A 57,671-nucleotide genomic window follows, 5' to 3' on the forward strand; every position below is an offset into this window, starting at 1 on the left:
GGAAGTACCGGCATGACCGTGCTGAACTCAGGTACCGGGCCACTGCACACCCGTATCTGCGAACTCTTCGGTGTGAAGTATCCGATTGTGCAGACCGGCATGGGGTACGTCTCGGACGCCCGACTTACGGCGGCCACAACCAAAGCCGGCGGTTTGGGAATCATCGCCGGGGCGATGCTGACCTACGACGAACTCGTCAGCGCCATCGATTACGTCAAAGACCGCACCGACCAACCATTCGGCGTGAACTTGCGAGCCAACCAGGACGACATCGATCGCAGAATCAAACTTCTCATTCGATCGGGGGTCAAGATCGCCTCCTTTGCGCTCGCACCGAACCAGGCGCTGATCGGCCGACTCAAAGATGCAGGCCTTGTTGTCGTGCCGTCGATCGGAGCTCGCAGACATGCCGAGAAAGTTGCAGCGTGGGGAGTTGACGCAGTTGTCGTTCAAGGCGGCGAGGGCGGCGGACACACAGGCGCAGTCCCCACGAGTTTGCTTCTGCCACAGGTAGTCGACGCCGTCGACATCCCCGTTATCGCGGCAGGCGGATATTTCGACGGCCGAGGTCTCGTCTCAGCACTCGCCTACGGTGCAGACGGAATCGCGATGGGGACTCGCTTCATGCTCACCAGCGATTCACCGGTGTCTCAGGCAGTCAAAGATGTCTATCTCTCGAAGTCGGTCAACGACACCGTGGTCACACTCGAGATCGACGGGGTTCCTCAGCGTGTGCTGCGCGCAGGAACGATCGATCAACTCGAATCAAGCCACGGACCGACGCGCATGTTACGTGCTGCCCGCAATGCTGTTGCTTTCCAACGTCTCTCGGGAACACCCTGGTCGAAGTTGATACGTGAAGGCCTGGAAATGCGGAAGAGCCACGAACTCGGCTGGCGGCAAGTTGTGATGGCCGCCAACGCACCGATGCTGTACCGATCCGCACTCCTCGACGGCCGCACGGATATCGGAGTCATGGCGACCGGGCAGGTCGTCGGACTGATCGACGACATCCCCAGTAGCGCAGAACTCGTCGAACGCATCATGCAGGACGCGGAGGCCGTCCTTGCTCGACTCACACCCGCACCCGAATTGGACAGTCGAGTCTTGTCAACTGAAAACGTGAAAGGAACAACGAACTGAAATGAATCAGCTGAAAGATCGAGTAATCATAGTAACCGGCGCCGGTCGTGGTTTGGGCCGGGAGCACGCCCTGCTACTTGCGGCCGAAGGCGCAAGAGTGGTTGTCGACGACACCGGCGCCGGACCGGACGGGCACGGAAACGACATCAGTATTGCGGCATCGGTCGTCGACGAAATCGTCGCGGCCGGAGGAATCGCAGTTGCCAGTGTCGCGGACGTCACGACGATCGACGGCGCGAGCGAACTCCTGGACCTGGCCCTCGAGGCATTCGGCTCGGTCGACGGCCTGGTCAACAATGCCGGCATCCTGCGTGATCGAATGTTTCTGAACATGCCCGAGGCCGATTGGGACGACGTGATCTCGGGACAACTACGCGCTACATTCGCGCCCTGCACTGTATTCGGCAACTACTGGCGCGAGCGTTCGAAGTCGGGCGAAACCGTCGCGGCGTCGATCGTGAACGTATCGAGCACCTCCGGGCTGCTCGGTGCCGTCGGTCAGAGCAACTACGGCGCCGCGAAGGCCGGGATCGCAGCGTTGACAACGATCCTCGCACAGGAGGTCGCCCGATACGGTGTGCGAGTCAACGCAATTACGCCTGTGGCCAGGACACGGATGACCGAGAATGTTCCCGGTATCAAGGAACTTGTTGCAGCACCTGACGATCCGAGTACATTCGACACCTATCATCCAGGCAACGTCTCGCCAGTTGTGGCCTATCTGCTCACCGAGAAGTGCCCCGCCACTGGTCAGGTGTTTTACGCCAAAGGCGGCGAAGTCCGCCAGTTTCTCGGGTGGCAGTACGGAAAGACCATCGCCAGAGACTCCCGATGGACGGTGGAAGAGTTGACAGAGGCGATGAGTGAAATTGTCTGAGACGACTGCGCCGATCCCTGGTCCGGGACACGGCCTTGCTGAAGGCAAATCCGTTCTGGTGACAGCAGCAGCGGGAACTGGAATCGGATTCGCAGCGGCACAACGCTTTGCTGCCGAAGGTGCCCGACTGGCGATCAGTGACCGGCATGAGCGCAGATTGATCGCGGCCGCCGACCGCATCGAGTCCGAGTTCGGCACCCGCCCACTCACTGTTCCTTGCGATGTCACGGACAATCAGCAGATCGACGCAATGGTCGATCGGGTGGTTGCCGAGTATGGATCCATCGACGTCCTCATCAACAACGCAGGCCTCGGCGGGACGGCGAGCATTCAAAGTATGACCGACGAGCAGTGGTGTTCGGTACTCGATGTGACCCTGACGAGCACTTTCCGCACCACACGATCAGTGTTGAGAGTCATGATTCCACGAGGGTCGGGGGTGATCGTCAACAACGCGTCGGTCATCGGCTGGCGTGCGCAGGAAGGGCAGTCGCACTACGCCGCAGCGAAAGCCGGCGTCATGGCGCTCACACGATGCTCTGCCCTCGACGTGGCACCGCACGGAATCCGGGTCAACGCGGTTGCACCGAGCATCGCGATGCATCCTCACCTTGCCAAGGTGACCAGCGACGAACTGCTCGAACAGCTCAGCAAGAGTGAGGCTTTCGGTCGTGCGGCACAGCCGTGGGAGGTCGCAAACGTCATGGTCTTTCTTGCAAGCGACTACTCGTCGTACATGACGGGCGAAGTCGTTTCGGTAAGTAGCCAACATGCATAGCCACCCATGGGGTCTGAAGGAGAAGCTGTGGTCGACAAAGAGTCACTAGGTATCACGGGCACCCCGTTCCGTATGGACATCGAGCGCGGCAAGATTCGTGAGTTCGCCGTTGCCACGTATTCGAGCAATCGGAACTATGTCGAAGACGAGTTCCCGGTAGTGCCCCCGACGTTTCTCACCACGACCCTCCTCTGGCAGACAGAGGGCTCGGATCCGTGGCGGAAGGTAGAGCTCGACGGCAAACGCGGACTCCACGCCGAACAGAAGTACGAGTTCTTCGGTCCACCTCCCCGCGCAGGTACTCGTCTGAACTGCACTTCGCGGATCGTCGACATCTACACGAAGCAGGGACGGAAGGGCGGCGAGATGACTTTTGCCGTGATGACAACGGATTTCGAAGACGAACAGGGAAATCTCATTGCTCGGGCAACTATGACCGGAGTGGAAACTGCTCGACCGACTGTGGAGGAATCTTGATCAACACAGTGTCAGTCCCGACCCCGTGGGTTGTCGGTCCGGTATCCCGCACCGATTTCGTCAGGTACCAAGGTGCGTCGGGAGACATGAATCCGATTCATCACGACCAGGTTTTCGCCGAGGCGGCGGGGTACCCGAGTCCGTTTTCGGTCGGGATGTTCCAAGCTGGGCTCCTGGCCACCTTCGCCACCGATTGGCTGGGTGCAGAGAACATCCGAGCGATACGAGTTCGGTTCCTCGAACAGGTTTGGCCCGAAGACACTCTGACATGCTCAGCGCTTGTCGAACGAACCTATGCGGACGACGAAGGTGACAAGATCGACGTCGAACTCGCCTGCACGCGGCAGACCGGCGGATTGGCGGTCAAGGCGTGGGCAACCTTCGTGCGGACGCCCCTAGTACCTTCGGAGCGGCCGTGAAGGCGCACGTATGTACCCAGCTGGGGTTGCCGAATCAACTGCAGTTCACAGAAATTGACGATCCCACGCCGACACCGAACCAAGTTCTCGTCTCGGTCAAGGCGGCGGGTGTCAATTTTCCCGACGGGTTGATCGTCGCCGGAACGTATCAAACTAAACCCCCACTCCCCTTCATTCCCGGGTCGGAAGTCGCGGGTGTAGTGCACAGTGTCGGCTCGGACGTCCAAGGGGTCACCCCGGGGATGCGAGTCATGGCCTTCTGCGGCATGGGCGGATACGCGGAGCTCGTGGCGGTCACCAGTGACAAGGTCTTTGTCATCCCTGATTCCATGAGTTTCTCCGACGCTGCCGGATTCGTGGTTACCTACGGAACGTCGTACCACGCACTCGTCGACCGAGCTGCGATCCAACCAGGAGAGACATTGCTCGTCCTGGGTGCCTCCGGGGGCGTCGGGCTCACCGCAATCGAGATCGGCAAAGCATTGGGTGCACGCGTGGTGGCGGCGGCGTCCTCCGAAGCGAAACTCGAGGTCTGTAAGCAACATGGAGCAGACGAGTTGATCAACTACACAACGGGCAACCTTCGCGAACGAGTCGCACAGGTCGCACCGTCCGGTGTAGACGTTGTGTACGACCCGGTCGGTGGAGATCACGCCGCTACAGCGGTGCGCGCATTATCCACCGCAGGAAGATATTTGACGGTTGGCTACGCTTCGGGGCAGATTCCGAAGATCGGCATGAATCGCCTCCTCGTCGTTGGCGGGGCGCTACATGGAGTTCTCTGGGGCGCATGGGCGAAGCGTAATCCGGAGTGCAACGCGGACAACATGCGAGCGCTCTTCGACATGTACGACGGTGGCGCTCTGTCTCCTCATGTGAACAGCATCCACCAGCTGATCAATGCTCCTACCGCACTCGAGGAAGTCATGAGTCGACGAGCGCTGGGCAAAGTCATCCTCTCAACCAACCCCGAATGACAATTCACGACAAAAGGTGCCGTCAATGGACTTAGCTCCGAGCCCCGCTGCGCGCGAAATCATCGCGCGTCTAGAAGCATTCATGGACGAACATGTCTACCCAGCTGAGTCGGTTTACTCCGAACAACTCGAGGCCGCAGGACCTCGCAGTCACGTCTTGCCACCCGTAGTCGAGTCGCTGAAGTTGGAAGCGAGACGCCAGGGCATGTGGAATCTGTTCATGCCGGCGCTCTCAGGACTGTCTCACCTCGACTACGCCCACATCGCCGAGGTGACGGGACGCTCGCCCTACATTGCCCCCGAAGCCCTCAACTGCGCGGCGCCCGATACCGGAAACATGGAGATCCTGCACCTGGTGGGAACCCGCGAGCAGAAGGAGCGATGGCTTCAACCACTGCTCGACGGCACAATGCGTTCGGGCTTCTCCATGACTGAACCCGATGTTGCGTCCTCCGATGCCCGAAACATCATGACGTCGATTGTTCGGGACGGCGACGAATACATCGTGAACGGTCGAAAATGGTGGACGACCGGTGCAGCAGACCCACGGTGCGAAATTCTGGTAGTCATGGGGAAGACGAATGCCGAGGCAGAGCCCCACAAGCAGCAATCGATGATCTTGGTGCCCGTCGCCACCGCTGGAGTCGAAATCGTACGCAGTTTACCGATATTCGGATACCACGACCAACACGGCCACTGTGAAATTCGGTTCGATAACGTTCGAGTACCGGCAACAAATATGCTTGCGTCCGAAGGAGACGGGTTCGCCATCGCACAGGCGCGCCTGGGTCCGGGCAGAATTCACCACGCCATGCGCTGTATCGGCATGGCGGAGCGCGGATTGGACTTGATGGTTCGACGTGCCCAGTCTCGTAACGCTTTTGGCGGGCCGATCTCGGATCAGGGAGTTGTCCGGACCTGGATCGCCGAATCGCGAATGGAAATCGAGCAGGCCCGCCTTCTGGTGCTGAAGACAGCATGGCTCATCGACCAGGTCGGAGCCAAGGGCGCTCAGATCGAGATCGCGGCAGTCAAAGTCATCGGTCCTCGTGTGGCGCGCAACGTCCTGAATCGATCGATCCAGTGCCACGGGGGTGGCGGTGTCACCGACGACTTCCCGATCGCGAGAATGTGGGCGAGTGCCCGGATCCTCGGTATCGCCGACGGACCAGACGAAGTGCATATCAGGAGCGTCGCACGCCACGAGTTGCGCAAGCACCGCTGACGGCGATCGGTGTTCGAGGCCCGCGAAAGCCGTTGTATTGCTGAATCATCAGCCTTCGTCCACTCGAGCGCATGGTTGACCTCGGTCAACCCCTTCGGGCTGCGGCCCGTGAAGAGAAAACCTCAACCAATTGAATAGGAGAGGCAAATGCCTCGCGCGTCAAAATCAAGGGAAGTGTCCTTCGATCACGAAGTGGACTTCCTCGTTGTCGGCAGCGGTGCCGGTGGGTTGACCGCGGCGTTGGCAGCCGCCGCCAATGGTCTGAACACCCTCGTCATCGAAAAAGCAGACGTTTATGGCGGCACCACCGCGCTGTCGGGCGGCAACATCTGGGTGCCCAACAATCCAACTCTCATCCGTGAAGGGCTCTCGGACAGCCGTGACGACGTCCGGGCGTACATGCGAGCTGTCGTTGGTGATGGAGTTCCCGAGGACAACATCGACGCGTTCGTCGACGAAGGTCCACGCGTGTTCGAGTTCCTCGAGAAGACCAGCCCGCTCATGCGATTCCAATGGTGTACGGGCTATTCGGACTATCACCCGGAGAAGCCGGGCGGTCGCCCACGTGGACGTACCATCGAACCGCTTCCTTTCGACCTGAAAATGCTCGGCACCGACGAGTCCGGTCTGCGCCCCGGCGCACTTCCGACTCCCGCCGGTCTGTACATCACATCCAAAGAGTTCGTGAAACTGAACATGGTCATGCGTACCTGGGCAGGGCGACGTGCCGCGCTGGCAACCGGGTGGCGTGCAGCGAAGAGTGTTCTGACCAGAAGGCACATGGAGACACTCGGGCAGGCCCTGGTCGGCCGTCTGCGCCTGGCGATCAAACAAGCCGGCGTTCCGCTTTGGCTGAACACTGCGATGGAATCGCTGATCACCGACGACGATGATTGCGTGGTGGGTGTGGTGGCCGAGCGCAACGGCCGCACTGTCAGAATCCGAGCTTCCAAAGGCGTACTGCTCGCCTGCGGCGGTTTCGAACAGAGCGACGAGATGCGTCGGCAGTATCTCCCGGAAAACGCCAGCGCCAACTACAGCCTCGGTTCGGTCGACAACACTGGAGACGGCATCCGCGCGGGACAACAAATCGGTGCCGCAGTTGACCTGATGGATGACGCGTGGTGGATGCCCTCGTTCAAGAGACCTGACGGGATCATGCACGGATTGGTCTCCGAACGGTCGGTTCCCCGATCGATCATCGTGAACCAGAACGGAGTTCGGTTCACCAATGAATCCGCTCCCTACGTGACATTCGTCCACAACCAGATTGCCGGGGGTCACGACCCAGCGTGGTTCATCTTCGACGCGAAGGCCAAAAGTCGCTATCAGATCGGAGCGATCATGCCGGGGCAGAAGTTCCCGAAATCCTGGTTCGACAACGAACTCCTCTACACCGGCGACACGCTCGACGAGTTGGCCGGCCGCCTCGGACTTCCGAAGAAACAATTAGCTCTCACTGTGCATCGATACAACAGGTTTGCGCACAACGGTGTAGACGAAGACTTCGAGCGTGGAAAGAGTGCGTACGACAACTACTACGGGGACCCGACATTGCCAGTCCCCTCGATGGACATGATCGACGAAGGTCCGTACTACGCGATTCGACTACGAACCGGCGATCTGGGAACGAAAGGCGGGCTCGTCTACAACAAACATGCACAGGTCATGCACAGTTCCGGTGAACCGATTGCAGGTCTCTACGCGACGGGCAACACCTCGTCCGCGGTCATGGGCAACGACTACGCCGGGGCAGGCGCGACCATCGGGCCGGCGATGGTTTTCGGATACATCGCGGCGCGCCACGCAGCTGACCGCCGACAGGACCCGCGATAGATCGGAGTCGTTCCCGTTCCCGTCGGCACGACGTACAACAACGCGGAGGTGGCCTGGACGAACCATCCATGCCACCTCTGCTCGGTGACTCGCCAACGCGATGGATGCACTGTCACACAGTCTGCAATTCCGCAGGCAGTTCGACCGCGTCGCTACCCGAAGCCGCAAGCAGCTGCGCGTACCGCCCGCCTTGCTTCACCAGTTCGTCGTGGGTGCCCTTTTCCACAACCACGCCCTGGTCGAGGACCGCGATGAGATCCGCATCTCGAACCGTGGAGAGTCGGTGCGCCACAACAAGAGTGGTGCGTCCGACCATCAGCTCGTCGAGCGCGTCCTGCAACGCACGTTCAGTGCGATTGTCCAAGGCGCTCGTCGCCTCGTCGAGGACGAGGATCGGCGGATTCCGCAGGACTGTGCGCGCGATCGCTATGCGCTGTTTCTCACCGCCGGAGAATCGGTAGCCGCGCTCGCCGACCATGGTGTCGTACCCGTCGTCGAGACCGGAAATGAACTCGTGGATCTGCGCGATGCGCGCTGCCTGCTCGATCTCGGCGTCCGTGGCGTCGGGTTTCGCGAACCGAAGGTTCTCACGAATCGTCGTGTGGAAGAGATACGTCTCCTGCGACACCACACCTACCAGGTCGGAGACCGTCGCCAGATCGAGGTCCCGCAGATCGACGTCGTCGATTCTCACCGATCCCGCAGTCGGGTCGTACAGACGTGCGGCCAAGTATCCGAGAGTGGTCTTGCCCGAACCCGTGGAGCCGACAAGCGCCAAGGTTCCGCCGGCCGGGACCGTGAGGTCGATGTTGTCGAGGGTCTTGCTGTCGGTTCCTGGATACGAGAAGTCGACGTGGTCGAACCGAAGTTCGCCGGACATCTTGGTGCGGTCGAAGCTCTTCGACTCTTCCGGATCCGCGATGTCGATCGGCAGATCCAGGTACTCGAACACGCGACTGAACAGTGCCATCGAGCTCTGCACCTCGACGCCCGTGTTGAGCAGCATCATGGTGGGGCGGAACAATTGTGTTTGCAGCGTGGTGAATGCGACGAGGGTGCCGACGGTGATGGTGTTGCCGTGATCGAGAGTGAAACCGGCAAACCAGTAGACCAGTGCAGGCATGGCTGCGAAGGTGATCGACATGGTCGCCATGCGCCACTTGCCGGCCATCATGGCTCGGAGTTCGACGTCTGCGACTTCCGCTGAACGCTCGGTGAATCGATCCGTCAGAGCCGACTTCGCGCCGGTCGTCTTGCCGAGGAGAATGCCGCTGACGGAGAGAGATTCCTCCACCTGGACCGACAGATCACTGAGTAGCTTCTGCCGCTTACCAGAGATCTTGCGGCGCTCGTCACCGATCTTGCGTGCGATACGGATGAACACCGGCAAGATCGCCAGCGAGAAGATGGCAAGCCGCCAATCCAGAAGGAACAGAGCAACAATGGTGGCTGCCACGGTCGTTGCATTCTGCGCGATGGACGTTGCCGTGTTGGTGACCACCGACTGCATACCGCCGATGTCGTTGGCAATACGCGACTGAACTTCTCCGGTTCGGGTTCGAGCGAAGAATCCGAGCGACTGATTCTGCAGATGCGAGTAGACCCGCACGCGCAGTTGGTGCATCAGTTTCTGGCCGATGCTGTTGGACATCCATGTCTGGGCCACGCCGAGACAGCTCGTGATCACGGCAATGGCGATCATGCCGATGGCCAGAACGCTCACGAGTCCGAGGTTCTTGTCCGGGATCGCCTTGTCGAGCATTTCGCGTAGGAGCAGCGGGCTGCCCAGCGCCACGATCGCGCTGAGTGTGATGACCGCGGTGACGATGGCGATCTGAGTTCGATACGGCGCGAACAGTCCGAGTACGCGCTTTGCCGGTACGGATTCCGCCGGAGTGATCTCGACAGCGGATCGTTCGATGTTTCGCATGTGATCTGGTTTCACGTTCTACCTCCTGGAGGCTTTCTCACCCTAGTTTCATATTGATGAGGTTACCTCACTATGAGGCTGACACCAACAACGCTAGACTGACGCCATGCATTCCCGAGAGCGCGAACTCACCGACGTCGTGATGTCCGTGGCACGGCTCATCCGCCGACGTCAGGTGGCAGCGCTGGAACCATTCGGTCTCTCGCCGTCGCAAAGCCGAGCGCTGCGAGTACTGACCCGAGTGGGCGAGCCGGTTCGACTCGGGTTTCTTGCCGAGCGATTGCGCATCGTTCCGCGGTCGGCGACCGACGTCGTGGATTCCCTCGAAGAGGCCGGATGGGTGCGCCGCACTCCCGATCCGAACGATCGGCGAGCCGTGTTACTCGAGCTCACCGACGCCGGCGCTACCCTCGCTGCCGACGTCGCAAAAGCTCAACGACGCGAATCTTCGGATGTGTTCGACGACCTCGACGAATCGGAGCGAGCAACTCTCACCGAACTTCTCGAGCGAGTGGACGCGGGGCACGACTCGCGGCCCCGCGACTGCCCGAAACCTTCGGTCTGAGTCCTCACGCAGCGACGGTGTCGACTGCGTCCTCGACATTCTCCGCCGACGTCGGCTTGCTCTGACGCTCGATCTTCGAGATGCAACGAGCAAGGTCCGCGCCTACCGCAGTCGCCCGTAGCTCGAGATCGGAACGAGGCACACCCTCTTTGGTCGTGTACTCGTTGGTGCGCAACTCCCCCGCCACCATGACCGGATCACCCTTCATGATGGATGCGCCGACGCCGGTGACCAACCGCCGCCAGCAGCTGACCGTGAGATAGAGGGTCGCTCCGTCCGTCCACTCTCCGGTCACCGCGTCTTTGCGACGCGTGTTGCTCGCCATCCGAAAGCTCAGCACCTCTTCGCCATTGGTGGTCTGCCGCTTCACCGGATTGGTGATGACGGTTCCGACAACCGTTGCATGCGTTTCGTACATGTCCGATCCCCCTTCGAACTCCAGAACCCGCCAACTGCCGCGGGGCCGATCATTGCGTCGGCAGTTTCGATTGTGGAACGACAAACGCGTGGCTCGGGATCTTCGATTTCCACCTGTGCATCGGTGGAACAGCTGTGGAGAAACAGCACTGCCCGAGCCAAACGGCCCGGGCAGTGTCGGAGCTAAGTGCTAGTGGAGGATTCGTCGGATTTCTTCTCGCTGGGTGTCTCGTCCGCAGAGTCCTCGCTTGCAGTCTCCGCGTCAGCAGCCTCACGCGGTTTCCACCCCTCGCGGTCCCGCCTGGCCAATTCGGCGAACATGGCGTTGTGAGCAGCGAGGTCGGCGTCGTGGTCACGCTCGGCCGCACGGTCCGTTCGGCGCGCGGTCCTTCCGTCACTGCGCGACCACTGAACCAGCAGCGCGAGCATGACCACCATGAGTGGGATCTCGCCGGTCGCCCACGCGATGCTGCCGCCCAGCTGCTGATCGCCGATCAGATCGTTGTTCCAGCCGAGGCCGAGCGAACGGAAGTACGCGCCGCCCATGACGGCGGTAGTGCTCATCAATGCCACGCCGAAGAAGGCGTGGAACGGAAGTGAGCCGAAGACCATTGCCAGCTTGGTCACCGGCTGCAATTGGCGCGGTGACGGGTCGATTCCGATCGCCACCCAATAGAAGAGATAGCCACTGAGGATGAAGTGCAGATTCATCAGCAGGTGAGCACTGTGCGAGTCGACGGTAGCGCCGTAGATTCCGCCGAGGTAGAGCGCGTAGAAGCCGCCGACAAAGAGAACTGCCGCCACGATCGGGTGGGTGATGAATCGCGAGAACGGGCTGTGCAGCGCGGTCAGAATCCACTCGCGAATGCCGGGCACGCCGTCCTTGCCTGCCGGATCCAGGGCCCGCAGAGCCAAAGTGATCGGCGCACCCAGAACCAGCAGGACTGGTCCCAACATCGACAGCGCCATGTGCGCACCCATGTGAACGCTGAAGACTGCCGGTGCGTATTTGCCGACGCCCGACGACGTGGCGATCAGGAGCACCGCACAACCGCTCATCCAGGCGATGGTTCGGCCGACAGGCCAGGAATCCCCACGCTTGGCCAGCTTGCGAAGGCCGATGCCGTACAGAATCGCCGCAGCAACGGCGGCGGTGCCGAACATGAGGTCGAATCGCCAGTCCGTCACGAAGGCCATGAACGACGGCGGGTCCGGAAGGTTGTAACCGAGTTCGACCTCGGGGATCGAGGGAATCGACAGCGGCGGGGGCGGCGGGGTACGACCGAGGCCGATCGCGAGGCCGATGGTTGCCGCCATCACGATGCCTTCAGCGCCGGCAAATCGAATCAGGGCAGAGCGACTCTTCGGATTCTCCGCCAGCGCCGGTAGCGCCCGACTCCGCTGAGCCCAACCGAAGAACCCGAGGATGATCAGTGCAACTGTTTTCGCGACGATCAATCGTCCATATGTCGTGGTGAATACGTCGTCGAGAGGCAGACGGACAATCGCGTTGATGACGCCGCTGAATCCCATGACGACGAAGCAGATGGATGCGACCGTCGAAAAGCGTCGGGCTGCTACGTCGGTGTAATCGCCGCCGCGGCGCGCGTGTGCCAGTAGCGCGAACAACCCGCCGGCCCAGAGCGAAGCCGCCACGAGGTGCAGGATCAGACTATTGGTAGCGATGTCATGCGAGCCGCCCGAAGACGAGTGACCGGTGAGAGCAAGCGGCATCAGTCCGAGGAGACCGACCAGCAGCAGGAGCGGAGTCCACCACCAGCGCAGTGTCAGTCGGGCCAGGATCGCCAGAACAACCGCGATGATCGCCGTCCAACGCCAAGCGCCGGCGATCTCGACCTGATCGAGTCCCGACCACAGGTTCGCCGGTTTGATCGCTTCGGCAAACGGCTGACCCGACGTGTCAGAGAGCGTCAGAGGCACCATCATGAACGAACAGATCGCCCACACGATCGCGGCGTGCGATGCAGTTCGGACTGCCCGATAGCCGTCGACGTCGAGGACGCCCGACTTCTGCGGCGGCACGAAGAACGCGGCCAGCAGCAGTGACCCGATCGCAATAACCGCGGCGATCTCCCCCAGTGCCCGCATCGCGGGCAGGCCGTACGTGGTGATCGGGCCTGGATCCGGGATACCTAGAAGAGTCAGTGCCTGCGACGCGGAGAATCCCACCACGATGGCTGCGGTGAGCCCTGCGATGAGTCCACTGACCACGAATATCGCGGTCGAAGAAGCGGGTGCACCGCTGTGCTGTGTGGACTCCGGTGGGGAATCTGTCGGCGCGAGGTCGGGTGTAGCCATACCTCAAGGGTAGGACCTTCGCGAACCGACTACGACAACGCGTCGGAGTTGGGCGGCGCGCGTCACATCCCGAACCCTCGAGTATGATGTTCCACGCGCCTCCGTAGCTCAGGGGATAGAGCAAGAGCCTTCTAATCTCTTGGTCGCAGGTTCGAATCCTGCCGGGGGCACCACAAGATTTGATTCACGGATAGTCACACTGCGTGGACGAGCGGCCACTGGGCAGAACAGTCCGATTCGGATCGAAACCTAGCCCACAAATTGCGTGCCGTCCGCAGTAATCTGCCTCGCATGAAGAAGGCACTTCCGAAGACCCTGAAGTCACTCGCCCGGACCGTTGGAATCCTGGCACTCGCGATCGTCGTTGTATCCGTCGTCGAGAGGTTCACCGGCGCACACCAACCGACTACCGGTCCCGCCTCGTTGACCGGGCCCGACCAATCGTTGTAGCCCTTCCCTGCGACAAGGTCGTCTCACGAAGTTCTACGACGACGAGTCGGTAGGCAAGAGTCCACCAATGGCGGCTGAGTCGCATGCAACACGCTGCGCGGAGCGGCCGCGACTGTCACAGAATCTCTGCGCTCCGGATCCCAAGGCGTCACAGCAGCCGGGGCAGTCAAACCTTGCGGGCAGCCGCGGGTGTAGCGCAATTGACACAAGCTGCGTCAGAATGGTTGCGCGAGAACTCGATTCGAAGGTCCGATTTCGCGAAGTGTCCAGAGAGCTGCGAAAAGTACCGGCTGAGGGACCTCGCGGCCACTCGGTGCGGTTGCTCGGATGTGGCGACTGCACGCCGATCGAACCGGTCGCATCCACCGTCAGCAACTACGCAACGACCGTCACCATTTGACTCCGGGCATCGAAAGCGCTTGAAAAGTAAGCCAGTTCATCGTGCCGAGGCGCGCGAGAACGACCTGAACTTGCGAGGTCTCGAGATCTTCGAAGAAGCCTCCGACGTGGCATTTTCCGAGATCCACACACATCCCAGACAGTGCCTCATCCGTGCGCACAAGAGCGTCGCCCAAAGTCGCTGCGGCGCGTGATCAGCTGGACTGACGTAACCGTACCGAAGGCCTTCTACGAAAAGCTGGGCGATTCTTCGTCTCGAAATGCCCTGTCGGCCCCCGAAGCATTATCGACAGTTAACTGAGGCCGGAATCCAATCTGCTAAGAAAAACGAATCTAATGTGACCCCTATCTCTGGATCATTTCAGAACAGGGGTTTCGATGACCCGCGACTGAATTCACCCCCTAATTCACCCTCCTCCTATACACAGAAAAATGATTTGCATTTATGTCGAGCGTGTGTACACAGATAATTCGCTCCACACCTTGTCGTTCCGACAGCAAATAAGGGGCAGTGAACTGCATAAAGGCTCATTCGGTACAGCAGCGCCGACTCGGCTCGGCCGCTCACCGATTGTCGACAAGTGCCAAGGCAGGCATGCAACTGATGGTCGAGATCGAATTGTGATGAACCAGCCAGTTAACTTGAAAGAAATCAACGGAAGATAGATATACCCAGGTAAGCGCAGTTTTTCTTGCATGGACGCACGTCCATGGCGTGTCCAGCTATGCGATTTGCTCGTGTTAGATTCCTGATTGCGCATCGCCCGGTTTGCGCCTTCTGCGTTGTTTGCGCGGAATTTGCATCTTCTCGCGAACGGCCCCGCGCACATTTCTTTACGTTGTGCCAAAGAAAGGAATTTCATGAAAACCGTCACGGCAGCGAAGCACGTAGCACGAAGACTCCCCCCTCGGAGCCATCGCACTGTTGCTTTTGCTATCCGGGATGGTGCTCATGCTCGAACTGCAATGAATCGCGCAGGAAAGATCCTCGGCCGCAGCCTTTAGTACCTCGAAGGTCGTCGCGTTAGGTAATACCGGCGGTCGATTTTTCTTGGAATTTCCTGGCCTACCCAGAGCCGGCCGTCGGTCTGCGCTGGCGCCAACCAGGTCCGATTACCAACTGTTCGGCTCCGCAGTAGGTCGCCTGAGAATCACCAACGCTCGCAACCAGGCTCCAGAGCGGCTCAAAGGTCCCGTTTCCCTATTCGACGGCCCCGGAAACGGGGCCTAAATCATGTGTTCTGAACGAAAGGTGTTCGTCATGCGTAACCGTGTCTTCCCACGCCGTGCCGGGGAGGGGGTGGTGTCTCGGTGGGCAGCTTTGGGGATGATCGTTGCGGTCCTGGCGCTGGTCGTATCGTCGTTCTCTTTCGTCCAGGTTGCCTCGGCCGATGACGTCGGGACCTCGACCACCATAGTTCCGACCACAATAGTTCCGACCACACCGAAGCCGCCCGCGACTACGACGGAGGCGCCACTGAAGACGACGGCACCGCCTACTTCCACGTCGGAGTCACCCACTTCTGCGAAACCGCCGATCACGACGGCGTCCTCGTCGACGACTCCTGTGGCGGCGCAGCGACTGGCCGCACGCGGAGTCAATCCCGGCATCGATGTGAAAATCACCGACGTCCAGGTCGAAGGAAAGAACGACCAGCAGATCACGGTCGGGGACTCCGTCACGGTGAAGGGCATTTGGGACGCGTCAAGCGCGAGTCCGCAGCCGGGCGACCAGTTCACCATTGAATTCCCTGGCGAGCTGAAGCTTCAGTCCAACCCGACGATCGCGCTCGCGGGCGACGATGGGACGGTTTGGGGCACATGCGATCTGGCTGCTTCCACCAATCTCATGACCTGCGTGCTCTCCGACGCTGTGGCGGATCGGCCGGACGAGGTGAAGGGCGATTTCTTCGTCTACACGAAGGCAGTCGAGTACACCACGTCAGAGACTGTGGATTTCACGATCAACAACAAGGTCACGCAGGTCGACCTGCCCGGCACGGGCGGCATCACCGACGGCCGCGTAATCGGCGAGTCGACGAAGTCCGGCAAACTCCAGGACAACAAGCAGTCAGTGCGGTGGACCATCGACATCCCCGGCGCAGATCTGGCCAAGTTGGACACAGGCAACACCGGTTCGGTGACCCTGAGCGACGAGCTCTCCGACAACATGAAGGTGTGTGCGGGCAGCCTGCTCAACGCGAAGCTGTGGTCCGGTCGCCCGGGCGATCTCAAAGAGACCCCTGGCGGCGTCACCGTCACCCAACCCGACGCGGGTGATCAGGTCACGATCAACATCAACAACGGCGGGCCCTTCGAGGGCAGCAAGCTCTACCGCATCGAGTACACCTCATGCACGACCAGCGGCGTTGTGGATCTCAAGGGGACTCAGTACACCAACTCCGTGACGATCGGTGACAACACGGTGGCTTCGGATGGCGTGGGACAGGACTACGCGCCGCAGACCGAGCCCTGGAAGGGCGGCTACCTCGACGGCGGTAAGCGCAATATGGAAGCCGTCTGGACGATTGTGGTTCCGGGCACCGACATTGCCGCCAACAACCACAAGATCGACATCACCGACACCTTCGGCGGCCCCCATGCGGTCTGTGCCTCGGGCGTGCAGGTAGTCATCGAGAAGTCTGACTACCTCCCAGGGCGGGAGAACGAACCCAACTACCGCACTCCTGCCGCAGGATTCACCATTGCTCCCATCGGCGCAGTAGCCGGCGCGAGTACCTTCACCGCGGCGATCACTGTGGATAACCCGGACACATTCAACGAAGAACAGTATTACTACTTCACGTACCGGACCTGCCTGACCACCACCGAGGTGCCGGACTCCGAGGACCATCTCACCAACTCGGCGGTCGTCAACAAGACGTCGATCACGGGAAAGACTGAGGGACCTGGGTTCACGAGCGGCAAGAACGGCGCGATCAACACCACGTCGCAGACGATCGGCGGTGTGGAGCAGCCGGCAGGCACCACCCTCAATTGGACCGTGGAAATCTCCGGACACGATCTCGAGGGCCTTACGGAACCGGCGGTCATCAACGACAGGTTCTCACCGAACATGACGGTGTGTGAAATCGGCGGCGATCTCAAGAGCAACCTCAATCTCAAGGTCGTCGCGCAAGACTTCTTCGACGGCAACAAGAAACGCGATATAACCGACGCCACCTCGGTGGCGCGCGCCGACGGCGGTTTCGATCTCACCCTCCCTCGGGACGCGGACGGTTACAGCCGTCAGACGAAGTACCTCGTCAGCTACACCCTGTGCACCAGCAGCGGCGGACTGGACCAGCGCGACACGGAATACTCCAACACCCTCACCTATGCCGGCAAGCAGACGCTGTCGAAGAGCGTCAAGCAGGAATGGGGCGGCGGCGGCACCGGCCAAGGTGTGTCGCGGGGCTCGTTCTCGCTTCTGAAGGAGATCGCTCCCTTCTCCGAGAAATTCCCGGAAGACACCGAGTTCACTGTGAAAGTCGAGGAGTTCGCCCCCGGGCAAGATCCAGCGACCGACGCCCCGGTGAGCTCCTACGAGATCAAGGTGAAGGCTGACGGGACACCCGTCAGTGGGATCAACCCCCGCGGAACCGGCTGGCAGATCCGCCTGTCCGAGATCAACCTCCCGACCGTTGACGGTGTGTACTTCGAGAGAGGGACGTTCCGCCCGTCGGAGGGTGTGACGCTCAACGGGGACCGCACCGAGGCGCTGGTGACCATCACGCCGAAGAGCAATGTCGGTGTCACACTGCTCAACAAAGCGAGCCTGGGATCGGCGAGGATCACCAAATCCGTCATCGGTGACGGAGCGCGCACGGGGCTCGAGGCTTTCGTCGTCAACGCAGAGATCGCCTTCGGTGACGACGCCGCCGGCAACGAGCTGCGTCAATTCACCCTGAAGGACGGTCAGCACTACGACCTGGGCAAATTGCCCATCGGAGCGAAAGTCACCTTCACCGAGGTCCAACCGACGAACACCGACCTCGTGACGTGGTCGCTGCCGGTGATCAGCCCGAAGACGCTCACCATCGGCACCGACGCGTCGGCGAACACGGTCTCCGTCACCAACGAGGCCACGATCACGCAAGGCACCTTCGAAGTGAGCAAAAAGCTCACGGGCCCGAAGGCGTCCGACAAGGCCGTACCGGCGAGCTTCGACGTGATTGCCACCTGGCTCGATACGGACGACAACCCGCAGAGCAAGACGCTGTCTCTTCCGTCCGACGGCACCCCGGTTCCGTTCGGCGAGAACCTGCCGGGCGGCACCGAAGTCACACTGACAGAGCTGGTTCCGGCAAACGGTGACGGTCTCGCCTATGGCGTGCCCGCATACTCCGGGAATGTCAGGATCAGTCCGGACAACGCAGCCGTGGTGACCATCGGCAAGGATCTGCGCAAGATCGAGGTGTCGAACTTCGTCGACGTCAACGACGGCACTCTGCGCATCGCAAAGCAGGTCGGCGGTGAGGCCGCCGAGGCCGTCGGCGACGACGTGGAGTTCACGGTCGAGGCGCGTTGGCGCGACGGTGTGGAGTACCGCACCCAGGTGCTGAGCGTCAAGCAGGGACAGACCACACCGCTCGGCGTCGACCTCCCTGTCGGCACCGAGGTGACCTTCACTGAGACCGGCCGTCCCGATGTCGACGGAGTCGAGTGGGGCACGATCTCCTGGGGCACCAGCCCGGAAGGCGAATCGTGGCTGCATTCGAACCTCGACGGCACCGCGACGGGCATAGTCTCCGACGACCCGACCGACGGTCGACTGATCACGCTGTCGAACGAGGCGCTGTGGAAATTCGGATCGGTCGAATTCACGAAGTTCATCCTCGACGCTGACGGCAACCCCGTCCGCGCACCCGAGGCCGACCTGCCTGACAGCGCGACGTTCGAGGTCCGTATCGACGGGATCGATCCGGCACTCCCCGCTGGAACTGATTTCCCGGCAGTGGGCCAGACCATCACCCTCGATGCCGCAAACGACTGGAGCTGGACGTCCGACGAGGTTGTGCCGCGGAACACCGTGATCACCTTCTCCGAGGTCGACCCCAAGCCACTGGCCGGTATCGACTGGGCGCGGCCGTACTACTACGTCTCCGCGGATGCCGGTGACGCCGATTACCGCGACACCGTCAAGGCGGTGGCGGGTGAGAAGGCTGTGGTGGAGATCCACAACCGCCCGATCCCGACCACCGAGGTGGATATCGACAAGATCGTGACCGGCCCCAAGGGCAGCCAGGTAGCCAAAGACGGATCCACGATCTTCCAGGTCACGGCTACGTGGACGGACATCGACAATGAGGCGCGGTCTTGTGTTCTCGATGTCAAGCCGGGCGCTTCGGTCACTCCGACCGCCCAGTGCGACGCAGCCGTCATCGACGGCCGGGTCCAGTTCCCGCTGAACACCGACATCACTTTCACAGAAACCGGTGCTCACACCGACGTCACCAACGTCAAGTGGGGTGAAGTGATCTGGGGCGTCAAGGAAGGCAAGGCGGATGTCTCGAAGATCGACGGCGAACCGACCGCAACTTCCGTCAAGCTCACCGGCGAAGCAAACAAGTCGGTGGTCCTGGGACTCGAGAACAAAACCAGCAGCAATGGGCTGATCATCATCCCGATCCCGATCCCGCTGCCGCCGTGGGAAATCCCGACATGGCCGGGCTCTGAAGTACCCGGAGGACCAGGCACTGACGTGTCGACTCCCGGCAACAACACTCCCGGCAACAACGGTGGTGGACACAACGGTGCTCCGGGCACACCTGCTCCGGGAAATCCTGCTCAGGCCAAACCGGACCAGTCCTCGTCCCTGCCGGTAACCGGCGCGAACGTCATCTGGCTCGCCGGTCTGGCGCTGGCACTGATCGGCGGTGGCGCATGGCTCACCCTGCGTAACCGCAAGCGCGCACCCGGCCAGGAGTAACTCCCAACCAGAAATACCGAAACAGGGCGGGTGCAACATACACCTGGTCGCACCCGCCCTGTTTCACCGTCACGACGCATCTATCTCGCGGCCGCCGCCGCGGCCCACCCCTCGAAGGAGAAACACCATGTCATTCCTCCCGTTCCCGATCGTCATCGAAGGCATCGAGACCACTGGTTCTGCCGCGATCGACGGCCTCGGTCGCCTGTCCGTACTCCTTTACGATCTCCTCGGCGGTACCGGGAGCGCCACGATCGACGCGGGCAGCTAGTTCGATACGGCACCAATTCGACACATCAGCTATCTCGGTAGATCTGTGGAGAGGAGACCCCGGTCCGTGAGCGATACCGAAGTTTCAGGGCGTCGTCGGCCGGGCGCAGGCCAGGTAATCGGCGAACTGCTCCTCACGGCCGGGGTCGTCATCCTGCTGTTCGTCATCTATGAGGCGTTCTGGACCAATATCGTCTCGGGGCGGCTGCAGGACGAGCTCAACAACAGTCTGGAGGAATCCTGGGCCGAAGTCCCCGAAGCCTCAGGAGTGATCGATGGTCAGCCGGTGTCCCCGCTGATCCCTGTGCTCGGCGAGGGATTCGCGCGCGTGCATTTCCCCACACTCGGCGCCGCGTACGCAATCGTCGAGGGCACACGCAACGAGGACCTGCGGGCCGGCCCCGGCCACTACCCGGACTCGCAGATGCCCGGCGAAGCCGGAAACTTCGCGCTCGCCGGGCACCGCAATGGTTCCGGCGCAGTCTTCCAGCACCTGGATCGACTCGATGCATGCGATGCCGTCGTCGTGGAGACCGAGTTCCAATGGATGACGTACCGGTTGCTCCCACTCGACCAGGCCTCGCCCGAACGTCGCGCTGCGGCGAAAGCCTGCTTGAATCCCGAGCAAGCCGATCGTGTTTCCGAAGGCGACTACGTCCATCTCCTCGGGCGGCGCATCACCGTGCCCGGGGATGTTGCGGTCGTCAACCCGCTGCCCGGAAGCCCTTGGGCCGAGCCCGACGCCACGCTGGAAAGTATGTTGACACTGACCACGTGCCATCCGCTCTACTCGAACAGCGAACGCTTGATCGTCCACGCGGTTCTCGTCGAAACAATCTCGAAGACTTCGGGCACCATTCCCGCGGCATTCCAGGAGCAATGAATGTACGGATACCTCTGGGGAGCGCTCCCCGGCCCCCGACCAGTGAAGGCCCTGCTGGCGATCGTTCTCGTGGTCGCGGTGGTGCTGCTACTCATGGAATTCGTATTTCCTTGGGTGTCAGAGCATATGCCCTACTCCGACGTCACCGTATAGAGCGCCCGTGCAGGTCGGCCGACACCTGCACAACGCCCGGCTGGAGCCCGAAGGTGCTGTCCTACATCGGACTCGACGGATCTACGATGATTCTGGCGTGTCGATGCAAACCAGTTTCCGCGTGTGTCGGAACGGGTCGCCTCGTTGACGCTCGGGGCTCTCCGGAATGTTTGTTCGACGCCTTAGCGAGCACTGAAACCTGCCTCCGCCGCTACAGAACCTTCGTGAAGATCTGCGCCGGCGCTGCCGTCTCGAGCTTGTCCAGCGCCTCAACCAACCTGACGAAGTGCTCGGTATGGGTGTGGGCGTCGAGGTGCTCCTGCGATTCCCATTCCTCCACCAACACGAGCTCGCAGGGATTTTCGGTGCGCTGCAGTAACTCGTAATTGATGCAGCCGTCCTCTTTTCGGGTCTCGGTGACAAGTTCGTCGTACAACCGAAGCACTTCCGCGAGATCGCCCTGCTCCACTGTGGTTGGCACCAAAACCCTGATCACAAAGACTCTCCGATTCGTCTGACCCGTGTTGACCCCTCCGCTCGAAGTCTGCCGTAGACCTCCGACAGGTCGACATTTCCGTTGTGACTCGAAGTTTGCGGACAGGCGCAATATCTACGAAACACCCCCGATACCGGAGGTTCGTAGGGTTTGCCGAAGTCGGGCTCGCAATCAGCAGCGCAGCCCTGGGCCCGGGCGAGGGGTAAGCACATGAGTGGAAATGCAGTTCGCTTGCAAGCGATCAAGGACGTCGAGGCCTACACACCTCCGGTGGTCAGTTTCACGACCGACGAGACACCCGGAGAGGTGTTCGGAGCCAACGTCTTCAACAAGGTGGTCATGCAGAAGCGACTGCCCAAGCTTGTCTACAAATCGGTGATGGCGACGATCGAGCAAGGCAAACCGCTTGATCCCATGGTCGCCGACGCGGTCGCATCCGCGATGAAGGACTGGGCGTTGGAGAAAGGCGCAACCCACTACGCCCACGTCTTCTATCCGCTTACCGGGTTGACCGCCGAGAAGCACGACAGCTTCCTCGAGCCGGTCGGCGACGGCAGTGCACTGGCGGAGTTCGCCGGCAAGACCTTGATCCAAGGTGAACCCGACGCGTCGAGTTTCCCGAACGGCGGGCTGCGCAACACGTTCGAGGCTCGCGGATACACCGGCTGGGATGTCACGAGCCCGGCCTACGTTCTCGAAAACCCCAACGGCAACACACTGTGTATCCCGACCGTGTTCGTTTCGATGACCGGCGAAGCGCTCGACCACAAGACTCCCCTGCTGCGTTCACAACAGGCAATGGGTTTCCACGCCGAACGAATCCTGAAGTTGTTCGGCCATACCGATCCCGAGCACATCGTGTCGTTCTGCGGACCCGAGCAGGAGTACTTCCTGATCGATCGACACTTCTTCCTCGCCCGCCCCGACCTCCTCAACGCCGGCCGAACACTCTTCGGCGCAAAGCCGCCCAAGGGCCAGGAGTTCGACGACCACTACTTCGGGGCGATCCCGGAACGTGTGCTCGGATTCATGATGGACACCGAGCGGGAACTTTTCAAACTCGGTATCCCCGCCAAGACGCGGCACAACGAGGTTGCGCCCGGCCAGTTCGAAATCGCCCCGATGTTCGAGCGAGGCAACATCGCCGCGGACCACCAGCAGTTGCTGATGACCACTTTCAAGACAATCGCCAAGAAGCACGGCATGGAATGTCTGTTCCACGAGAAGCCGTTCGACGGTGTCAACGGCTCCGGCAAGCACGTCAACTTCTCGCTGGGCAACTCCGAACTCGGCAGTTTGCTTGTCCCCGGCGACAATCCGCATGACAATGCCCAGTTCCTCGTATTCTGCGCCGCAGTCATCCGGGCCGTCCACAAATACGCGGGCCTCCTGCGCGCGTCGGTCGCATCGGCAACCAACGATCACCGCCTCGGCGCCAACGAGGCTCCCCCGGCCATCATTTCGATCTTCCTCGGCGATCAACTGGCCGACGTCTTCGAGCAGATCGCCAAGGGCGCCGCGACATCGTCGAAGGACAAGGGCACCATGATGATCGGCGCCGATACCCTTCCCGTCCTACCGACCGACCCGGGCGATCGCAACCGTACGAGCCCATTTGCCTTCACCGGCAACCGTTTCGAGTTCCGCGCGCCAGGATCGCTGCAAACAGTCAACGGCCCGATGGTCACCATCAACACGATCATGGCCGAGGCCTTGGACTACATGGCCACCGAACTTGAGGCCGCGGTCGCCGACGGCGCCGATTTCGACACCGCCGTCCAGAATCTGCTCACCGAGATCATCACCAACCACGGTGCGGTTGTCTTCAACGGCGACGGTTACTCGGAGAACTGGCAGATCGAGGCCGAGTCTCGCGGCCTGCCGAACCTTCGCACGACGCTGGACGCCCTTCCTGAACTGATCACCGAATCCTCGATGGAACTCTTCGAGAAGTACAAGGTCTTCAACCACCGGGAGATGCACAGCCGCTACGAGGTCGGACTCGAACAGTACGCACTGAGCATCGGCGTCGAGGCACGCCTGGCCGCCGAAATCGGTACGACGCTGATTCTTCCGGCTGCAGTGCGCCACCAGACGGAAGTTGCGCAGAACTTCGTCGCACTGAAGTCTGCCGGCCTCGAACCGGATTCAGCACCGCTCGAAGAAGTGTCGGCGCCCGTTGCGGCTCTGCGCACAGCGCTCGCGGCCCTGCGCGCAGCAATCGACACCGACGCCGGCGAGTCGCCATTCGATCAGGCCAAGCACGCACAGGACGCACTCCTGCCCGCCATGGCAGAGGTACGTGCAGCGGCCGACTTCCTCGAAACCATCGTCGCCGACGATCACTGGCCACTCCCGACGTATCAGGAAATGCTCTTCATTCTCTGAGTATCACCCGAATATCACTACCCACAGAACTATGGCCTGCAACTCGATCGAGTTGCAGGCCATAGTTGTCGAATCTTGCTCGGCTAGCGGTCTTCCGGCATCGTGACTTCGAGTACGCGAGCCTCACCGGTGGTCGCGGGGTCAGGACGATCGCGCGAATCCGACGACGCCATCTGGAGTCCGTTCAAATCGGTCCGCATGTAGATGACGTTGTAACGGTCCCACGTGGTGGCGACGAATTCGAGGAACTGTCCGCTCGCCCACGGGTGCATGAATCCGCCGTACAACGCGGGCAACGTGATTCCACTCAACAGGGTCTGCGTACCACTCCACGGGCCTTGCGGTTGGTCGGCCTGACGGATCACCAGGTTGCCCTCGGCACTGGTGTACATGGCAACGTACTTGTTCAGGTAGTCGTTCCACTGCACTGCGAGTTCACTGACCGGTGCCTTGATGACCTGAACGGCATCGGTATCTCGCGGACTCCAACCGGAGCCGTCCCAGTATTCGTAGGCGCCGAGATTTCTGATGTCGGCGCCGGCCACTCGCGCCAGGATCGCCTTACCGAAACGACCTGAGGGAGTTCCGTATTCGTAAATGTAGCCGTCCCGACCGTCGAGGAAGGCGCTCTGCTGGAAGTTGGAATTGATCGGCGATACTGCCGGAATCCCCGGAATGCCAAGTCCTTCGGTATTGGCGCGAACTGTCGCCGGATCGAGTTCCCAGTTCTCACCGTTGTCCGTGGAGAAAGCCAGAGCCGAGTAGTTGGTGGTCCAGGCTCCAGGTTCGTCCCACGACCGAACGGACATGAATCTGATGTACTGCACACCACCGTAAGAGATTCCAGCGGTCGGGATGGTGGTGAACTCACCCGGAATGCCGAATCCCGGAATGATCTCCTTGGAATGATTGGGGCCGTCCAAAGGAGAACTGTCGATCTTCATCCCGTCGGCAATGGCGGTGTCGTTGCTGCGGAACAATACGTTGCTGCGCCAGTCGTCACCAGGGGTGTCGCAGTCGCCCACCGTGTCGCCGAATGCCATCAGCACGTCGTGATCCGGCCCCGAAAGACCGTTGTCCCACATGATTCCGAGGTCGGTACCCGACACGTTGAACCGCTCGATGGTGTTGTTGGGACTGCCTGGGCCAGTGACCATTTCGATCGCCTTGGTGCGGCCGGTCAGCACCGGCAGAGCACCGTTGGGGGCGCCGGTGATCCAAGGCAGCGCGTTGGCGAGGGAGCCGGTACCGGCGGATCCACTGCCGAGCGATCCGGTCAGCGAGCCGAGCGAACCCGTCATCGATCCGGCGGAACCACTTCCTCCCGAACCGCACGGTCCACCGATCGCCGACGCAGACGGTGCTGCGGCAATCGTCGCGGCAATCGTGACGACGCCTATCGACAACATCGCCGACATGGAGTGTTTATTACGCACGTGCAGCCCCTCTGATCATTTCGACTCGTTCGGACCACAGGCACAGTGATCCCCGACCGCAGAAGCAAACCATTTGGAATGTGTTAAGAGAGTGAAAGCTGAGCAAATTGTTATAAATCGCCCGTTCAACTGACACAAGTGACAGCTGTGTCCGATTTCACCTTCACAGGACAGTTGTCCGATACAGCAATAAAGGCGCCTAGTATGTAACGGAAATGTAAAAGAGTTCTCACAACGAGGTAGGTGAGCGGTGTCCGTACGTGACCGCGTAGCGCAGATTTACGATCAGGTTTTGGTTCGCAATGCAGGAGAGCCCGAGTTCCATCAGGCCGCCGCAGAGGTCTTCGAGTCTCTTCACGTAGTGCTCGAACGCCACCCCCGCTACGCCGACGCCGGACTCATCGAGCGGCTCTGCGAGCCGGAACGCCAGATCATCTTCCGCGTGCCGTGGACCGACGACCAGGGCAACGTTCACGTCAACCGTGGCTTCCGCGTGCAGTACAACAGTGCACTCGGCCCCTACAAAGGCGGCCTGCGCTTCCACCCCAGCGTCAACCTGGGCATCGTGAAGTTCCTCGGCTTCGAGCAGATCTTCAAGAACTCACTCACCGGCCTGCCCATCGGCGGCGGCAAGGGTGGCTCGGACTTCGATCCCAAGGGCCGCTCCGACGCAGAGGTCATGCGCTTCTGTCAGTCCTTCATGACCGAACTGCAGCGTCACATCGGTGAATACACCGACGTTCCGGCCGGCGACATCGGCGTCGGCGGTCGCGAGATCGGCTACCTGTTCGGTCAGTACAAGCGGCTGACCAACACGTACGAGTCGGGCGTCCTCACCGGCAAGGGAATCACCTGGGGCGGATCGCAGGTTCGCACCGAGGCCACCGGCTACGGCGTCGCGTACTTCGTCGCCGAAATGCTCAAGGCAAAGGGTGAAGGCCTCGAAGGCAAGAACGTCGTGATCTCCGGATCCGGCAATGTCGCCATCTACGCAATCCAGAAGATCCACCAGCTCGGCGGCGTCGCGATCGCCTGCTCGGATTCCTCGGGATACATCGTGGACAAGAAGGGCATCGATCTCGACCTCCTCAAGGAGATCAAGGAAGTTCGCCGCGGCCGCATCAGCGAGTACGCCGACGCAGTTCCGCATGCCGAGTTCATCGCCGACGGTTCCATCTGGGACGTGCCGTGCGACGTCGCACTCCCCTGCGCGACTCAGAACGAGCTCGACGAAGATGCCGCAAAGACCTTGATCGCCAACGGCGTTCAGGCCGTTGCCGAAGGCGCGAACATGCCCACCACCCCCGGTGGCATCCAGCTCTTCCGTGACGCGAACGTAGCCTTCGCACCCGGCAAGGCGGCCAACGCCGGTGGCGTTGCAACCTCCGCTCTCGAAATGCAGCAGAATGCTTCGCGTGATTCCTGGAGCTTCGAGTACACCGACGAGCGTCTCGCCGGAATCATGCGCGGCATCCACAAGCGCACCATCAACACCGCTGCCGAGTACGGAAAGCCGGGCGACTACGTGCACGGCGCGAACATTGCCGGCTTCGTAAAGGTGGCCGACGCCATGATTTCACTGGGCGTCATCTAGAGATTTCCTCACCACAGACAGCAGTACAGAGAAAAGGGTGATTTCACCCTGAACCGGTTCCCGTACATCGGACTGGTCGAATCAATACCTAGGCCGCGAGGGCCCTGGGTCCGCGAGGACCCAGGGCCCTCGAGCTTGATCCGAGCAAATCGCCCGCGACGACAACGCAGGCGCGGCAATGATCCCAGACGGAACTCGCGGTGTCCTCCGAAACCGTTTTCCGCTCTGACGTCGAAAAACACCGTAAGTGGACGATTGTTTAGGTCCGCAGCGCGTGGGGCATATGGACTTATCTTCACATTTGTCCATTTCACAGTTGGACGATCGTTCATGTGGTAGAAATCACAACGCCTGGCGCAATTCGATCCGCAAATTTCAGCGGCGAGTATGCCCCCGAACAAGGCCTCAGCGTGTACCCCGCTTCGTAACGCGCCGAGCCTCCGGGTGCCTGTGCCAGGCGACGCACCTGTCTAGAGGAGGCCACCCATGTCCCCAGCGCTGCTGAACAACCCGGGACCGCTCATGTTGGGAGGCAAGCCCGCCTCCACAGCGGTCAACGACGTCATCCCACTGGCAAGCGATCTCGTAGATCACCTGTCCCGTGCCAACCCGACGTTGACTTCCCTCCAAACGGAGGCAGTACGTCGGGAACTGATTGCGGTGATCGTGCAGGGGCTCCAAGTGGGGATCCAGCTATTGGATCACCGCAAACTTCCCACCGACCAAGAGTTGGACGGCATTCACACGATGACCGTCCAACAAGCATTGAAAGGCGTGCCACTCAGCGCGATCCTCAACTTGACCAACGAGGGCATCAGCACTTTTCGCACCCTCATCCTCAGCCGGGCCGACGCCGAGGACTCCGCCAATCTCGGGGATCTCAACGAGTTCTTGTTCGCACTTGCGCAGCGGCTTCACTCGTTCATCTCGATCAGCTATCTTTCGGCTCTTCCTGCCGGTTCCCAACTCGGGGAATACTCCGCCGGCGCTCTCGTGAAAGCCATGCTGGACGGCGACGATCCCACCCAGCTTGCGTTGCAGATGGGCGTTGAACTCGCACCCCGCTATCTCGTCCTGCGACTCCTGGTGAACCTGCCGCCCATCCGCCCGGGAGCACGCAACGGCAACCACCAGCGCATACAGGCCTACCGTGACCTCTCCGTCGCTCAATCGAAAATCGCGGCCCACTTCGGGTCGGCGCTGCTCGAAGCTCCTGCACCGCAACGTGGTCTGGTCCTGATCGAGGGCACACCCGACTGGGGAACAGTGTGCGAGGTCATCCAACGCGCACGCGCAACGGTCGGGGTGGAGATCACAGCAATCGCCGAGAACGCCGCGGTACGAGATATCGCCGCCGCCCAAGCAACCACTCACGAATTGGCGCAACTCGTGCGGCGCCTGAGACTGCCGGCGCGGTCCTACCGAATGGAAGACCTCGCGCTCGAGTATCAACTCACTCGGGGTGGCGCAGGCCGCGACAGCTTGATCAATCTTCTCAAGCCACTCGACGGCAATCCGGAACTGCTGCAGACATTGTCCATACATCTCGCCAACGGCCAGCATCGTCAGCGCACCGCGTCGGCGCTCGGCCTGCACACCAACACCGTCGACAATCGAATCAAGCGCATCGCAACCCTGACCGGATTGGATCCGGCCCTGCCCTCTGAACTGCTCAAACTGCGCGCTGCCATGATCTCGCTGACCTTCGCAAGCACTGATGTGGACAATCGTCCAGCGAAAATGTGAACACTCACATCCTCGCTATTAGCTGTCCACGTGTGGCGCCTGGACCCCACTTTTCCGCTCCGAACCGGGCTATAAAAGTGTGGTGCGAATCACCGCGCAAACCAGTAACAATTAAGGGGAAACACATGATCAACGGCCAGGATAACGCTCTCCTCGGTGCCTTCTTCGACACCATCCTGCAGCTCTTCAACGCGGGCAGCACCGGCACGGGCTCGACGGATGGCGGCGGCGTCTCCTAGGACGAATCTCGGGCCCTGTGCGAGAGAATCTCTCGCACAGGGCCCGCTCCAAGCCGCCTGACACTGTGATGGCGGTGACCACGGTGACCACCACGTCGCCACCGCTGAAACCAGGAGCAAGCACATGATCGCCGCACCAACCACAGGCGCTTTGGCCGTCGTTTTGAACACCGTCCTACAGATGTTCAACGCCGGCAGCAGTTTCCTCTACACCGACAACTCTCCGATTGGCGGCGGCGGCGAAACTCCCACGACGCCTGCTCCCTGATCGACTTACCCGCTCGCATCACACAGTCGCGGCACAGACAGGAACCACCGTGATAAACCAGCACACCCTGGGCAGCCTGGTCATCGACTTCGGCTCACTCTCCCGAGCACTCGGCTTCGGCAACGGCTCCATCGTGTCGCTCGGCAGCACCGGAAGTGGCTGAAACAGCCCGCCTGACCACGTCGACGATCCCGTCGCCGCTCACCTTCTCACCACATCTCGAAACAGAAAGCAGGTCCCCCTGTGCCTACAATTCCGCTCACCGGCGACCCCATCGTCATCAACATCATCGTCCAGCTACTGAGCGCGGGCAGCAGCAATGCACTCGCACTGGGCGGAGTCGGTAGCAGCGGTCTCGGTAGCACCGGGCTCGGCAGCTTCGACTCGGCGAGCCTCGGCAGCGCTGCTTAGGACCTCACTTGTGATCGGTGTTCGATCCGCGTCTTCGGCCGCCGAAACAGTCCACGAAACCCACGTTGCCCTCCGTCATCTGTGACGGAGGGCAACGTGGTCGTTCAGGCGAAACGGCTCGCGGTTGCGCGATCAGGCCGTCCGCCGCGGTGAATCAACGCCAGTCTTCAGGTGGATCGCTGTCGTCGTGCTCGATGGTCACGGACTCCGAACGATCGTCAGCTGCAGCCTTTTTCGCTGCTTCACGCATCTCGATTCCGTCGGACACCCAGTCGCCGATCTCGCGCGTCACGTCTCGAACGGCCCCGGCGATGATCATCGCGATCGAGCCCACGTGGTTGGCTGCACTTTCGGTCAGTTCCTGGACCGTGTCCTTGCGGCGTTCGAATTTCCCGACCATCAGTGTGTGCCTCTCAGGCTGCAGTTCGCTGGCGCTCGACGATAACACCGGGAGGGGTCGTCGACTTGACCAAACCGGGCGGAAGAGCGAGCTTGAAGATCTTGCCCCATACCGAACCGATCTGCTTGAAGAACCCACCGGTGTTGTACGGCAAACCGTACTTCCCACACAATTCTTTCACCTGGGGAGCGAGTTCCGGATAACGATGCGCAGGCAGGTCCGGGAACAGGTGGTGCTCGATCTGGTGCGAGAGGTTGCCGGACATGATGTGGAAGAGCGGGCTTCCCTCGATGTTGGCGCTGCCGAGCATCTGACGCACGTACCACTGCCCGCGAGTCTCGTCGGCCGTCTCGTCCTCGGTGAAACTCTGGACACCGGTGGGGAAATGGCCACAGAAGATGATCGAGTACGTCCACACGTTCCGGACCAGGTTGGCGGTGACATTCCCCGCGAGAGTGGTCACGAACAGCGGCCCCGTGAGAACCGGGAAGATGACGTAGTCCTTGAGGACCTGCTTGCCCGCCTTGTTCCACCAGCCCTTCAGAAGCGGCTTGACGTCGTGCCACTTGCGTTTGCCCTGGATGACGTTCTCGATCTCGAGGTCGTGCATCATCACGCCCCACTCGAAGAGCATCATCAAGGCAAAGGCCCAGACCGGATTACCGAGGTAATAGGGGTTCCACTTCTGCGCGTCGTCGATACGCAGGATGCCGTATCCGATGTCACGGTCTTTGCCGAGAATATTGGTGTACGTGTGATGCATGTAGTTGTGCGAGTGACGCCACTGGTCGGCCGGGCACACCGTATCCCATTCGAAGACTTCGGAATTGAGCCCTGGTTCACGCATCCAGTCGTACTGACCGTGCATGACGTTGTGGCCGATCTCCATGTTGTCGAGGATCTTGGACACGCTCAATGCACCGACTGCCGCGAGCCACACCGGAGGCAGGAAGCCGAGGTACATCAAGCCGCGACCTGCGACCTCGAACCCGCGCTGAGCCTTGATGATCTTGTAGATGTACTCCCGATCCTCCGCCCCGAGCGAGGCGACGGTGCGATCGCGCAATGCGTCCAACTCGCGGCCGATCTCCTCGACCTGCTCGTACGTCAGGACGACGGGAGCGTCGTCCTTCGCATCGGAACCGTTGCCGAGGAACGGGAGGGTGGGAAGTGAAAGTCCAAACATGTCGGTCTCCAGACAGTCGTGTGGAAAATGGGACTTCAGATGTCGACGGTGACGTCGCCGACGGGAGCACTGACGCACAGCTGGATCTTCTTGTCCGGCTCGTCGTCTGTCTCACCGGTGCGCACGTTTCGGGTACGGCCCGCCTTCTTGACGGAGGTGCAGGAGAAGCAGATTCCCATCCGGCATCCGTACTCGGGATTGAGGCCCGCAGCTTCTGCTTGTTCGAGAAGTGTTTCGCCGGAGTTCTCGGCCGCCACCCCACTTTTGGTGAATGACACCTCGCCGCCGGCCTCCCCCGGCTCGGCCACCGCCGGCGCGAACTCCTCGGTGTTGAGCAAGTGCTCGACGTCGACCTCACGGAACACCTCACGCACTCCCCGCATCAGTCCGGGAGGTCCGCAGAGATAAGCCTGGGCGTCGATCGTGTCCGGATCGGCGATCCAAGGAGCCACCGCGTCGAGGTGCCCGCGATCGAAGAAACCTTCGAGGTCACCTCCACCGCTTTCGGTGTACACGAGTACCAGTTTCACATTCGGGTTCTGCTCGGCGATGGTCTTCAGCGCGCGCGTGTACGCCACGTCGGCATCGGTGTTCGCGTAATGCACGAACACGATCTCGCCCGAGTGCTGCTCCTCCACCAGCGTCCGAAGCATCGACATGACCGGGGTGATTCCACTGCCGCCACTGATCAACAACACCCGACGCGGGCGGTCGACGGGAAGGGAGAACACCCCGTCTGCCTGCGAGAGGCTGACAACGAGCCCGGGCGCTGCGTTGGCGTACAGATACTGCGACACCAGGCCACCCGGATGCGCTTTGACGGTGAGCTCGATCAGCCCGCTGCGCGTAGACGCGCCCCCGGCCGGCGAGTAGCAGCGAGTGTGACGAACACCGTCGATCACCACGCCCAACTGCACGAACTGGCCCGCCTGAAAACCGCGCCACTGGCGAGTCGGGCGCAGCGTGAGAGTGACGGAGTCAGCCGTCGGATGGTCGACGGCGACAACCTGCGCGCGGATGTCACGAACCGTCGCCATCGGGTTGACCAACTCGAGGTATCGGTCGATCTGATGTGGAGCAGCCATGGCTTCGATCAGTCCCACCAAGGACAGTCCGCGCCGAGGTGTGGACTTCGGTGTCGTGTTCTCAGGAGCAGATGCGATTGTCATGACCCTCCTCGTACTTCGATTGCCGGGCATTTCGATTGCTGGGCTAGCTTCCCCCGACTGCGTGAATTCAGTGTACAAATGTTCACCGAAGATAGTGTGACAGGTGCACACAAGTACATGTCAACAAGAATGTGATCCGAGTTACACGAGTTGCCGAAAGGAGCCGGAATGCCTGTACCTACACTCGACGTCGTGACGAAGGCCGGACCGGTGAACCCCGAGCGCAGGGAACCCGACAACAGGGAGCCGGAAAGTCGTGCCGCCAAGAAGGAACGCACACGCCAAGCGCTCCTGGACACTGCCATGGACCTCTCGGCCGATCGGGGCTTCGCCGGAATCAGCTTGCGAGAGGTAGCCAGGGAAGCCGGGATCGTTCCGACGGCGTTCTACCGCCACTTCGCTTCACTGGAGGACGTCGGTGTCGTCCTCGTCGAAGAGAGCATGCGCATGTTGCGCCAGATGCTGCGCGACGCAAGGCGTAATCCCAGCACCAAGGACGCCGCTACGTCACTGGGCATCCTTGTGCGACAAGTGCATACACACGAGCGACAGTTTCGGTTCCTCTGCCGCGAACGCTACAGCGGCGTCAGTGAGGTACGACGTGCGATAGCCACTGAAATGCGGTTGTTCGTCAGCGAACTGACCATCGACCTCTCCAGAATTGCCGGACTGGAAAGCTGGTCGTCGGACGATCTGGAAATGGCTGCCGACCTGATCGTCTCGACGATGTTCAGCGCTGTCGTCGAACTGCTGGACGCCGGGACGGCCGGGTATCGCGACGAAGCCGCCGTCATCACACGAGCCGAGAAGCAACTGCGAGTCATCATGCTCGGAATGGCCACCTGGAATCCACCTCGAAACTGACCTCGGGTTCACCTTTTCGACGTACGGTGAGAGTCATGTCTTCCACGAGTACATACGAAATCCCCGTTGGCGACCTCACCTTCGACGTACTGATCTCGGGCCCGGACGACGGCATTCCGCTGGTAGCGCTGCACGGCTTCCCGGAGAGCGCCGCATCCTGGGGCAAGGTCACACCACTGCTCACCGCAGCGGGCTACCGCGTTATCGCACCGAATCAGCGCGGTTACTCCGCCGGCGCACGCCCCGAAGGGGTGGATGCCTACAAGATCGAGCACCTGGTAGCCGACGTCGTCGGATTGCTCGACGCACTCGGCCTGTCCGACGCGCATCTGGTCGGCCACGACTGGGGTTCGGCGGTCGCCTGGCAGGTCGCCGGTCGCCATCCGAACCGGATCCGCAGTCTGACCGCGATCTCGGTCCCCCACCCCACCGCCTTCGGCTGGGCACTCCGCGAGGACGAGGACCAAAAACAACGCTCGTCGTACATCGGACTTCTCCGACAGGAGGGCAAAGCCGAGGAAGTGTTGTCGGAGGACAACTTTCGCCGGCTGCGTGCCATGTTCGACGGCCAGATCGATCCTGAATTCGCCGACGAGCACATTCGTGTCCTGAGCGGGGAGGGCGCGCTGACCGGCGCCTTGAACTGGTACCGCGCGATGACCCGCGACTTCGGCGACATCGATCGCACCACTGTGCCGACTACGTACGTCTGGAGCACCGGCGACACAGCGCTCGGCCGCGCAGGCGCAGAACGCTGTGGCGAATTCGTGGACGCCCCCTACGAGTTCGTCGTGCTCGACGGCGGAAGTCACTGGATTCCGGAAGAGCGAGCCGAAGAGTTGGCCGAGACGATCCTCGCACGTGCAGGATCCTGATCGCCGCGACGAATTCGGCTCTATGTATGTTGTCATACATAGAGCCGAATTGATTCCATCACCAGGAGTTCTGCGATGACCGAGACCGTTGCACCACCCCATCCTTTCGACGCTGCTGTCGGATTGACGCCACTCACCGCCGGCCTGTCGACCGGCGAGACCAATCCGGCGTACAACAACATGGTCGGGCCGTTCGGCGGCGTCACCGCTGCCACGTTGCTCGAATCTGTACTGAAGCACCCCGAACGCCTCGGCGATCCGCTGTCGTTGACCGTCAACTTTGCCGGTCCGATCACCGAGGGCGCCTTCGAGATCTCCGCCCGGCCGGTGCGCACCAACCGCTCGACGCAACACTGGTCCATCGAACTTTCTCAGGACGGAACCGTCGCCACTACCGCGACGGCAGTGTTCGGTACCAGGCGTGAAACCTGGTCGTCGACCGAAATCACGATGCCGGAGGTTCCGTCGGCCGAAGACGTTGCGCTGCTGCCGTTCCCCGAGTTCATCGCCTGGGCACAGAACTACGAGATGCGCTTTGTCGAAGGTGCAATCCCCGACCTGGAGTCGGGCGAGCATCCCGACTCGACCACGACGCTCTGGGTGCGCGATCGGCCGGCTCGCGCTCTCGACTTCACGTCGCTGACTGCACTGTGCGATGTCTTCTTCCCACGAGTTTTCTTGCGCCGAGGCAAGATGGCACCGGCTGGGACGGTCTCGATGACCATCTACTTCCACGCCGACGCTCAGACGCTGACCGAACAGGCAGACAATTCCGTGCTGGGAACCGCGCGGACCCAACGGTTCGGCAACGGGTACTTCGATCAGTCGGCCGAAATTTGGGGCAGTGACGGCGCATTGCTCGCTACGACACACCAGTTGGTCTACTTCAAGGATTGACGGGAAGCGCACTGTCCCCTTCCGGCGCCTTCACCATCGACAATGCGGCAAGACCGACGCCGAGAACCACCAGCAGTCCGATGATGCCGGCACGGTCTGCACCGAAGAGCCATGCGAACAGGCCGAACAGTGTCGGTGCCAAAAACGACACTGCTCGGCCTGTGGTCGCATACAGGCCGAACATCTGACCTTCACGCCCAGGCGGGGTGATGCGCGCCAGGAAGGTTCGTGCCGAAGACTGAGCGGGCCCGACGAAGAGGCAGAGCGCGAGACCGAAGATCCAGAACATCACCGGCCCTGACACCGCGATCAATATCGCGCCGACCACCATCATCGACGCCAGCGAGACGGTGATGACCTGTTTCGGTCCGATCCGATCGTCGAAGCGTCCGGCCACCAATGCACCGATTGCGGAAATCACGTTGGCCGCGACACCGAACAGTAGGACGTCGGCAGCGCTGATTCCGTAGACGTTGACAGCCAGCACGGCCCCGAAGGTGAACACGCCCGCCAGACCGTCACGAAAGAGTGCGCTCGCAATCAGGTACCAGATCGTGCGCCTGTCGACGTTCCAGAGTTCGCGCAGATCGCGCCACAACACCCGATAGGAGTCGAGGAACCCGGCCTTCGACGCTCCCGGATCGACCGCGGGGCTGGGCAACTCGGGAACCTTGAAGAACACCGGAATCGCGAAGACCGCGAACCACACTGCAGCCAGCAGTGCCACCATCCGGATGTTCATGCCGCCGTCGGTGGTCAATCCGAGGAATCCCCGAGTGTCACCGTCGCCGACGATGAACCCGAAGTAGCACAGCAACAGCAGCACGATTCCGCCGAAATATCCCATGGCCCAGCCGAAGCCGGAGACTCTACCCAGATTCTCCGGTGTCGACACCTGCCGCATCATGGCGTTGTAGGGAACGCCGGCCAGTTCGAAGATCACCGAACCGATTGCGAGCAGAACCAATCCGAGCCACAGATAGCGGTAGTTGTCTTCGACGAAGTAGAGGCCCGCCATCGAGAGCACGGTGATGCCGGTCAGTATCGCGAGCGAGAGTTTACGTTTACCCGACGCATCGAAACGTTGTCCGGTGATCGGAGCGAGAATCGCGATGAAGAAGCCGGCGATTCCGAGTGCCCAGCTGAGCCACGTAGTCGCCGAAATCGTGCCGGGAAGGTCGTCACCGACCGCGTCGGTGAGATAAACCGAGAAGACGAACGTGAGGATCACTGCGTTGAATGCGGCCGATCCCCAATCCCACAGCCCCCATGCGAACACTTGACTCTTCGTGGCCGCACCGCCGATGCCTGCGGGTGGCTCTGCCTGCGTGCTCGTGGACTCGGCGCTCATACGGCGAAGCCTAACTGCGCGCGGGCGACTCGGCGCCTCTCTCCGAAGTCGACATACAAGACGCTCTATGCACCCGAGTTAGTACGCACTTAGTTGCATACGCACCTGAGTGCATAGATACTTTTTCCATGGCACTCGAACATGCGTTGCTCGTCTCCCTGTCCGAACAGGATGCGTCGGGATACGACCTCACACGCCGGTTCGACAAGTCGATCGGCTTCTTCCACAGCGCGACGCACCAGCAGATCTACCGAGTCCTCAAGCGAATGGACGAGGCGGGCTGGGTCGAGGTGGAGGCCATCGCGCAGGACGGCCGACCGGACAAGAAGATGTACCGCGTCAGCGATGCCGGCCGCGCCGAACTGACCCGATGGATCGCAGAGCCGTCCGAACCGAACCACCTGCGCAACGAGTTGGCCATCAAGATCAGGGCCGCTGCGCACGCCGATCTCCCCGCTCTACGACGCGAAGTCGCTCGCCACCGCGACGGCCACGCCGCCCGCCTCGACGTCTACCGACTCATCGAAAAGCGTGACTTCCCCAATCCAGCAGCGCTTTCCGGCTCTTCGCTGCACCAGTACCTCGTACTTCGCGGCGGCATTCGCGTCGAGGAAGGATTCACCGACTGGTGCCAGGAAGTTCTGGACGCACTGCCCACTGGCGAGTACGCCACCGAAGACACTGGCGAGTACGCCACCGAAGACACTGGCGAGTACGCCACGGAAGGACATCTTCAGTCATGACGGATACACAGTTCCCCCGCCTGCTCGAACCGCTCGACCTCGGATTCACGACGCTGAAGAACCGCGTCGTCATGGGATCGATCCACACCGGCCTCGAAGATCGCGCGAAGGACACCGACCGCTTGGCCGAGTACTTCGCCGAACGTGCCCGTGGCGGAGTCGGCTTGATCATCACCGGCGGCTACGCGCCCAACCGCACCGGTTGGCTCTTGCCCTTCGGTGCCAAGCTGACCAACCGCATCGAAGCGCGCCGTCACCGCCGGATCACCAAGGCGGTTCACGACGCGGGTGGAAAGATCGCCATGCAGATCCTGCACGCCGGCCGCTACAGCTACCAGCCGTTCAGTGTCTCCGCGTCGTCGATCAAGGCGCCCATCAATCCGTTCCGTCCGCGCAAGCTGACCGGCCGTGGGGTGCGTTGGCAGATCCGGAACTACGTTCGCTGCGCGCGTCTGGCCAAGTCCGCGGGTTACGACGGCGTCGAAATCATGGGCGGTGAGGGCTACTTCATCAACCAGTTCCTCTGCGAGCGCACGAACAGGCGCACCGACCAGTGGGGCGGCAGTTCCGAGAACCGTCGACGCATGGCAGTCGAAATCGTGCGACGCACACGCAAGGCTGTCGGCCCGAACTTCATCATCGTGTTCCGGTTGTCGATGGCAGACCTGGTCGAGGGCGGTCAGACCTGGGATGAAATCGTCTCATTGGCAAAGGAAGTCGAAGCTGCCGGCGCCACGATCATCAACACCGACATCGGGTGGCACGAGTCACGGGTGCCCACCATCGTCACCTCGGTTCCCCGAGCAGCCTTCGTCGACATCACCGGCAAACTCGAGAAGCACGTCGACATTCCGGTAGCCGCCTCGAATCGGATCAACATGCCCGAGACTGCCGAAGAGATCCTCAACCGCGGTGACGCACAATTGATTTCGATGGCCAGGCCGATGCTCGCCGATCCCGACTGGGTGAACAAGGCCGAGCGCGGAGCGTCCGACGAGATCAACACGTGCATCGCCTGCAACCAAGCCTGCCTCGACCACGCCTTCGTTCACAAGCAGGTCTCCTGCCTGCTCAATCCGCGCGCGGGCCGTGAGACCACGCTGATCCTCTCCCCCACTCGGCGGACCAAGAATCTCGCCGTCGTCGGCGCCGGTCCTGCCGGACTTTCCGCAGCACTCAATCTTGCTCAGCGTGGTCATTCGGTCACGTTGTTCGAGGCCTCGGACAAGATCGGCGGGCAATTCGGGATCGCACAGCTCATTCCGGGTAAGGAAGAGTTCGCCGAGACCATTCGCTACTACACCCGCATGCTGGACGTGGCCGGAGTGACGGTCAAGCTCGAAACCCGCGTCGCACCGGCAGATCTCATCGGCTCCTTCGACGAAGTCGTGGTTGCCACCGGCGTGACGCCGCGGGTTCCCAAGATCCCCGGCATCGAGAACCCGAAGGTGCTGACCTACGCCGAGGTCGTCCGAGAGGGCAAGCCCGTCGGCAAGTCCGTCGCCGTCATCGGTGCCGGCGGCATCGGCGTCGACGTGAGCGAATTCCTCACGCACCCCACTTCCCCCACTCTTCATCTCAAGGAGTGGAAGCAGGAATGGGGCGTCACCGAACCCGAAATGGCCCCGGGCGCTCTCACCACTCCGGTACCAGAGCTCTCCGAGCGGGAGGTCTACCTCCTCCAACGCAAGCCAGGACGCATCGGCGCCGGCCTCGCGAAGACCACCGGCTGGGTCCACCGGGCGGCCCTCAAGAACAAGGGCGTTCACGAGCTCTCGGGCGTCAACTACGAGCGCATCGACGACGCCGGCCTGCATATCACCTTCGGTGAGAAGCACGAGAAGCCCCGACTTCTCGAGGTCGACACCATCGTCATCTGCGCCGGGCAGGAGTCGGTTCGCGATCTCGTGGACGAACTGACCGTCGCGGGTGTGGTGACCCACATCATCGGCGGCGCGGATGTCGCTGGAGAACTCGACGCCAAGCGTGCCATCGAACAGGGCACACGACTGGCCGCGAAGATCTGACCGGCTACGCTGACTGATCGTGAGCCTGCCGACACCCACAACCACAGCCCGCGCCGTAGTGACCGGCGCCTCCTCCGGCATCGGAGAGGCACTGGCCGCTGATCTGGCATCACGCGGACACTCCCTGATCCTCGTTGCCCGTCGTGGCGAGGTCATGGAGGCCCTCGCCGAGAAGCTTCGCGCCGCGCACGGCGTCGAGGTGGAGGTCCGTGCATCGGACCTCTCCGACAGCGCGGCGCGTGCCGTTCTGGTCGAGGAACTCGGTGGCCGCGACATCAGCATCCTGTGCAACAACGCCGGTATCGCCACCTTCGGGCCGATCGCCGAGCTGGACCCGGCCTACGAGCGCGACCAGGTCGAGCTCAACGCCGTTGCAGTGCACGATCTCACGCTGGCCGTGCTGCCCGGCATGCTCGCGCGCAAGTCCGGAGCCATCCTGATGGTCGGGTCCGCGGCCGGCAACATGCCGATCCCCAACAACGCGACGTACGCAGCCACCAAGGCGTTCGTGAACACCTTCGCGGAATCGTTGCGAGGTGAACTCAAGGGCACCGGAGTGAACGTCACCCTGCTCGCGCCAGGCCCCGTTCGCACCGAAACCCCGGACCCGGCCGAAGCATCGATCGTCGACAAGCTCGTCCCGGACTTCTTCTGGATCTCGAGCGAGTACACCGCCAAGGTCTCGCTCGACGGCCTGGCCGAGAACAAGATGCGCGTCGTACCGGGCATCTTGAGCAAGGCGATGTCCGTCGCGGGCGGTTACAGCCCGCGTGCCGTCGTTGCGCCGATCGTGGGCACGTTCTACAAGAAGCTCGGCGGCTGATTCACTCAAACTTCTCAGAGCAGGCCATAGCAGACCGTATAGTCGGTTAATGGCGATGCGAAGAACACTGGCAGTCGGGGCAATCCTTCTTTTGACCGGAGGGTTGCCCTTACTGCTGCCCACGGCAGCGAATGCATGTTCGTGCGCATCATCGGCTACCCCGGAAGAAGCCGTGAGCGTCTCCAGCACCGTTTTCCTCGGGACTCCGACGGAGAAAACTTCGGACGGGTTCGAGGACACCTACTTGTTCGACGTCAGCCGGGTCTACAAAGGCGATCTGGCATCGGTGACGTCGGTGGGGACACTCGCGAACGGGAACGGTTGTGGCACAAGCTACGTGCTCGGCACCGAGCAGCTGATGTTCGTTTCTGCGCCGTACGACGTCGACGCCGAGCACGAGGGGCACAGCTGCGGGCCGGCTACCGAAACCGGGTTCGACATCCAAGCGGCGGTCGAGTCCGTGTACGGCGCCGGTTACGCCCCGAGCCCCGGCGGAACTCCGTCCGTCGGTGTGTCCGCCGACCGATCGACGGTCATCGGCGGAGGCGCCGCGGTGGCATTGCTCGCGGTGCTCGGTTGGTTCGGATGGAAGCGGCGGCGAGCACAGTGAGTCGACAGGCACAGTGAGTCGAGCCCGTCAGGGCCGCGTCAACCTCGTTCGGCGGCGCGTCAAGTAAGCGTCAAGAACCACCCCACCGGTGATCTTCGGGAGTAGATCTGAAGGTAGCCCGCAACACGGCGGGTCACCTTCAGGAGATCGACGTGACGCTACTCGAAATCTTCCCCTCCCTACGCGGCGCAATGACACCGCGTATGGATCCTGCGTTGTGGCCCATCAGTACTCGCCACGACCACAGCGGGCGTGTCTGCATCGGCGACGTCTCCCTCGAAGAGATCGCGGACCAGTACGGCACACCGACGTACGTCGTCGACGAGGCGGACGTGCGGCACCGCTGCCGCACGTATCGAGAGATCTTCCCCGACTCGGAGATCGTGTACGCCGGCAAGGCACTGATGATTCGAGCGATGGCTACCTGGGTCTCCGACGAGGGACTCGGGGTGGATGTCTGTTCCGCCGGTGAACTCGCCGTCGCGCTTGCCGCGGGCGTGGACCCCCACCGAATCATCCTGCACGGCAATGCCAAATCGGTTTCCGAACTGAGGGCGGCGGTCAACGCGGGTGTCGGCCGGATCGTCCTCGACTCCCCCAGCGAAGCGGTACGGCTCGCGTCGGTGTGCACCCACCGACAGAAGGTGTTGGTCAGAGTCACACCCGGCATCGACATACACGGACACAGGGCAGTGTCCACGGGCATCGTGGACCAAAAGTTCGGCCTACCAGCGTTTTCCGAAGAACTGGAACATACGGTCTCCGTCGTCGCCAACGCGACGCACCTGCAGCTCATCGGCCTGCATTGCCATCTCGGCTCCCAGATCACCGATCCCGAACTCTTCCGCCCCGCGATCGAGACGATGATCGCACAGATGGACGACATACGACGCACGCATCGAATCATCCTCACCGAACTCGATCTCGGCGGTGGCCATGGGATCGCCTACGTGCCGGGAGATGCCCAATTGGATCTGACCCGCCTCGCTCACGTCATCGACGAAACTCTCGACGACGCGTGCACCCGAAACCGCTTCCCTCGCCCCGAAATCGTGCTCGAGCCTGGCCGAGCGATCGCTGCGCGGGCCGGAGTCACGCTCTATCGCGTACAGAACATCAAGTCGATCAGCGGGGGACGAACCTTCGTCTCCGTCGACGGCGGGATGAGCGATAACCCTCGGGTGTCGTTGTACGACAGCCACTACGACGTCGAACTGGTGAACCGACATTCGCGCGCACCGCTCCAGGAAGTCACCGTCGCCGGGCGCCACTGCGAATCGGGCGACGAAATTGCCGTCGGAGCAAGGCTTCCCGCCGACCTACATGAAGGTGACCTGTTGGCAGTGCCGTGTACGGGCGCATACCACCACAGCATGGCCTCCACCTACAACAGCGTCGGCCGGCCGCCGGTCGTCGCCGTGCTGGGCGGGATTGCGCGGCCGTTGATCAGGCGCGAATCGATCAACGACCTGCTGGCCCGCGAGGTCGGCATCTGACCTCGCGGGCGCCTGAGCCTCAGCGCCTGCGGCGACTACCGGTGCCGAAGATGTTTCGCGAAATCTCGCGTCCCGCAGCCGAAGCCGCCGAGCGCAGGAAACTCTTGACAGCCGAGTTGCCCAAGATCTGCTCGGCGATGTTGGGGCCCTCCGGCTCGGCCGGCGGCGGTGGCGGCAGATCGGGCAGCGACGGAAGATCCAGAGACTGATCCGCCGTCGGAGCACCGGCCACCTTGGCCGTCAGCTTCTCGTACGCCGACTCGCGGTCGATGGTCTGGCCGTACTTCTGATTCAGCGGACTCGACGACGCGGCCGCCTTGATCGCGTCGTTGCCGATGGTGTCCATCAGCGACCTCGGAGGACGAATCTTGGTCCAGGCCACCGGCGTCGGCGCACCCTTTTCCGAGAGTACGGTCACGATGGCTTCACCGATGCCGAGTGAAGTCAGTGCCTTTTCCAGGTCGTAGTGCTCGGTTTTCGGGTACGTGCGGACGGTCTTGTTGAGGGCTTTCTGATCGTCGGGCGTGAAGGCACGCAGGGCGTGCTGAACCCGCGCACCCAACTGTGACAGCACCGAATTCGGAATGTCGGTCGGAAGTTGCGTGCAGAAGAACACACCGACGCCCTTGGAACGAATGAGCTTGACCGTCTGTTCCACCTGCTGCAGGAAGGCCTTCGACGCGTCCGCGAACAGAAGGTGCGCCTCGTCGAAGATGAACACGAGCTTCGGCTTGTCCAGATCTCCCTCTTCGGGCAGCGTCTGGAACAGGTCCGCGAGCACCCACATCAGGAAGGTGGAGAACATTGCCGGGCGCGCCGCCTGGGCACCGAGTTCGAACAGCGTGATCACACCGGCACCGCCGACGACACGCAGCAGATCCTCGGTTTCGAGTTCCGGTTCACCGAAGAAGGTGTCACCACCATCTGCTTCGAGGTTGACCAACGCGCGCAGAATCACTCCCGCCGTCGCCGAGGAAACTCCGCCGATACCCTTCAGATCGGCCTTGCCCTCAGCGCTCGTCAGGTGCGCGATGACCGAACGCAGATCCTTGAGGTCCAGCAGGGCCAGGCCCTGAGTGTCGGCCCAGTGGAAGATCAGCCCTAGAGTCGACTCCTGGGTCTCGTTGAGGCCCAACACTTTACTGAGCAGGATCGGCCCGAAACTGGTGATGGTCGCGCGCACCGGGATACCGATTCCGTCCGTTCCCAACGACAAGAACTCGACTGGCATCCCAGCGGGAGTCCACGAATCGTCGCCCGTCTCGACTGCGCGAGCCTTCATCTTCTCGCTCGGATCCCCCGCCTTCGACAGACCCGAGAGATCGCCCTTGACGTCGGCCATCACAACCGGCACACCCGCGGCGGACAGCTGCTCGGCGATGCCCTGCAACGTCTTGGTCTTGCCGGTACCCGTCGCACCGGCGATCAGACCGTGACGGTTGATCGTCGCCAACGGAATCCGCACCCGTGCGGTGGGATCTGCCACACCGTCGATCACCACCGAGCCGAGCTCGAGTGCCCGCCCCTCGGATGAATAGCCCGCCGCGATTTCAGCGGCAGCACCCGAGGGCACCTGAGCAGCGGGGGTGGCTCCGGCCGATGCTTCGGCCTCGGCGGCAGCCGCTTCCTTCTCTGCTTCCTCAGCTGCTGCAGCGGCTTCAGCTGCAATCCGAGCGGCTTCGGCAGCGGCAGCCTTGGCAGCTTTCGCCTTCTCCGCCGGCGTCGGCGGCGCGGCTCCGTCCTTCGGATCCACGGTCATCGAAAAGCCCTCCTCGTTGCAATGCGGCGAAGTTCTTGTCATCACCCGAACGCCGTCTTACACACGTCGAGTTTCCACCGCAGACCTTATCCCGCTCCCGCGCGCACTACTGTGTTCCTGGTGCAGGACAAATTGGTATGGATCGATTGTGAAATGACCGGGCTGCGACTCGAGTCGGACAAACTCATCGAGATTGCGGCTCTGGTGACCGACAGCGACTTGAACATCTTGGGCGAAGGTGTGGACATCGTCATCCACGCCGACGACGACGCGTTGGCTGCAATGCCCGACGTCGTGAAGAAGATGCACGCAAAGTCGGGACTGACCGAAGAGGTTCGTAAGTCGACGGTCACCCTCGCCGAGGCGGAGAAAGAGGTGCTCGCGTACATCCGCAAGCACGTTCCCGTCGCCGGTACGGCTCCCTTGGCGGGTAATTCAATCGCCACCGACCGCGGATTCATCTCGCGGGACATGACGGCGCTGGACACATACCTGCACTACCGGATGATCGACGTCAGCTCCATCAAAGAACTCTCCCGCCGCTGGTACCCGCGAATCTACTTCGGCCAGCCCGAAAAAGGTCTCGCCCACCGGGCACTCGCCGACATCAAGGAATCCATCCGCGAACTCAAGTACTACCGCGGCACTGCATTCGTCGCGGCGCCCGGACCGTCGAGCGCGGAGATTGCAGCCGTCGTAGAGGGCTTGGGTCCCGCCTGACCTGCCGATTGGCTTCCTGACCGACTTTCGCGCTAGTATCTCTTTCGTCAAAGCAGCCGGGTCAAACCGGTGGCCGAGGCAATGGTGGGCGTAGTTCAGTTGGTAGAGCACCAGGTTGTGATCCTGGCTGTCGCGGGTTCGAGTCCCGTCGCTCACCCAAGCGGAACCCCCGAAGATGTCGAAAGACATTTTCGGGGGTTCTTTTGGTTTGTGCGCCAGCCCCAATCTCCCCTTCCACAGCCGGGTGAACGTATCGCTCCCCTTCTCTGACAGGGGCAGCGATACGTTCACCCGAAGTGGGTGGGGTGGCGACCGCGACAAATCGCGCGCTCCCGAGCAACCCGTGCCCGAGCTGAGCGAACGTACCTCTCGTCGCCTCAGATAGACCGAAAGCCACTTTCGCTTACATCGGGGTAGCTGGAATTCGCCGCAAATGGCCCAGCCGTCGATCACTCGGGCGACGGTTGCGGCTCCCAGACACCTACGACGGTCCCCTCGCGAACATGTCGCTCGTACACCGAAACCTTGTCGTGGATGACGTTCAGGTTTTCCTGCATCGCAGCGATCCTGGATCGAATCAACTCCTCATGCGACTGTAAAAGTGAAAGCCGCTCCTTCTCGTTTCCTGGACCTGACCTGACGAGAGCGGCGAATTCGCGGATCGTGGCGATCGGCATACCCGAGTCTCGGAAGCGATTGCACAGCTTCAACCAAGAGACATCGCTTTCGGAGTAGACCCGACGCCCACCTGCCGAGCGCGCCACCTCGTGAACGAGCAATTCCTCACGTTCGAAGTATCGAAGGGAATCGATACTGATTCCGGTCTGGACAGCGACGTCACCGATTGACAGTTCGCGCATTGCCTGGCGACCTTTCCTTGACCTGGAGTGCACTCCAGATTTTACGGTCGCAGCCATGAATTCCATCCAGCGCAAAATCAACACCGGATACTCCCGAGTCTCCACTGCCGACGACGTACTTGCCGGACAAGATTTAACAGGCACTACGGTTTTGGTCACCGGCGGGTACTCCGGACTGGGATATGAGGTTTCGCAGTCACTTTCTTCGGTCGGCGCGCGAGTTGTAGTTCTTGCCCGCCGACCAGAACAGGCACGGAGGGCGGTGGCCGACCTTCCGGGTATCGAAGTGCGAGCGTGCGACCTGTCGGACCCGAGCAGTGTCAGATCGTGTGCGCGAGAAATTCTCGAATCCCGGATCACTCCAGACATCATCATCTGCAATGCGGGGGTCATGGCCTGCCCGGAACTCCGTGTCGGCTCCGGCTGGGAATCACAATTCGCGATCAATCACCTCGGGCACTTTGTACTGGTGAACCTGCTTGTGCCAGCCATGCCCGCAAACGGTTCTCGCGTAGTCGCTGTCTCGTCGGCGGGACATTTTCTGTCGGGAGTGCGTTGGAATGACATACATTTCCGCAACGGTTACGACCGCTGGCTTGCGTACGGTCAAGCCAAGACTGCAAATGCTCTATTCGCTGTACAGCTGGCGAGCTCCGGTGCTTCACGCGGTATCAGTGCGTTCTCCGTCCATCCCGGGAGCATCCTCACTCCGCTTCAACGTCACTTCTCCACATTGGAGAAACACGATCTCGGATGGACGACGTCGAATGGCGACGCCGTGCCGGGGTTCAAGACTCCCTCCCAGGGCGCCGCTACAACGGTGTGGGCAGCGACGGCACCGATACTCGCCGATCACTCCGGCGCGTATCTCCAGGACTGCAACATCGCGGACGTCGCGCAGACCGATGACATGAGCGTCGGCGGAGTGAAACCTTGGGCTACCGATCCCGCCGACGCACGCAGATTGTGGGCACTGTCCGCTGAGATGACCGGAGTGGACGCGTTCGGTCGACGCTGACACCGAGCGAACGTACCTCCCGTCGCCTCAGATAGACCGAGAGGCACTTTCGCTCACAAAAGGCGTGCGGATACAGAAATGCCCCCAACCGGACGGTCGGGGGCATTCTGGCGTTCAGCGCTTCAGGAACGCACTCAGACGTCCGCGTTGCCGGTCTTCCAGACGCTCCAGGGGATGTTCCAGTCACCGAGGCCGTCGGTGCCGGAGAGAGTGCCGCCGACGGTGTTCTTGACGACGACGATGTCCCCACGCTTGGTGTTGTCGTAGACCCACTTGGCGTTGGACGGGCTCAGGTTGAGGCAGCCGTGACTGGTGTTGGAGTAGCCCTGCTGCCCGACCGACCACGGCGCCGAGTGGAAGAAGATACCGCTGTAGGACATTCGGGTCGCCCAGTCGACGGGGGTCTTGTAACCCTGCGCCGAGGTGACCGGGACGCCGTACGTGGACGAGTCCATGATCATGTTCGCGAAGCGGTCACCGATGATGTAGACGCCGTTGTCGGTGGGAGTGCTGTCCTTGCCCATGGAGGTGGGCATGGTCATGACGGTCTCACCGTTGACCTGGAAAGTGACCTGCTTGGTGTTGTCGTCCGCCGTGGCGATGACGGCATCACCGATGGTGAAGGAACTCTTCGCGTCTTCCTGCCCGAAGACTCCCTTGCCGAGATTGCGCCCGTACACGTTGACGCTCACGTCGACCTTGGTGCCCGGTGCCCAGTAGTTCTCCGGACGCCAACGGACCTCACGATTGTTGACCCAGTAGAACGCACCTTCGACGGCCGGAGTCGTGGTGACGGTGATCGCGGCTTCGGCAGCCTTGCGATCTGGGATGTTCTCGTCGAACTGCACCGCGATGGGCTGACCGATGCCGACCACGTCGCCCTCGTTGGGCAAGACGTACGGCTTGGTGACGTTGCCGGGTGCGCTGGTGGTGAAGGACGTGACCGTCGTACTTGCGCCACCCAATCCGAATGCGCGGGCCTCGATTTTGTACTTGCGGTTGTAGCCGAGTGGCTCGGTGGTGGTCCACGACGCACCGTCGGCAGCAATCGCGCCGGCAACTGCCTTGCCGTCCTGATTGACCATCGTCACGTCGGACAGAGCGCCGTCAGCGACGTTGATCTTGACCGGGTCGCCCGGCGAAAAGCCGACAGCGCCGTCGGCAGCGGTCGAGGTGAGTTTCGGCTTGATGAGTTCGGTGAGCGGATTGGAATCGATCGGCGCCGACCCTTCAGTGCTGACGTCCTTGCCGCCCGACGTGCACGCGGTCATCAGAACGAGAGCACCGAGAGACGCCGCGATCATCGCCGCGCCCTTCGACGCTCGACCGTTCCCCCCGCGCACGGACAGACCCCACCTTTGACGACTCATCGTTCGACTCCGCTTCACAATTTCTCCGACTAACTTCCGCGTCACATGCGAATCCCACTTACCGGAAGGCAAGTGGGACTTGCGGTATGACTGCGCTGCACCAATGATGCCAGGCGCGCTCGTTACCAACGGTCATGAAAGGCCACGCCGTCAGTAACGTTCAAGTATCAATCGCTCCGAACCGTCCGTTTTGTTACCGCTTTCAGCGGATTTCCTCCGATCGGACTACAGCGGTGACGCCTCCACCTGGCGATTTGCTCCCGAACCGGCGATTCGGCTAATGTTCTGTCTCGCAAGAGCGAGCGCCTATAGCTCAGTTGGTAGAGCAAGTGACTCTTAATCACTGGGTCCGGGGTTCGAGTCCCTGTGGGCGCACTTGCAAAGGTCCCCACCTTCTTCGGAAGGTGGGGATTTTTCTTTGTGTCGTGGTGAACAGGTTGTGGTGAATAGACTTCACAGTTATCGGAACCACGGCCTGGAGGATTGATGACCGAGCGCGAAACCACACCGGGCAGCGAGCTGGCATTTGCCGGGGTTGCGGGTCAGGCCGCTCTGATCCGGTCCGGAGAATTATCGGCCCGCGAGCTCACCGAGAACACACTTCGCCGTATCGAACGCCTCGATTCGACGCTCAATGCTTTTGTGCGAGTTCTCGCAGACGAAGCGCTCGACGAAGCGACACGTCTCGATCAGCGCCGGGCCGACGGTCACAGCCTGGGCCCACTGCACGGAGTCCCGATCGCGATCAAGGACGAGAACGACGTCGCCGGAACGCCGACGACGTACGGCGGTGCGGCAGCAACTCGCATCGCATCGGCCGATTCAGAGGTCGTCCGGCGGTTGCGCGAGGCCGGCGCGGTGATCGTCGGCAAGACGACGATGCCCGAGTTCGGCATCTGGCCCTTCACGGAGACTGCTGCAAACGGCTACACCAGAAACCCTTGGGACACCGGCGTATCCACGGGCGGATCGAGCGGAGGATCTGCGTCGGCCGTCGCGTCAGGCATGGTCGCAGCGGCAATCGGCGGCGACGGCGGCGGTTCCATCCGACTGCCTTCGGCGTTCTGCGGGTTGTTCGGACTCAAACCGCAGCGCGGTCGGGTGAGCACCGCGCCGAACCGAAACCTCTGGCGCGGACTCGGCACACTAGGGCCTCTCACTCGTTCCGTCGAGGACAGCGCGCTCGTGTACGACGTGATCACCGGTACCACCGGGATCGACGACTACACAGCCGAAACGCTCCGCACCAGCTTCGCCGAGTCAGCCGCGTCGGCGCCCGCGCCACTTCGCATTGCAGTGTCCACTCGGAGTCCGGTCCGGGGCGTCCGCCCGTCCCCGGAGGTCGTTGCCGCGGTGCATTCGATCGCAGAGATGTTGAGCGCGTTGGGACATCACGTCGAAGAACACGATCCCGAGTACCCGGACGCAACTGCAGCATTTCTCCCGCAGGTACTCGGCGGCGTCCGCGACGAAGCACTGCGCGTCGATCATCCAGCGTTACTCGAGAAGCGCACACGAGCACTCGCGTCGATCGGCCGGATAGCCGCTCCCGCGCGCGTCGGGAAATTCGCTTACCGCAAAGGTGAGCGAATCGCAGCGACGGTCAACCAGGTCTTCGACACCTTCGACCTGGTCCTGATGCCGACCACGCCCGCGCTGCCACGCCCGATCGGACAACTCGAAGGAACCAGCCTTCTGTCAGCAGTCCGCAAGGCGTTGCCGATCGCCGCCTACTGTTCGATCTGGAATGTCTGCGGCAACCCGGCGGCCGCTGTGCCCGCCGGGTTCTCCGAACGCGGACTCCCCCTGAGCGTCCAACTGGTCGGGCGCAGCGGTGGTGAACCGACGATTCTCGCCGTCGCACAGCAGTTGGAAAGCACCGTCCGCTGGCCGGATTCGCACCCTCCACACTCGTGAATTCCGGAAGCGATGTAACCATCGTCACCACGATGAACACGCGTTTTGCAAACTCCTGAGCCTGTCGGCTAATGTTCTGTCTCGCAAGAGCGAGCGCCTATAGCTCAGTTGGTAGAGCAAGTGACTCTTAATCACTGGGTCCGGGGTTCGAGTCCCTGTGGGCGCACTTGCAAGAAGGCCCCCACCTCACCAGGTGGGGGCCTTCTTCATGTTCTGTCTTCGACAACTCGGGTCAGCGAATGATCTTCCGGACCACGAGTAGTCCCACCACTGAACCGACTGCGATCAGCGCGTACTTCACTGCCGGCTCGTTGAGCTTGGCGAGCACCGTCTTCTTGGTGTTCTCGACCAGCCGCTTCGGGTTGGTGCGGACCGTCAGTTCGTCGAGTGTGCTCGCGAGCTGGTTACGCGCCTTCTCGATCTCGCGTTCGATGCTCTCGGTGTCCCTGGGCACGTGTCCTCCAACTTGTCTGTGTTCTGCTGCTCTGTGTGCGGGTCTGCTGTGCGGACGCAGCGCGCCGACACTTCGCTCTACCGTAGAGGAGCAGAATGCCCTCGCGCCCACCTGCCGCGCAATTTCTCGACTAACCTCGATTCCCGTGACCGAGAACAGTAGATTGTCCGCCGGCGACGTCGCGCCGGATTTCACGCTCCCCGACGCCGATGGCAACGAGGTTTCCCTTCACGATTACCGCGGCCGCAAGGTCATCGTGTACTTCTACCCGGCGGCCAGCACCCCGGGGTGCACCAAGCAGGCCTGCGACTTCCGTGACAGCCTCGCCGAGCTGAACGGCGCCGGCCTCGAAGTCATCGGAATCTCGCCGGACAAGCCCGCAAAACTCGCGAAGTTCCGCGATACCGAAGAGTTGACCTTCCCGCTGCTCTCCGATCCCGAGAAGGCGACGCTCGAAGCCTGGTGCGCGTTCGGTGAGAAGAAGATGTACGGCAAGACCGTCCAGGGCGTCATCCGCTCGACGTTCCTCGTCGACGAGGAAGGCAAGATCGAGGTGGCCCAGTACAACGTCCGGGCCACCGGCCACGTCGCCAAGCTACGACGCGATCTGTCGGTCTAACTCCCGTACCGGCTCAAGAACAGAGCCTCCGCGAAAGCGAGATTCTCGATCTCCGACGGGTCGACGCTTTCGTCGGGCGCATGAATGCGGCATTGCGGTTCCTCGACGCCGATCAACGCGATCGCCGCGTCGGGGAACTGCTCGGCCAGTGCACTGCACAGCGGTATCGATCCCCCTTGGCCGGCAAATCCGACTTCGCGGCCGTAGGCATCGGTGAGCGCGGACTTCAGCTGCGCGAAACCTGCACCCTCCGTCGAGGACGAGAACGGCGATCCCGTCGATTCCGGAACGACCTCGATGTGGACGCCCCACGGCGCCGCCGCGCGGAGGTGGTCCGTCAACAACTTCTGTGCCTGCGCCGGATCCGTGCCAGGCGGGACACGAAGATTCAGGCGCGCCGACGCGCGGGGCGTGATCGCCGCCGCCGAACCCACGACCGGCGGGCAGTCGATACCCAGGATGGTCAGCGCCGGACGAGCCCACACCTGCTCGGCGACCGAACCGGAACCAGTCAGCTGCACCCCTTCGAGCACCCCGGCGTCGGAGCGGAACTGATCGCCGTCATAACTGACACCCGCCCATTCCTGGTCGTTGGTCAAGCCTTCGACAGTGGTGTTTCCGGCGCTGTCGTGCAGCGTCGAGAGTATGTGCACCAGCGCGGTGATCGCATCGGGCGCCGGTCCACCGAAGACACCGGAGTGAATCTCACCCTCGAGCGTCGACACGTGGACCACAACGTTCGCGATCCCGCGCAATGACGTCGTGATCGTCGGCTCCCCGACTTCGGTGTTGCCGGTATCGGCGATCAGGATCATGTCGGCTGCAAAAAGTTCGGGCCGCTCTCGCACCAGATCCTCGAGACCGCCAGTGCCCATCTCCTCGGATCCTTCGGCGACGAGCGTCAGGTGGACGCTCGGATCCACACCGGCTGCGGCGAGCGCTCGCAGAGCTGTCAGATGCATGACGACGTTGCCCTTGCAGTCGGAAGCGCCCCGTCCGTACCACCGTCCGTCGCGCTCGGTGAGCGTGAAAGGCGGGGAGCCCCAGAGCTCTTCGCTTCCGGGCGGCTGAACGTCGTAGTGGCAGTACAGCAGAACGGTCGGAGCACCGCCCGGGCCTGGTCGACGCCCGACAACCGCGGCCGAACCGTCGGAGGTCTCGATCGCCTCGATATCGGCGAAACCCTGAGCCCGGAATGCCTCCAGGACCCAATGCGCAGCGGCCGCGCATTCTTCCGGCGGGTACTGCCGTGCATCGGCGACGGACTTCATCGCCACAAGTGCACTCAGATCCTCACGGGCACGCGGCATGAGTTCACCTACCGCGGTTCGCAGTTCTTCCGTCATCGTCTCCCTCTCCTCGGCATCGAATCTCGGTGTGCCCGAAGAATCTCAGTCTGCCCGAATCGGACGTAGGCAGGCGCCAGGATCGCCGTTGCGCCACACCGCGCAGCAACCTCTTCGGCTACTGGACAGTTGGTCACCTAGTATCGAGGTGTGGCAACAGCATCGGGACTCGTGTGCGCGCACCTGCGCGGTGCGTTTCGACCGATCACGACCGCCGAAGTAGGTGGCCGATGACACCGGATAATGCACAAGTCCCAAATTCGACAGAAAACACCGATAGCCTGGAAGACGTGCAGCCCACGACTCGTCACCGCGCGCGGCGACGAGTCGACCCAGCACTGGAGAATCCCCAGAGCCTCGAAGAACCGCAGGAACTGCTGCCGCGCAAGCGTCCGACGCAAGAGCGCAGCCAGCGTAAATTCGACGCACTCCTGGCTGCGTCACGGGAACTCCTCACCGATGTCGGTTTCGAATCGTTCACCTGTGAAGAAGTCGCGGCACGTGCTGACGTCCCGATTGGGACGCTTTACCAGTTCTTCGCGAACAAGTACGTCATCGTGTGCGAATTGAACCGCCAGGACCTCGTCGGGGTCCAGCACGAGCTTGCTCAGTTCGGCGGCGAAGTACCCTCGCTCGACTGGTTGCGGTTCCTGAACAGTTTCGTCGATCACATGGCCGGGCTGTGGACGTCTGATCCGTCGCGCCGCGAGGTCTGGCTGGCGATGCAGTCGACGCCGTCCACGCGGGCAACCGGAGTCATTCACGAAAAGCAGTTCGCCGAGACCGTAGCGAAAATGCTCGGCCCGTTGACGCCTCGTACGCGGCGAGATCGTCGCCTGATGATGGCGGAAGTTCTTGTCCACGTGGTGTATTCGATGCTCAATTTCTCGGTTCAGGACGGTCAGTCGCATGCCGACGCCGTCGCCGAACTGAAAAGGTTGATGATCGCGTATCTCCTCGTCGCCGAGAAGGAATCCCGCACGAAGGACTAGTCGAACGACAAAGAGCCGGTCTCCCCTTGGGAGACCGGCTCTTTCGTGTCCGGCAGTGCTACTCCGGGTCGGATTCGATGACCGCGAAAGCGCCCGCCATGTCCCCGTCGTGCGTGAGCGAAATATGAATCTTCACTCCGGTCAGGTGCTTGGCCACGTCACCGCGAAGCCGGATGCCGGGGCGCCCCCAGGCGTCCGAGACGACCTCGATCTGATTGTGGATCATTTCCCCCAGCACCGGTGGGCCGGCGAAGAGAGCAGTTGACCATGCCTTGATCACTGCTTCCTTCGCAGCCCACCGGGCGGCGAAATGTCGCGCCGGTTCGGAGCTCCGGGTAGCGGCGTCTCGACGCTCGCCCGGTGTGAAGTTGTCGAGCATTGCCGTTCCCGGCCTGTTCAATTGCTCGGCGAACTCCGACACCGTCACGAGGTCGAAACCGATACCCAGAACTCCCATACCGTGACTACTACTTGCAGCCGGGCAGATTCGAGCGGTACACCTGGTCTGCGCCGAGTCGTGCGTCCTCGCTCAGCAGCATGTCCGCTTCGAGCTGACGCGACGCCTTGGCCGGCGTTCCGTCGGCACCGAGGCGACGATCCGCCGGGCGCTCGTAGAGGCTGTCGCCACCGCACATCGCCTTCGCGAGGCGACGCTGACCGTCGATCGTCCGCTGCTGGGCCGCAGCAACATAGGCGTCACGCTTGTCGGCCGGAACCGACTCGACGAATGCCTGCGGGTGCACGACTGCGATCAGTCCGGAGACGTGACCGAAGCCGAGGCTGGTCAGCAGGCCCGCGCGCAGCGGAAGATGCTCACCGAACTTGAGCGGCTGACGTGCCCACACGAGGTGCTCGAATTCGGCCATCTTGTCGTCGACGCAGTCGAGGCTGCGGTTCGGCGGGACGATGCCCTGGCTAAGTACCTGGCAGAGCCCGATCAGCTGGAAGGCTGCGGCACCACCCTTGGCGTGACCGGTCAGGCTCTTCTGCGAGACCACGAACATCGGCGCGCCTTCACTGCGTCCCAATGCCCCGGCGAGGCGCTCGTGCAGCTCTGCCTCGTTGGGATCGTTGGCGGCAGTGGAGGTGTCGTGCTTGGAGATCACGGCGATGTCGTCGGCGCTCACGCCGAGAGCGTTGAGCGAGAGTGCAAGCTGTGAATCCGCTCCCCCACGTCCGGCGCCCAGTGCTCCGAGTCCCGGTGCCGGGATCGAGGTGTGGACACCGTCGGCGAACGATCCGGCCCAGGCGACCACACCGAGGACGGGAAGACCCATCTCGAGTGCCAGGTCACCGCGAGCGAGGAGAATCGTTCCGCCACCGGCCGACTCGACGAATCCGCCGCGGCGACGATCGTTGGCCCGCGAGAAGCGGCGATCCTCGATGCCCTTGGCATGCATGTCCTCGGTCTTGGCAGTGGCCGACATGTCGCCGAAGCCGATGATGCCTTCCGTGCTCAGATCGTCGAACCCGCCGGCAACAACCAACTGCGCCTTGCCGAGTCGGATCTTGTCGACGCCTTCTTCGACGGATACCGCTGCTGTGGCGCAGGCGGCGACGGGGTGAACCATCGCGCCGTAACCGCCGACGTACGACTGAACGACGTGCGCTGCAATGACGTTCGGCAGCGCTTCCTGCAGGATGTCGTTCGGACGGTTCTCGCCGAGCAGCGTGTCGATGTACAGGCTCCTCATGGAGGTCATGCCGCCCATGCCGGTGCCCTGCGTGTTGGCGACCAGGCTCGGGTGTACCCAGCGGAGCAGTTCGCTCGGAGTGAAGCCGCCGGTGAGGAAGGCGTCCACCGTTGCGACGATGTTCCAGAGGCCGACGCGGTCGACCGAATCTGCCATGTCGGCGGGGATGCCCCACTTGGTGACGTCGAAGTTGGTCGGAATCTGACCGCCCACACTACGAGTCAGCTTCATCTTGCGCGGAACGCGGATCTCGGTGCCTGCGCGGCGGGTGACCGTCCAGTCTCCGGACTCGGCGGAAACCGTCGCCGTCGTGTTCTCCGGATCGGATTCGACGAAGGCCTGAGCCTCTGCCTCACTGCCGACCACGAAGCTCAGATCCTTGTCCAGGAACACGGAGGTGAGCAGCGGAGCGGTGTTGTCGATCATCGCGCCCTCGTCGACGTAGCGACGGATGCCGCAACGCTCGACGACTGCGTCGTGGTACTTGTCGGCGATTTCCGCCTCGGGTACCAGGTCACCGGATTCGACGTCGTACCAGCCCGGCTTGGGGTCGTTCTCCCAGACGATGAGTCCGGTGTTCCACGCCAATTCGAGAACGCCTGCGGCAGAGAGCTGCTCGTCGACCTCCATCTCGAAGCGGGTACGCGAGGAACCGTAGGGTCCGAGCTCTCCGGCACCCACGATGACCACGAGGTCCGCGGGGGTGACGTCCAGTTCGGGCCAGCTCGGAGCCTTGACCGAGTCGTCGATGCGAGCCGGCGCGGGCAGCGCCAGGATGCTGGACTCGTCCACTGCTTCGTCGACAGCTTCGGCGATCTCGGCAACCTCGGCAGCTTCCTTGGCCAAAGCACCCAGATCCAGGTTGGCCTCGGACAGTCCGCCGGTCAGGTCGACCTCGAGCGGGGCCTCTGCTGCAGCGCGCCGCGACTCGCGGGTTGCCGTCTTCAGCAGTTCGGTCGCCATCTCCTGGGTGGACCAGGTGCGGACGCCCGCAGCTTCGACCGCGTCGACGATCGGATCGTTGTGACCCATGAGTCCGGTTCCGCGAACCCAACCGATGACCGCGTGTGCCAACGTGACCCGCTCGGCCCAGTTGCGCTCGGCCTTCCAGCGGTTGACCACGGCGATCAGCGAAGCCTTGGCCTCACCGTATGCACCGTCGCCGCCGAACGTTCCGCGGTTCGGCGAACCGGGCAGCACCACGTGCAGGTGCGTGTCGACATCGCTGTCGTAACCGATCTTCGACAGACCGCCGATGAGGCGCTCCACCGACCAGAGCAGCACGCGCATTTCCATTTCGGCGCGAGCGCCGGCGTCGGAGAGTTCGCCGCCGACACGGGGAGCTGCGAACGGGAAGAGCATCGTCGGCGTCATGGCCGGCTTGATGAGCTTCTTTGCGCCGCCTGCGTTCTCGGTGGCCTCGTTGCCGATCCAGTCGATCAGCGCGTCGACGTCGGTGTACGACGCCATGTTCGCGGGAACCACCCAGAGGGCGGCACCGGCGCGAGCATTCTCGCGGTACAGGTCGCGGTAGAAGCCGAGACGCTGACCGTCGAGTCGCGAGGTGGTCACGAATACCGTTGCGCCACCGGCAAGGAGCTTGCCTGTGACCGCTGCCGCGATGGAGCCCTTGCTGGCGCCCGTCACTACTGCGACCTCGCCTGCCCACTCGGGTGCGTCGGATTCTGCCGCAGCAGCCGCATCAGCGATGCGGGTGTAGACCTCGGCGAGTGCGGTGCGGCCTTCGTCGGTCGCACGGGTGGCCCACCACTTCGCCTGTGCGGCGACGGTGGAGCCGGCACCGATGAAGTTCTCGACCGACAACGCGGTGTCACCGAGCCAAATGCGAGCGAGATCCTCACGCGCACTTGCCCAGCGGTCGTCGAGCAGAACGGCCTTCTGCGCGTCGAATGCCGGAGCAACCAGACGCGGCCAGTCGGAGCCGAGTTCAGCCGAGACCAGGTCGACCAGTTCGGTGTCCTCGACCGTCGCGACTGCCGTTTCTTCGTTCAGTCCGAGCTGCTCGAGTACCAGGCGTGCGGCCGAGGCCAGAACGCCGTTGCGACCGGTGATGTTCTCGGTGAACTCACCCAGCGCGGCTGCGTCGACGGTTCCGCCGCTTCCGCCGCCGGTAGCGGGCAACGAGACGCTGACTCCGCGAGCAGACCCGACCGAGGCAACTGCGCTGTCGATGACTGCGTCCACTGCTGCAGCGTCGGCCAGTGCGCCGGAGCTCAGGCCACCGAGGTCGCCGCCGCGGATGCTGGCGCCGTCACGGGTACCGAGAGCCACTGCTGCGGTGACGTGATGTGCCCAGCCGTCGCCCAGCTCCCAGACCTTCTTGACGCGGTCGGCGATGTAGCCGGGACGCTTGCCCGAGGGGCCGAAGACCTTGCGTAGGTGATCGTTGATCGAATCGGAGAGCACCGGTCCGAACGGCTTGTACGTACGGGCGAGCTTGTCGACGGTTGCCCCCAGGGAGCCCATGTCGGCGTCTGCGGCCCCGTCGATGGCACCGAGGGAGAGCTCGGAGCCGAGGTCGACCAGAAGCTGGTTGCGACGCGAGGAAACGCCGTCGCACAGTGCCTCGATCGTGTCCGCGGGGCCGACCTGATCGGGACGGAGCTTGGTCCACAGGCTGATCAGGACCTTCGTGGCGTCGGGCGCCTTGAAGGTGAGGTCGTCCGGACGCGGTCCACCCGAAGGTGCAGCCGGCGCGGCAGCGGCAACCGGAGCAGCGGCCGCGGCGGCCGGAGCAGCCTGCGCGGCAGGCGCTTCGATCTCGTCGTCGTCATCGACAGCGGGGTCGACGTCGGTGCCGTAGACGATCGCAGCTTCGCGCTCGACGTTGAG

The 57,671-nt window shown here is 62.1% G+C and carries 49 protein-coding genes and 4 tRNA genes (2 of these 53 cut by a window edge); 37 read left to right on the forward strand and 16 right to left on the reverse strand.

The window, feature by feature from the left end:
• The 9 genes from ACN50D_RS26710 to ACN50D_RS26750 all read left to right on the forward strand — a co-directional run.
• Positions 1–16, forward strand: partial view of a CoA-transferase subunit beta gene (locus ACN50D_RS26710; RefSeq protein WP_065456260.1) — the 3' portion only. It extends 743 nt beyond the left edge of the window; 16 of the gene's 759 nt are visible here — the last part of the coding sequence; its start codon lies off the left edge, out of view; its stop codon occupies positions 14–16.
• Positions 13–1,143, forward strand: coding sequence for an NAD(P)H-dependent flavin oxidoreductase (locus tag ACN50D_RS26715; protein ID WP_042446094.1), 1,131 nt, complete (start codon positions 13–15; stop codon positions 1,141–1,143). Before ACN50D_RS26710 ends, ACN50D_RS26715 begins: the two co-directional genes overlap by 4 nt.
• A 1-nt stretch (position 1,144) precedes the next feature.
• Positions 1,145–2,020, forward strand: coding sequence for an SDR family NAD(P)-dependent oxidoreductase (locus ACN50D_RS26720; protein WP_065456259.1), 876 nt, complete (start codon positions 1,145–1,147; stop codon positions 2,018–2,020).
• Positions 2,013–2,798: an SDR family oxidoreductase gene (locus ACN50D_RS26725; RefSeq protein WP_202426741.1), complete on the forward strand. Its 786-nt coding sequence runs from the start codon at positions 2,013–2,015 to the stop codon at positions 2,796–2,798. Before ACN50D_RS26720 ends, ACN50D_RS26725 begins: the two co-directional genes overlap by 8 nt.
• A 27-nt stretch (positions 2,799–2,825) precedes the next feature.
• On the forward strand, positions 2,826–3,275 hold the full coding sequence (locus tag ACN50D_RS26730; protein ID WP_003945322.1) for an FAS1-like dehydratase domain-containing protein: 450 nt from the start codon (positions 2,826–2,828) through the stop codon (positions 3,273–3,275).
• Entirely contained in the window at positions 3,272–3,694 is a 423-nt protein-coding gene (locus ACN50D_RS26735; protein ID WP_030537578.1) for a MaoC/PaaZ C-terminal domain-containing protein, read from the forward strand. Before ACN50D_RS26730 ends, ACN50D_RS26735 begins: the two co-directional genes overlap by 4 nt.
• The gene (locus tag ACN50D_RS26740) at positions 3,691–4,671 is read left to right on the forward strand and encodes an NADPH:quinone oxidoreductase family protein (protein WP_042446103.1); all 981 of its coding nucleotides are present in this window, start codon (positions 3,691–3,693) and stop codon (positions 4,669–4,671) included. The genes ACN50D_RS26735 and ACN50D_RS26740 overlap by 4 nt, the downstream gene beginning before the upstream one ends.
• A gap of 25 nt (positions 4,672–4,696) precedes the next feature.
• The gene (locus ACN50D_RS26745) at positions 4,697–5,896 is read left to right on the forward strand and encodes an acyl-CoA dehydrogenase family protein (RefSeq protein WP_030537580.1); all 1,200 of its coding nucleotides are present in this window, start codon (positions 4,697–4,699) and stop codon (positions 5,894–5,896) included.
• A 147-nt stretch (positions 5,897–6,043) separates the two neighbouring features.
• Entirely contained in the window at positions 6,044–7,732 is a 1,689-nt protein-coding gene (locus ACN50D_RS26750) for an FAD-dependent oxidoreductase (RefSeq protein WP_042446106.1), read from the forward strand.
• A gap of 112 nt (positions 7,733–7,844) precedes the next feature.
• On the opposite strand, the gene ACN50D_RS26755 is transcribed toward ACN50D_RS26750, so the two are convergent.
• Entirely contained in the window at positions 7,845–9,662 is a 1,818-nt protein-coding gene (locus tag ACN50D_RS26755; protein ID WP_007733348.1) for an ABC transporter ATP-binding protein, read from the reverse strand.
• 106 nt (positions 9,663–9,768) lie between these two features.
• On the opposite strand from ACN50D_RS26755, the gene ACN50D_RS26760 reads away from it, so the two are divergent.
• Positions 9,769–10,227, forward strand: a complete 459-nt coding sequence (locus tag ACN50D_RS26760; protein ID WP_003945320.1) for a MarR family winged helix-turn-helix transcriptional regulator — start codon at positions 9,769–9,771, stop codon at positions 10,225–10,227.
• A 4-nt stretch (positions 10,228–10,231) separates the two neighbouring features.
• On the opposite strand, the gene ssb is transcribed toward ACN50D_RS26760, so the two are convergent.
• Positions 10,232–10,645, reverse strand: coding sequence for a single-stranded DNA-binding protein (gene ssb, locus ACN50D_RS26765; RefSeq protein WP_007733347.1), 414 nt, complete (start codon positions 10,643–10,645; stop codon positions 10,232–10,234).
• A gap of 182 nt (positions 10,646–10,827) precedes the next feature.
• Positions 10,828–12,963 carry a cytochrome c oxidase assembly protein gene (locus ACN50D_RS26770; RefSeq protein WP_007733346.1) on the reverse strand — a complete coding sequence of 712 codons (2,136 nt, stop codon included), beginning with the start codon at positions 12,961–12,963 and terminating at the stop codon, positions 10,828–10,830.
• 97 nt (positions 12,964–13,060) lie between these two features.
• Between ACN50D_RS26770 and ACN50D_RS26775 the strand changes: the two genes are divergently transcribed.
• The 6 genes from ACN50D_RS26775 (at position 13,061) to ACN50D_RS26800 (ending at position 21,050) form a co-directional block, all read left to right on the forward strand.
• Positions 13,061–13,136, forward strand: a tRNA-Arg gene (locus tag ACN50D_RS26775).
• Positions 13,137–13,254: 118 nt separating this feature from the next.
• On the forward strand, positions 13,255–13,413 hold the full coding sequence (locus ACN50D_RS26780) for a hypothetical protein (RefSeq protein WP_003945304.1): 159 nt from the start codon (positions 13,255–13,257) through the stop codon (positions 13,411–13,413).
• A 1,726-nt stretch (positions 13,414–15,139) separates the two neighbouring features.
• Positions 15,140–19,744, forward strand: a complete 4,605-nt coding sequence (locus ACN50D_RS26785; RefSeq protein WP_211921337.1) for a DUF5979 domain-containing protein — start codon at positions 15,140–15,142, stop codon at positions 19,742–19,744.
• A 127-nt stretch (positions 19,745–19,871) separates the two neighbouring features.
• Positions 19,872–20,015 carry a hypothetical protein gene (locus ACN50D_RS26790; RefSeq protein ID WP_007733341.1) on the forward strand — a complete coding sequence of 48 codons (144 nt, stop codon included), beginning with the start codon at positions 19,872–19,874 and terminating at the stop codon, positions 20,013–20,015.
• A gap of 66 nt (positions 20,016–20,081) precedes the next feature.
• A complete protein-coding gene (locus tag ACN50D_RS26795; RefSeq protein WP_007733340.1) occupies positions 20,082–20,897 on the forward strand; it encodes a class E sortase in 816 nt (271 codons plus the stop codon).
• Entirely contained in the window at positions 20,898–21,050 is a 153-nt protein-coding gene (locus ACN50D_RS26800) for a hypothetical protein (RefSeq protein ID WP_003945315.1), read from the forward strand.
• 211 nt (positions 21,051–21,261) lie between these two features.
• On the opposite strand, the gene ACN50D_RS26805 is transcribed toward ACN50D_RS26800, so the two are convergent.
• Positions 21,262–21,531: a putative quinol monooxygenase gene (locus ACN50D_RS26805; protein WP_230358829.1), complete on the reverse strand. Its 270-nt coding sequence runs from the start codon at positions 21,529–21,531 to the stop codon at positions 21,262–21,264.
• 225 nt (positions 21,532–21,756) lie between these two features.
• Between ACN50D_RS26805 and ACN50D_RS26810 the strand changes: the two genes are divergently transcribed.
• Entirely contained in the window at positions 21,757–23,934 is a 2,178-nt protein-coding gene (locus ACN50D_RS26810) for a glutamine synthetase III (protein WP_003945365.1), read from the forward strand.
• Between the two features lie 83 nt (positions 23,935–24,017).
• On the opposite strand, the gene ACN50D_RS26815 is transcribed toward ACN50D_RS26810, so the two are convergent.
• Positions 24,018–25,352, reverse strand: a complete 1,335-nt coding sequence (locus ACN50D_RS26815) for a DUF4185 domain-containing protein (protein ID WP_007733338.1) — start codon at positions 25,350–25,352, stop codon at positions 24,018–24,020.
• Positions 25,353–25,620: 268 nt separating this feature from the next.
• On the opposite strand from ACN50D_RS26815, the gene gdhA reads away from it, so the two are divergent.
• The 4 genes from gdhA (at position 25,621) to ACN50D_RS26835 (ending at position 29,628) form a co-directional block, all read left to right on the forward strand.
• Positions 25,621–26,964, forward strand: coding sequence for an NADP-specific glutamate dehydrogenase (gene gdhA / locus ACN50D_RS26820; protein ID WP_003945368.1), 1,344 nt, complete (start codon positions 25,621–25,623; stop codon positions 26,962–26,964).
• A gap of 486 nt (positions 26,965–27,450) precedes the next feature.
• Positions 27,451–28,710 (forward strand): PucR family transcriptional regulator, encoded by a 1,260-nt coding sequence (locus ACN50D_RS26825; protein WP_003945374.1) that lies wholly within the window; start codon positions 27,451–27,453, stop codon positions 28,708–28,710.
• Between the two features lie 363 nt (positions 28,711–29,073).
• On the forward strand, positions 29,074–29,217 hold the full coding sequence (locus tag ACN50D_RS26830; RefSeq protein ID WP_003945326.1) for a hypothetical protein: 144 nt from the start codon (positions 29,074–29,076) through the stop codon (positions 29,215–29,217).
• A gap of 243 nt (positions 29,218–29,460) precedes the next feature.
• Entirely contained in the window at positions 29,461–29,628 is a 168-nt protein-coding gene (locus ACN50D_RS26835; protein ID WP_003945367.1) for a hypothetical protein, read from the forward strand.
• 154 nt (positions 29,629–29,782) lie between these two features.
• On the opposite strand, the gene ACN50D_RS26840 is transcribed toward ACN50D_RS26835, so the two are convergent.
• The 3 genes from ACN50D_RS26840 to ACN50D_RS26850 are packed head-to-tail and all read right to left on the reverse strand — an operon-like array spanning position 29,783 to position 32,383.
• Positions 29,783–30,028 carry a hypothetical protein gene (locus ACN50D_RS26840; protein WP_003945295.1) on the reverse strand — a complete coding sequence of 82 codons (246 nt, stop codon included), beginning with the start codon at positions 30,026–30,028 and terminating at the stop codon, positions 29,783–29,785.
• Between the two features lie 13 nt (positions 30,029–30,041).
• The gene (locus ACN50D_RS26845) at positions 30,042–31,214 is read right to left on the reverse strand and encodes a fatty acid desaturase family protein (protein ID WP_064689260.1); all 1,173 of its coding nucleotides are present in this window, start codon (positions 31,212–31,214) and stop codon (positions 30,042–30,044) included.
• A 35-nt stretch (positions 31,215–31,249) separates the two neighbouring features.
• On the reverse strand, positions 31,250–32,383 hold the full coding sequence (locus ACN50D_RS26850; RefSeq protein ID WP_050656813.1) for a ferredoxin reductase: 1,134 nt from the start codon (positions 32,381–32,383) through the stop codon (positions 31,250–31,252).
• Between the two features lie 168 nt (positions 32,384–32,551).
• Here ACN50D_RS26850 and ACN50D_RS26855 point away from each other — a divergent pair, with 168 nt between their 5' ends.
• The 3 genes from ACN50D_RS26855 (at position 32,552) to ACN50D_RS26865 (ending at position 35,019) form a co-directional block, all read left to right on the forward strand.
• Positions 32,552–33,247, forward strand: coding sequence for a TetR family transcriptional regulator (locus ACN50D_RS26855; protein ID WP_003945327.1), 696 nt, complete (start codon positions 32,552–32,554; stop codon positions 33,245–33,247).
• 35 nt (positions 33,248–33,282) lie between these two features.
• Positions 33,283–34,122: an alpha/beta fold hydrolase gene (locus ACN50D_RS26860; RefSeq protein ID WP_161120687.1), complete on the forward strand. Its 840-nt coding sequence runs from the start codon at positions 33,283–33,285 to the stop codon at positions 34,120–34,122.
• A gap of 75 nt (positions 34,123–34,197) precedes the next feature.
• A complete protein-coding gene (locus ACN50D_RS26865; protein WP_003945359.1) occupies positions 34,198–35,019 on the forward strand; it encodes an acyl-CoA thioesterase in 822 nt (273 codons plus the stop codon).
• On the opposite strand, the gene ACN50D_RS26870 is transcribed toward ACN50D_RS26865, so the two are convergent.
• The gene (locus ACN50D_RS26870; protein WP_211921296.1) at positions 35,009–36,370 is read right to left on the reverse strand and encodes an MFS transporter; all 1,362 of its coding nucleotides are present in this window, start codon (positions 36,368–36,370) and stop codon (positions 35,009–35,011) included. The genes ACN50D_RS26865 and ACN50D_RS26870 overlap by 11 nt on opposite strands.
• A gap of 128 nt (positions 36,371–36,498) precedes the next feature.
• Between ACN50D_RS26870 and ACN50D_RS26875 the strand changes: the two genes are divergently transcribed.
• From ACN50D_RS26875 to lysA, 5 genes are all read left to right on the forward strand, one after another.
• Positions 36,499–37,113, forward strand: a complete 615-nt coding sequence (locus tag ACN50D_RS26875; protein ID WP_042923881.1) for a PadR family transcriptional regulator — start codon at positions 36,499–36,501, stop codon at positions 37,111–37,113.
• A complete protein-coding gene (locus tag ACN50D_RS26880) occupies positions 37,110–39,140 on the forward strand; it encodes an NADPH-dependent 2,4-dienoyl-CoA reductase (protein ID WP_075833687.1) in 2,031 nt (676 codons plus the stop codon). The genes ACN50D_RS26875 and ACN50D_RS26880 overlap by 4 nt, the downstream gene beginning before the upstream one ends.
• Positions 39,141–39,159: 19 nt before the next feature.
• Positions 39,160–39,963: a mycolate reductase gene (cmrA, locus tag ACN50D_RS26885; protein ID WP_007733327.1), complete on the forward strand. Its 804-nt coding sequence runs from the start codon at positions 39,160–39,162 to the stop codon at positions 39,961–39,963.
• Positions 39,964–40,135: 172 nt separating this feature from the next.
• Entirely contained in the window at positions 40,136–40,573 is a 438-nt protein-coding gene (locus ACN50D_RS26890) for a hypothetical protein (protein WP_070160904.1), read from the forward strand.
• Between the two features lie 152 nt (positions 40,574–40,725).
• On the forward strand, positions 40,726–42,069 hold the full coding sequence (gene lysA / locus ACN50D_RS26895) for a diaminopimelate decarboxylase (protein ID WP_007733322.1): 1,344 nt from the start codon (positions 40,726–40,728) through the stop codon (positions 42,067–42,069).
• A 19-nt stretch (positions 42,070–42,088) separates the two neighbouring features.
• Here the strand turns inward: lysA and ACN50D_RS26900 are convergent, their stop codons facing one another.
• Positions 42,089–43,828 (reverse strand): helicase HerA-like domain-containing protein, encoded by a 1,740-nt coding sequence (locus ACN50D_RS26900; RefSeq protein ID WP_058038877.1) that lies wholly within the window; start codon positions 43,826–43,828, stop codon positions 42,089–42,091.
• A 120-nt stretch (positions 43,829–43,948) separates the two neighbouring features.
• On the opposite strand from ACN50D_RS26900, the gene orn reads away from it, so the two are divergent.
• On the forward strand, positions 43,949–44,548 hold the full coding sequence (gene orn / locus ACN50D_RS26905) for an oligoribonuclease (protein ID WP_024487359.1): 600 nt from the start codon (positions 43,949–43,951) through the stop codon (positions 44,546–44,548).
• 84 nt (positions 44,549–44,632) lie between these two features.
• Positions 44,633–44,705 (forward strand) — tRNA-His (locus ACN50D_RS26910).
• A gap of 292 nt (positions 44,706–44,997) precedes the next feature.
• Here the strand turns inward: ACN50D_RS26910 and ACN50D_RS26915 are convergent.
• Positions 44,998–45,408 (reverse strand): MerR family transcriptional regulator, encoded by a 411-nt coding sequence (locus tag ACN50D_RS26915; RefSeq protein WP_007733298.1) that lies wholly within the window; start codon positions 45,406–45,408, stop codon positions 44,998–45,000.
• A 55-nt stretch (positions 45,409–45,463) separates the two neighbouring features.
• Between ACN50D_RS26915 and ACN50D_RS26920 the strand changes: the two genes are divergently transcribed.
• Complete coding sequence (locus ACN50D_RS26920; protein ID WP_039973324.1) at positions 45,464–46,426, forward strand: oxidoreductase; 963 nt, start codon at positions 45,464–45,466, stop codon at positions 46,424–46,426.
• A gap of 134 nt (positions 46,427–46,560) precedes the next feature.
• Here the strand turns inward: ACN50D_RS26920 and ACN50D_RS26925 are convergent, their stop codons facing one another.
• The gene (locus ACN50D_RS26925) at positions 46,561–47,730 is read right to left on the reverse strand and encodes a L,D-transpeptidase (RefSeq protein WP_125052658.1); all 1,170 of its coding nucleotides are present in this window, start codon (positions 47,728–47,730) and stop codon (positions 46,561–46,563) included.
• Positions 47,731–48,098: 368 nt separating this feature from the next.
• Here ACN50D_RS26925 and ACN50D_RS26930 point away from each other — a divergent pair.
• The 3 genes from ACN50D_RS26930 (at position 48,099) to ACN50D_RS26940 (ending at position 49,879) form a co-directional block, all read left to right on the forward strand.
• Positions 48,099–48,171 (forward strand) — tRNA-Lys (locus ACN50D_RS26930).
• A gap of 111 nt (positions 48,172–48,282) precedes the next feature.
• The gene (locus ACN50D_RS26935; protein WP_211921298.1) at positions 48,283–49,713 is read left to right on the forward strand and encodes an amidase; all 1,431 of its coding nucleotides are present in this window, start codon (positions 48,283–48,285) and stop codon (positions 49,711–49,713) included.
• 93 nt (positions 49,714–49,806) lie between these two features.
• A tRNA-Lys gene (locus ACN50D_RS26940) sits at positions 49,807–49,879 on the forward strand.
• Between the two features lie 66 nt (positions 49,880–49,945).
• Here the strand turns inward: ACN50D_RS26940 and ACN50D_RS26945 are convergent.
• Positions 49,946–50,167, reverse strand: coding sequence for a DUF3618 domain-containing protein (locus tag ACN50D_RS26945; protein ID WP_003945299.1), 222 nt, complete (start codon positions 50,165–50,167; stop codon positions 49,946–49,948).
• A 145-nt stretch (positions 50,168–50,312) separates the two neighbouring features.
• Here ACN50D_RS26945 and bcp point away from each other — a divergent pair, with 145 nt between their 5' ends.
• Positions 50,313–50,786, forward strand: a complete 474-nt coding sequence (gene bcp / locus ACN50D_RS26950) for a thioredoxin-dependent thiol peroxidase (protein ID WP_211921300.1) — start codon at positions 50,313–50,315, stop codon at positions 50,784–50,786.
• On the opposite strand, the gene ACN50D_RS26955 is transcribed toward bcp, so the two are convergent.
• A complete protein-coding gene (locus ACN50D_RS26955; protein ID WP_211921302.1) occupies positions 50,783–52,132 on the reverse strand; it encodes a dipeptidase in 1,350 nt (449 codons plus the stop codon). The two genes, bcp and ACN50D_RS26955, sit on opposite strands and share 4 nt — an antisense overlap.
• A 290-nt stretch (positions 52,133–52,422) precedes the next feature.
• On the opposite strand from ACN50D_RS26955, the gene ACN50D_RS26960 reads away from it, so the two are divergent.
• Positions 52,423–53,124: a TetR family transcriptional regulator gene (locus tag ACN50D_RS26960; RefSeq protein ID WP_003945379.1), complete on the forward strand. Its 702-nt coding sequence runs from the start codon at positions 52,423–52,425 to the stop codon at positions 53,122–53,124.
• A 58-nt stretch (positions 53,125–53,182) separates the two neighbouring features.
• On the opposite strand, the gene ACN50D_RS26965 is transcribed toward ACN50D_RS26960, so the two are convergent.
• Together ACN50D_RS26965 and ACN50D_RS26970 are read right to left on the reverse strand one after the other, a co-directional pair.
• The gene (locus tag ACN50D_RS26965) at positions 53,183–53,581 is read right to left on the reverse strand and encodes a holo-ACP synthase (RefSeq protein WP_003945362.1); all 399 of its coding nucleotides are present in this window, start codon (positions 53,579–53,581) and stop codon (positions 53,183–53,185) included.
• A 10-nt stretch (positions 53,582–53,591) separates the two neighbouring features.
• Positions 53,592–57,671: the 3' portion of a type I polyketide synthase gene (locus ACN50D_RS26970; protein ID WP_211921304.1), read on the reverse strand. 5,232 nt of this gene lie beyond the right edge of the window; the window shows 4,080 of its 9,312 coding nt (coding positions 5,233–9,312); the start codon falls outside the window, past its right edge; it ends in the stop codon at positions 53,592–53,594.

This window comes from Rhodococcus sp. SB1D (assembly GCF_048573875.1).
Lineage (GTDB): Bacteria > Actinomycetota > Actinomycetes > Mycobacteriales > Mycobacteriaceae > Rhodococcus_F > Rhodococcus_F qingshengii.

What these genes read in the sequence shown, in the direction of transcription:
- ACN50D_RS26870 (WP_211921296.1), bottom strand. Translation starts at nt 36,370, where the DNA reads ATGAGCGCCGAGTCCACGAGCACGCAGGCAGAGCCACCCGCAGGCATC.
- ACN50D_RS26840 (WP_003945295.1), bottom strand. Translation starts at nt 30,028, where the DNA reads ATGGTCGGGAAATTCGAACGCCGCAAGGACACGGTCCAGGAACTGACC.
- ACN50D_RS26880 (WP_075833687.1), top strand. Translation starts at nt 37,110, where the DNA reads ATGACGGATACACAGTTCCCCCGCCTGCTCGAACCGCTCGACCTCGGA.
- ACN50D_RS26920 (WP_039973324.1), top strand. Translation starts at nt 45,464, where the DNA reads ATGAATTCCATCCAGCGCAAAATCAACACCGGATACTCCCGAGTCTCC.
- ACN50D_RS26830 (WP_003945326.1), top strand. Translation starts at nt 29,074, where the DNA reads ATGATCGCCGCACCAACCACAGGCGCTTTGGCCGTCGTTTTGAACACC.
- ACN50D_RS26915 (WP_007733298.1), bottom strand. Translation starts at nt 45,408, where the DNA reads ATGCGCGAACTGTCAATCGGTGACGTCGCTGTCCAGACCGGAATCAGT.
- ACN50D_RS26935 (WP_211921298.1), top strand. Translation starts at nt 48,283, where the DNA reads ATGACCGAGCGCGAAACCACACCGGGCAGCGAGCTGGCATTTGCCGGG.
- ACN50D_RS26800 (WP_003945315.1), top strand. Translation starts at nt 20,898, where the DNA reads ATGTACGGATACCTCTGGGGAGCGCTCCCCGGCCCCCGACCAGTGAAG.
- ACN50D_RS26850 (WP_050656813.1), bottom strand. Translation starts at nt 32,383, where the DNA reads ATGACAATCGCATCTGCTCCTGAGAACACGACACCGAAGTCCACACCT.
- ACN50D_RS26790 (WP_007733341.1), top strand. Translation starts at nt 19,872, where the DNA reads ATGTCATTCCTCCCGTTCCCGATCGTCATCGAAGGCATCGAGACCACT.
- ACN50D_RS26720 (WP_065456259.1), top strand. Translation starts at nt 1,145, where the DNA reads ATGAATCAGCTGAAAGATCGAGTAATCATAGTAACCGGCGCCGGTCGT.
- ACN50D_RS26845 (WP_064689260.1), bottom strand. Translation starts at nt 31,214, where the DNA reads ATGTTTGGACTTTCACTTCCCACCCTCCCGTTCCTCGGCAACGGTTCC.
- ACN50D_RS26810 (WP_003945365.1), top strand. Translation starts at nt 21,757, where the DNA reads ATGAGTGGAAATGCAGTTCGCTTGCAAGCGATCAAGGACGTCGAGGCC.
- ACN50D_RS26815 (WP_007733338.1), bottom strand. Translation starts at nt 25,352, where the DNA reads ATGTCGGCGATGTTGTCGATAGGCGTCGTCACGATTGCCGCGACGATT.
- ACN50D_RS26770 (WP_007733346.1), bottom strand. Translation starts at nt 12,963, where the DNA reads ATGGCTACACCCGACCTCGCGCCGACAGATTCCCCACCGGAGTCCACA.
- ACN50D_RS26715 (WP_042446094.1), top strand. Translation starts at nt 13, where the DNA reads ATGACCGTGCTGAACTCAGGTACCGGGCCACTGCACACCCGTATCTGC.
- ACN50D_RS26925 (WP_125052658.1), bottom strand. Translation starts at nt 47,730, where the DNA reads ATGATCGCGGCGTCTCTCGGTGCTCTCGTTCTGATGACCGCGTGCACG.
- ACN50D_RS26955 (WP_211921302.1), bottom strand. Translation starts at nt 52,132, where the DNA reads ATGACGGAAGAACTGCGAACCGCGGTAGGTGAACTCATGCCGCGTGCC.
- ACN50D_RS26855 (WP_003945327.1), top strand. Translation starts at nt 32,552, where the DNA reads ATGCCTGTACCTACACTCGACGTCGTGACGAAGGCCGGACCGGTGAAC.
- ACN50D_RS26755 (WP_007733348.1), bottom strand. Translation starts at nt 9,662, where the DNA reads ATGCGAAACATCGAACGATCCGCTGTCGAGATCACTCCGGCGGAATCC.
- ACN50D_RS26760 (WP_003945320.1), top strand. Translation starts at nt 9,769, where the DNA reads ATGCATTCCCGAGAGCGCGAACTCACCGACGTCGTGATGTCCGTGGCA.
- ACN50D_RS26750 (WP_042446106.1), top strand. Translation starts at nt 6,044, where the DNA reads ATGCCTCGCGCGTCAAAATCAAGGGAAGTGTCCTTCGATCACGAAGTG.
- ACN50D_RS26825 (WP_003945374.1), top strand. Translation starts at nt 27,451, where the DNA reads ATGTCCCCAGCGCTGCTGAACAACCCGGGACCGCTCATGTTGGGAGGC.
- ACN50D_RS26860 (WP_161120687.1), top strand. Translation starts at nt 33,283, where the DNA reads ATGTCTTCCACGAGTACATACGAAATCCCCGTTGGCGACCTCACCTTC.
- ACN50D_RS26865 (WP_003945359.1), top strand. Translation starts at nt 34,198, where the DNA reads ATGACCGAGACCGTTGCACCACCCCATCCTTTCGACGCTGCTGTCGGA.
- ACN50D_RS26900 (WP_058038877.1), bottom strand. Translation starts at nt 43,828, where the DNA reads ATGACCGTGGATCCGAAGGACGGAGCCGCGCCGCCGACGCCGGCGGAG.
- ACN50D_RS26780 (WP_003945304.1), top strand. Translation starts at nt 13,255, where the DNA reads ATGAAGAAGGCACTTCCGAAGACCCTGAAGTCACTCGCCCGGACCGTT.
- ssb (WP_007733347.1), bottom strand. Translation starts at nt 10,645, where the DNA reads ATGTACGAAACGCATGCAACGGTTGTCGGAACCGTCATCACCAATCCG.
- ACN50D_RS26875 (WP_042923881.1), top strand. Translation starts at nt 36,499, where the DNA reads ATGGCACTCGAACATGCGTTGCTCGTCTCCCTGTCCGAACAGGATGCG.
- ACN50D_RS26745 (WP_030537580.1), top strand. Translation starts at nt 4,697, where the DNA reads ATGGACTTAGCTCCGAGCCCCGCTGCGCGCGAAATCATCGCGCGTCTA.
- ACN50D_RS26785 (WP_211921337.1), top strand. Translation starts at nt 15,140, where the DNA reads ATGATCGTTGCGGTCCTGGCGCTGGTCGTATCGTCGTTCTCTTTCGTC.
- ACN50D_RS26965 (WP_003945362.1), bottom strand. Translation starts at nt 53,581, where the DNA reads ATGGGAGTTCTGGGTATCGGTTTCGACCTCGTGACGGTGTCGGAGTTC.